General features: G+C 59.1%; 58 protein-coding genes, 1 tRNA gene and 1 pseudogene (2 of these 60 cut by a window edge). 38 read left to right on the forward strand and 22 right to left on the reverse strand.

What is annotated here, in order from left to right; all coding sequences use genetic code 11:
• The 4 genes in view from ACP7E4_RS10940 to ACP7E4_RS10955 are tightly spaced (at most 47 nt apart) and all read left to right on the forward strand, a layout consistent with a single transcriptional unit that may run on beyond the window.
• Positions 1–29, forward strand: partial view of a LacI family DNA-binding transcriptional regulator gene (locus ACP7E4_RS10940; RefSeq protein ID WP_426114800.1) — the 3' portion only. The gene continues 994 nt to the left of window position 1, outside the view; the window shows 29 of its 1,023 coding nt (coding positions 995–1,023); its start codon lies off the left edge, out of view; the stop codon is at positions 27–29.
• A 36-nt stretch (positions 30–65) separates the two neighbouring features.
• Positions 66–986, forward strand: coding sequence for a ribokinase (rbsK, locus tag ACP7E4_RS10945; RefSeq protein WP_426114798.1), 921 nt, complete (start codon positions 66–68; stop codon positions 984–986).
• Positions 983–1,387, forward strand: coding sequence for a D-ribose pyranase (rbsD, locus tag ACP7E4_RS10950; protein WP_426114796.1), 405 nt, complete (start codon positions 983–985; stop codon positions 1,385–1,387). The genes rbsK and rbsD overlap by 4 nt, the downstream gene beginning before the upstream one ends.
• 47 nt (positions 1,388–1,434) lie before the next feature.
• Positions 1,435–2,460, forward strand: a complete 1,026-nt coding sequence (locus ACP7E4_RS10955) for a nucleoside hydrolase (RefSeq protein WP_426114794.1) — start codon at positions 1,435–1,437, stop codon at positions 2,458–2,460.
• Between the two features lie 20 nt (positions 2,461–2,480).
• Here ACP7E4_RS10955 and ACP7E4_RS10960 read toward each other — a convergent pair whose 3' ends face one another.
• The gene (locus ACP7E4_RS10960; protein WP_426114792.1) at positions 2,481–2,666 is read right to left on the reverse strand and encodes a hypothetical protein; all 186 of its coding nucleotides are present in this window, start codon (positions 2,664–2,666) and stop codon (positions 2,481–2,483) included.
• A gap of 165 nt (positions 2,667–2,831) precedes the next feature.
• Here ACP7E4_RS10960 and ACP7E4_RS10965 point away from each other — a divergent pair, with 165 nt between their 5' ends.
• Together ACP7E4_RS10965 and ACP7E4_RS10970 are read left to right on the forward strand one after the other, a co-directional pair.
• Positions 2,832–3,137, forward strand: coding sequence for a hypothetical protein (locus tag ACP7E4_RS10965; RefSeq protein ID WP_426114790.1), 306 nt, complete (start codon positions 2,832–2,834; stop codon positions 3,135–3,137).
• A gap of 161 nt (positions 3,138–3,298) precedes the next feature.
• Positions 3,299–3,628 carry an I78 family peptidase inhibitor gene (locus ACP7E4_RS10970; RefSeq protein WP_426114788.1) on the forward strand — a complete coding sequence of 110 codons (330 nt, stop codon included), beginning with the start codon at positions 3,299–3,301 and terminating at the stop codon, positions 3,626–3,628.
• Between the two features lie 64 nt (positions 3,629–3,692).
• Here ACP7E4_RS10970 and ACP7E4_RS10975 read toward each other — a convergent pair whose 3' ends face one another.
• Both ACP7E4_RS10975 and ACP7E4_RS10980 read right to left on the reverse strand, forming a co-directional pair.
• Complete coding sequence (locus tag ACP7E4_RS10975; RefSeq protein ID WP_047571823.1) at positions 3,693–3,905, reverse strand: cold-shock protein; 213 nt, start codon at positions 3,903–3,905, stop codon at positions 3,693–3,695.
• A gap of 295 nt (positions 3,906–4,200) precedes the next feature.
• Entirely contained in the window at positions 4,201–4,509 is a 309-nt protein-coding gene (locus ACP7E4_RS10980; protein WP_426114785.1) for a hypothetical protein, read from the reverse strand.
• A gap of 380 nt (positions 4,510–4,889) precedes the next feature.
• Between ACP7E4_RS10980 and thrS the strand changes: the two genes are divergently transcribed.
• The 12 genes from thrS to ACP7E4_RS11040 all read left to right on the forward strand — a co-directional run bounded on the left by thrS (position 4,890) and on the right by ACP7E4_RS11040 (position 16,626).
• A complete protein-coding gene (gene thrS / locus ACP7E4_RS10985) occupies positions 4,890–6,812 on the forward strand; it encodes a threonine--tRNA ligase (protein WP_426114783.1) in 1,923 nt (640 codons plus the stop codon).
• Entirely contained in the window at positions 6,812–7,363 is a 552-nt protein-coding gene (infC, locus tag ACP7E4_RS10990; RefSeq protein ID WP_170826312.1) for a translation initiation factor IF-3, read from the forward strand. The genes thrS and infC overlap by 1 nt, the downstream gene beginning before the upstream one ends.
• Before the next feature lie 60 nt (positions 7,364–7,423).
• A complete protein-coding gene (rpmI, locus tag ACP7E4_RS10995; protein ID WP_003442181.1) occupies positions 7,424–7,618 on the forward strand; it encodes a 50S ribosomal protein L35 in 195 nt (64 codons plus the stop codon).
• A 30-nt stretch (positions 7,619–7,648) separates the two neighbouring features.
• Entirely contained in the window at positions 7,649–8,005 is a 357-nt protein-coding gene (rplT, locus tag ACP7E4_RS11000; protein WP_007905879.1) for a 50S ribosomal protein L20, read from the forward strand.
• A gap of 107 nt (positions 8,006–8,112) precedes the next feature.
• On the forward strand, positions 8,113–9,129 hold the full coding sequence (gene pheS, locus ACP7E4_RS11005; protein ID WP_065833008.1) for a phenylalanine--tRNA ligase subunit alpha: 1,017 nt from the start codon (positions 8,113–8,115) through the stop codon (positions 9,127–9,129).
• A 26-nt stretch (positions 9,130–9,155) separates the two neighbouring features.
• On the forward strand, positions 9,156–11,534 hold the full coding sequence (gene pheT, locus ACP7E4_RS11010) for a phenylalanine--tRNA ligase subunit beta (protein ID WP_426114779.1): 2,379 nt from the start codon (positions 9,156–9,158) through the stop codon (positions 11,532–11,534).
• A gap of 3 nt (positions 11,535–11,537) precedes the next feature.
• Positions 11,538–11,840 (forward strand): integration host factor subunit alpha, encoded by a 303-nt coding sequence (ihfA, locus tag ACP7E4_RS11015; protein ID WP_002553164.1) that lies wholly within the window; start codon positions 11,538–11,540, stop codon positions 11,838–11,840.
• Positions 11,821–12,177, forward strand: coding sequence for a MerR family transcriptional regulator (locus tag ACP7E4_RS11020; protein WP_426114777.1), 357 nt, complete (start codon positions 11,821–11,823; stop codon positions 12,175–12,177). The genes ihfA and ACP7E4_RS11020 overlap by 20 nt, the downstream gene beginning before the upstream one ends.
• A gap of 86 nt (positions 12,178–12,263) precedes the next feature.
• Positions 12,264–12,340, forward strand: a tRNA-Pro gene (locus ACP7E4_RS11025).
• 307 nt (positions 12,341–12,647) lie between these two features.
• Positions 12,648–13,946, forward strand: coding sequence for a sialidase family protein (locus ACP7E4_RS11030; protein WP_426114775.1), 1,299 nt, complete (start codon positions 12,648–12,650; stop codon positions 13,944–13,946).
• The gene (locus tag ACP7E4_RS11035) at positions 13,943–14,557 is read left to right on the forward strand and encodes a hypothetical protein (protein ID WP_426114773.1); all 615 of its coding nucleotides are present in this window, start codon (positions 13,943–13,945) and stop codon (positions 14,555–14,557) included. The genes ACP7E4_RS11030 and ACP7E4_RS11035 overlap by 4 nt, the downstream gene beginning before the upstream one ends.
• 32 nt (positions 14,558–14,589) lie before the next feature.
• Positions 14,590–16,626: an LTA synthase family protein gene (locus ACP7E4_RS11040; protein ID WP_426114771.1), complete on the forward strand. Its 2,037-nt coding sequence runs from the start codon at positions 14,590–14,592 to the stop codon at positions 16,624–16,626.
• A 76-nt stretch (positions 16,627–16,702) separates the two neighbouring features.
• Here ACP7E4_RS11040 and ACP7E4_RS11045 read toward each other — a convergent pair whose 3' ends face one another.
• The 4 genes from ACP7E4_RS11045 to ACP7E4_RS11060 all read right to left on the reverse strand — a co-directional run bounded on the left by ACP7E4_RS11045 (position 16,703) and on the right by ACP7E4_RS11060 (position 19,292).
• Positions 16,703–16,855, reverse strand: coding sequence for a DUF2986 domain-containing protein (locus tag ACP7E4_RS11045; protein ID WP_426114769.1), 153 nt, complete (start codon positions 16,853–16,855; stop codon positions 16,703–16,705).
• Between the two features lie 106 nt (positions 16,856–16,961).
• Positions 16,962–17,957 carry an aldo/keto reductase gene (locus ACP7E4_RS11050; protein ID WP_426114767.1) on the reverse strand — a complete coding sequence of 332 codons (996 nt, stop codon included), beginning with the start codon at positions 17,955–17,957 and terminating at the stop codon, positions 16,962–16,964.
• A gap of 90 nt (positions 17,958–18,047) precedes the next feature.
• Positions 18,048–18,290 (reverse strand): hypothetical protein, encoded by a 243-nt coding sequence (locus ACP7E4_RS11055; RefSeq protein WP_426114765.1) that lies wholly within the window; start codon positions 18,288–18,290, stop codon positions 18,048–18,050.
• 12 nt (positions 18,291–18,302) lie between these two features.
• Positions 18,303–19,292, reverse strand: a complete 990-nt coding sequence (locus tag ACP7E4_RS11060; protein ID WP_426114763.1) for an aldo/keto reductase — start codon at positions 19,290–19,292, stop codon at positions 18,303–18,305.
• Positions 19,293–19,591: 299 nt separating this feature from the next.
• Between ACP7E4_RS11060 and ACP7E4_RS11065 the strand changes: the two genes are divergently transcribed.
• Both ACP7E4_RS11065 and ACP7E4_RS11070 read left to right on the forward strand, forming a co-directional pair.
• A complete protein-coding gene (locus tag ACP7E4_RS11065; protein ID WP_426114761.1) occupies positions 19,592–19,762 on the forward strand; it encodes a hypothetical protein in 171 nt (56 codons plus the stop codon).
• A 41-nt stretch (positions 19,763–19,803) separates the two neighbouring features.
• Positions 19,804–20,304, forward strand: a complete 501-nt coding sequence (locus tag ACP7E4_RS11070) for a heme-degrading domain-containing protein (RefSeq protein WP_426114759.1) — start codon at positions 19,804–19,806, stop codon at positions 20,302–20,304.
• A gap of 45 nt (positions 20,305–20,349) precedes the next feature.
• Here the strand turns inward: ACP7E4_RS11070 and ACP7E4_RS11075 are convergent, their stop codons facing one another.
• Positions 20,350–21,360 carry a LacI family DNA-binding transcriptional regulator gene (locus tag ACP7E4_RS11075; protein WP_426114757.1) on the reverse strand — a complete coding sequence of 337 codons (1,011 nt, stop codon included), beginning with the start codon at positions 21,358–21,360 and terminating at the stop codon, positions 20,350–20,352.
• Positions 21,361–21,558: 198 nt separating this feature from the next.
• Here ACP7E4_RS11075 and ACP7E4_RS11080 point away from each other — a divergent pair, with 198 nt between their 5' ends.
• From ACP7E4_RS11080 to ACP7E4_RS11090, 3 genes are read left to right on the forward strand one after another with little or no spacing between them, the layout of a single operon-like run.
• Positions 21,559–22,725, forward strand: coding sequence for a Gfo/Idh/MocA family protein (locus tag ACP7E4_RS11080; RefSeq protein WP_426114755.1), 1,167 nt, complete (start codon positions 21,559–21,561; stop codon positions 22,723–22,725).
• 14 nt (positions 22,726–22,739) lie between these two features.
• Positions 22,740–23,825 carry a sugar phosphate isomerase/epimerase family protein gene (locus tag ACP7E4_RS11085; protein WP_426114753.1) on the forward strand — a complete coding sequence of 362 codons (1,086 nt, stop codon included), beginning with the start codon at positions 22,740–22,742 and terminating at the stop codon, positions 23,823–23,825.
• A gap of 54 nt (positions 23,826–23,879) precedes the next feature.
• A complete protein-coding gene (locus ACP7E4_RS11090) occupies positions 23,880–25,109 on the forward strand; it encodes a nucleoside permease (protein WP_426114750.1) in 1,230 nt (409 codons plus the stop codon).
• A gap of 57 nt (positions 25,110–25,166) precedes the next feature.
• Here the strand turns inward: ACP7E4_RS11090 and ACP7E4_RS11095 are convergent, their stop codons facing one another.
• The 3 genes from ACP7E4_RS11095 to ACP7E4_RS11105 are packed head-to-tail and all read right to left on the reverse strand — an operon-like array spanning position 25,167 to position 29,154.
• On the reverse strand, positions 25,167–27,422 hold the full coding sequence (locus ACP7E4_RS11095; RefSeq protein WP_426114748.1) for a molybdopterin cofactor-binding domain-containing protein: 2,256 nt from the start codon (positions 27,420–27,422) through the stop codon (positions 25,167–25,169).
• Complete coding sequence (locus ACP7E4_RS11100) at positions 27,419–27,883, reverse strand: (2Fe-2S)-binding protein (protein WP_426114746.1); 465 nt, start codon at positions 27,881–27,883, stop codon at positions 27,419–27,421. The genes ACP7E4_RS11095 and ACP7E4_RS11100 overlap by 4 nt, the downstream gene beginning before the upstream one ends.
• On the reverse strand, positions 27,880–29,154 hold the full coding sequence (locus tag ACP7E4_RS11105; protein WP_426114744.1) for a c-type cytochrome: 1,275 nt from the start codon (positions 29,152–29,154) through the stop codon (positions 27,880–27,882). The genes ACP7E4_RS11100 and ACP7E4_RS11105 overlap by 4 nt, the downstream gene beginning before the upstream one ends.
• 287 nt (positions 29,155–29,441) lie before the next feature.
• Here ACP7E4_RS11105 and ACP7E4_RS11110 point away from each other — a divergent pair, with 287 nt between their 5' ends.
• From ACP7E4_RS11110 to ACP7E4_RS11170, 13 genes and pseudogenes are all read left to right on the forward strand, one after another.
• Positions 29,442–30,086 (forward strand): DsbA family oxidoreductase, encoded by a 645-nt coding sequence (locus ACP7E4_RS11110; protein WP_426114742.1) that lies wholly within the window; start codon positions 29,442–29,444, stop codon positions 30,084–30,086.
• Between the two features lie 36 nt (positions 30,087–30,122).
• Positions 30,123–31,235: an alkene reductase gene (locus tag ACP7E4_RS11115; protein ID WP_426114740.1), complete on the forward strand. Its 1,113-nt coding sequence runs from the start codon at positions 30,123–30,125 to the stop codon at positions 31,233–31,235.
• 55 nt (positions 31,236–31,290) lie between these two features.
• Positions 31,291–32,433, forward strand: coding sequence for an FAD binding domain-containing protein (locus tag ACP7E4_RS11120; RefSeq protein ID WP_426114738.1), 1,143 nt, complete (start codon positions 31,291–31,293; stop codon positions 32,431–32,433).
• 104 nt (positions 32,434–32,537) lie between these two features.
• Entirely contained in the window at positions 32,538–33,437 is a 900-nt protein-coding gene (locus ACP7E4_RS11125) for a LysR family transcriptional regulator (protein ID WP_426114736.1), read from the forward strand.
• Positions 33,438–33,615: 178 nt separating this feature from the next.
• Positions 33,616–34,059 (forward strand): CopD family copper resistance protein, encoded by a 444-nt coding sequence (locus tag ACP7E4_RS11130; protein WP_426114734.1) that lies wholly within the window; start codon positions 33,616–33,618, stop codon positions 34,057–34,059.
• 120 nt (positions 34,060–34,179) lie between these two features.
• A pseudogene (locus ACP7E4_RS11135) lies at positions 34,180–35,271 on the forward strand (coproporphyrinogen III oxidase); the annotation flags it as partial.
• A gap of 26 nt (positions 35,272–35,297) precedes the next feature.
• Positions 35,298–36,686 carry an oxygen-independent coproporphyrinogen III oxidase gene (gene hemN, locus ACP7E4_RS11140; protein WP_426114732.1) on the forward strand — a complete coding sequence of 463 codons (1,389 nt, stop codon included), beginning with the start codon at positions 35,298–35,300 and terminating at the stop codon, positions 36,684–36,686.
• A gap of 109 nt (positions 36,687–36,795) precedes the next feature.
• Positions 36,796–38,976, forward strand: coding sequence for a transcriptional regulator NosR (gene nosR / locus ACP7E4_RS11145; protein ID WP_426114730.1), 2,181 nt, complete (start codon positions 36,796–36,798; stop codon positions 38,974–38,976).
• Between the two features lie 56 nt (positions 38,977–39,032).
• Positions 39,033–40,952, forward strand: coding sequence for a TAT-dependent nitrous-oxide reductase (nosZ, locus tag ACP7E4_RS11150; RefSeq protein WP_426114728.1), 1,920 nt, complete (start codon positions 39,033–39,035; stop codon positions 40,950–40,952).
• Between the two features lie 27 nt (positions 40,953–40,979).
• A complete protein-coding gene (locus ACP7E4_RS11155) occupies positions 40,980–42,269 on the forward strand; it encodes a nitrous oxide reductase family maturation protein NosD (RefSeq protein ID WP_426114726.1) in 1,290 nt (429 codons plus the stop codon).
• Positions 42,266–43,189, forward strand: coding sequence for an ABC transporter ATP-binding protein (locus ACP7E4_RS11160; RefSeq protein ID WP_426114724.1), 924 nt, complete (start codon positions 42,266–42,268; stop codon positions 43,187–43,189). The genes ACP7E4_RS11155 and ACP7E4_RS11160 overlap by 4 nt, the downstream gene beginning before the upstream one ends.
• On the forward strand, positions 43,186–44,016 hold the full coding sequence (locus ACP7E4_RS11165; protein WP_426114722.1) for an ABC transporter permease: 831 nt from the start codon (positions 43,186–43,188) through the stop codon (positions 44,014–44,016). Before ACP7E4_RS11160 ends, ACP7E4_RS11165 begins: the two co-directional genes overlap by 4 nt.
• A 31-nt stretch (positions 44,017–44,047) precedes the next feature.
• Complete coding sequence (locus ACP7E4_RS11170) at positions 44,048–44,575, forward strand: nitrous oxide reductase accessory protein NosL (RefSeq protein ID WP_426114991.1); 528 nt, start codon at positions 44,048–44,050, stop codon at positions 44,573–44,575.
• 846 nt (positions 44,576–45,421) lie between these two features.
• Here ACP7E4_RS11170 and ACP7E4_RS11175 read toward each other — a convergent pair.
• The 11 genes from ACP7E4_RS11175 to nirS form a co-directional block, all read right to left on the reverse strand.
• The gene (locus ACP7E4_RS11175) at positions 45,422–46,927 is read right to left on the reverse strand and encodes a cytochrome D1 domain-containing protein (protein WP_426114720.1); all 1,506 of its coding nucleotides are present in this window, start codon (positions 46,925–46,927) and stop codon (positions 45,422–45,424) included.
• Positions 46,924–47,763, reverse strand: coding sequence for a uroporphyrinogen-III C-methyltransferase (cobA, locus tag ACP7E4_RS11180; RefSeq protein WP_426114718.1), 840 nt, complete (start codon positions 47,761–47,763; stop codon positions 46,924–46,926). The genes ACP7E4_RS11175 and cobA overlap by 4 nt, the downstream gene beginning before the upstream one ends.
• A gap of 70 nt (positions 47,764–47,833) precedes the next feature.
• Entirely contained in the window at positions 47,834–49,012 is a 1,179-nt protein-coding gene (gene nirJ / locus ACP7E4_RS11185; protein ID WP_426114716.1) for a heme d1 biosynthesis radical SAM protein NirJ, read from the reverse strand.
• A gap of 26 nt (positions 49,013–49,038) precedes the next feature.
• Positions 49,039–49,542, reverse strand: coding sequence for a nitrite reductase (locus ACP7E4_RS11190; RefSeq protein WP_426114714.1), 504 nt, complete (start codon positions 49,540–49,542; stop codon positions 49,039–49,041).
• Positions 49,517–49,960 (reverse strand): Lrp/AsnC family transcriptional regulator, encoded by a 444-nt coding sequence (locus ACP7E4_RS11195; protein ID WP_426114712.1) that lies wholly within the window; start codon positions 49,958–49,960, stop codon positions 49,517–49,519. The genes ACP7E4_RS11190 and ACP7E4_RS11195 overlap by 26 nt, the downstream gene beginning before the upstream one ends.
• The gene (locus ACP7E4_RS11200; RefSeq protein ID WP_426114710.1) at positions 49,953–50,468 is read right to left on the reverse strand and encodes an AsnC family protein; all 516 of its coding nucleotides are present in this window, start codon (positions 50,466–50,468) and stop codon (positions 49,953–49,955) included. The genes ACP7E4_RS11195 and ACP7E4_RS11200 overlap by 8 nt, the downstream gene beginning before the upstream one ends.
• Positions 50,458–50,922, reverse strand: a complete 465-nt coding sequence (locus ACP7E4_RS11205) for an Lrp/AsnC family transcriptional regulator (protein WP_426114708.1) — start codon at positions 50,920–50,922, stop codon at positions 50,458–50,460. The genes ACP7E4_RS11200 and ACP7E4_RS11205 overlap by 11 nt, the downstream gene beginning before the upstream one ends.
• Before the next feature lies 1 nt (position 50,923).
• A complete protein-coding gene (locus tag ACP7E4_RS11210) occupies positions 50,924–52,102 on the reverse strand; it encodes a cytochrome D1 domain-containing protein (RefSeq protein WP_426114706.1) in 1,179 nt (392 codons plus the stop codon).
• Positions 52,099–52,422: a c-type cytochrome gene (locus ACP7E4_RS11215; protein WP_426114704.1), complete on the reverse strand. Its 324-nt coding sequence runs from the start codon at positions 52,420–52,422 to the stop codon at positions 52,099–52,101. The genes ACP7E4_RS11210 and ACP7E4_RS11215 overlap by 4 nt, the downstream gene beginning before the upstream one ends.
• A gap of 19 nt (positions 52,423–52,441) precedes the next feature.
• A complete protein-coding gene (locus ACP7E4_RS11220) occupies positions 52,442–52,756 on the reverse strand; it encodes a c-type cytochrome (protein ID WP_331148926.1) in 315 nt (104 codons plus the stop codon).
• A gap of 24 nt (positions 52,757–52,780) precedes the next feature.
• Complete coding sequence (gene nirS, locus ACP7E4_RS11225; RefSeq protein WP_426114989.1) at positions 52,781–54,349, reverse strand: nitrite reductase; 1,569 nt, start codon at positions 54,347–54,349, stop codon at positions 52,781–52,783.
• 322 nt (positions 54,350–54,671) lie between these two features.
• Here nirS and ACP7E4_RS11230 point away from each other — a divergent pair, with 322 nt between their 5' ends.
• On the forward strand, positions 54,672–55,475 hold the full coding sequence (locus ACP7E4_RS11230) for a CbbQ/NirQ/NorQ/GpvN family protein (protein WP_426114702.1): 804 nt from the start codon (positions 54,672–54,674) through the stop codon (positions 55,473–55,475).
• On the forward strand, positions 55,459–55,899 hold the 5' portion of the coding sequence (locus tag ACP7E4_RS11235) for a cytochrome c oxidase subunit 3 family protein (protein ID WP_426114700.1). 144 nt of this gene lie beyond the right edge of the window; only the first 441 of its 585 coding nucleotides appear in the window; the start codon lies at positions 55,459–55,461; its stop codon lies off the right edge, out of view. The genes ACP7E4_RS11230 and ACP7E4_RS11235 overlap by 17 nt, the downstream gene beginning before the upstream one ends.

Here is a 55,899-nt window from a genome sequence, read left to right on the forward strand (position 1 = left end):
CCACCAACGTTTTCAATGAGTTACGCTGATTCGGCGTATTGACCGGAAAAAAGAGTGCAGACGTCATGTCAGGAAAAGTAGTGGTAGTGGGCAGCTTGAACATGGATCTGGTGACCCGCGCTCGCCGCTTGCCCAAGGCCGGTGAAACCCTGGCGGGGGAATCGTTCACGACAGTGCCGGGCGGCAAGGGCGCCAACCAGGCGGTGGCCGCAGCCCGTCTTGGTGCTCGCGTGGCAATGATCGGTTGCGTGGGTGACGATGCCTACGGTGAGCAACTGCGTGCGGCGCTGGTTGCAGAGCAGATCGATTGCCAGGCGGTGACAACAATAGCTGACGTGTCGACGGGAATCGCCGCGATCGTGGTCGACGCCAACAGCCAGAACGCAATCATCATCGTGGCAGGCGGCAATGGGCTGTTGACGCCAAAGGTCGTCACGCGCTTCGAGGCGTTACTGGCAGATGCCGATGTGGTGGTCTGCCAGCTCGAAGTGCCCATGGAAACCGTCTGCCATACGCTGACGCGCGCCCGGGAGCTGGGCAAGACGGTCATCCTCAATCCTGCCCCAGCCTCGGCGCCGCTGCCGGCGCAATGGTATCCACTGATTGATTACCTGATCCCCAACGAAAGCGAGGCGACGATCCTCAGCGGCATAACGGTGGATTCCCTGAGTTCCGCAGAAACGGCTGCCAACGCGTTGCTCGCGGCGGGTGCGGCCAAGGTCATCATCACTCTGGGTGAGCAGGGCTCGCTGTTCGCCAGCCGCCAAGGCGTTCGGCATTATCCGGCACCTGAAGTCGTTGCCGTGGACACCACCGCGGCCGGCGATACCTTCGTCGGCGGTTTCGCCGCTGCTTTGGCCCAAGGCAGCAATGAGGATGACGCCATTCGGTTTGGCCAGACCGCGGCGGCGCTTTCCGTCACACGGCCCGGCGCGCAGCCATCGATTCCAACCTCCCGTGAAGTTCAGGGGTTCAAGCCCGCATGAAAAAGACACCTTTACTCAATATCGCCTTGTCCCGGGTCATCGCGTCCCTGGGACACGGCGACGTCCTGATGATTGTCGACGCCGGCATGCCGGTTCCCGCTGGTGTCGAGCTGATTGATCTGGCTCTGACGCGCGGTGTGCCAGATTTCGTCAGCGTGCTCGATACCGTGCTCACGGAGATGCAGGTCGAAAGCCATGTGTTAGCCGAAGAAATGCTCCGCGTGCAACCTCCGGCACTGTGCGTGATTGAAGGCTTGAGCCTGGATGGAGAACTGGGCGAGCAGCGCCTGGTGAGTCATGAGGCATTGAAAGAACTGAGTCGTACTGCCCGGGCCATCGTGCGCACGGGGGAATGTCAGCCGTACAGCAATATCGCTCTGGTCGCCGGCGTGGTGTTTTGACCGGCGGCTTTCTTTGGAAACACTAAACCGGAAACAGGGAGTTTCTCATGCAGTATCTGTATCTCACTAAACAGCTGATTCGGAGTCTCTTGCTCGTGTCTTTTCTCAGCGCAACCGCCGCTCATGCAGCCGAAAAACGCGATCTGATCATCGACACCGACCCAGGCGCCGATGATGTAGTGGCGTTACTGTTGGCGCTGGCATCGCCCGAAGAATTGAACGTACTGGCGATTACCACAGTGGCGGGCAACGTCCGCATCGACAAGACCTCGCGCAATGCCCGGCTGGCTCGGGAATGGGCGGGGCGCGAAGAGGTGCCGGTGTATGCCGGGGCGTCCAAACCTATGGTTCGCACGCCGATCTACGCCGAGAATATCCACGGTCAGGAGGGCTTGCCCGGCGTTGCGGTGCATGAGCCCAAACAGGGGTTGGCCCAGGGCAATGCGGTCGAATACCTGATCGAGACCCTGACCAAGGCCAAACCGCACAGCATCACCGTGGCGATGCTTGGTCCGCAGACCAATCTGGCCCTGGCGCTGGTTCAGTCGCCTGAAATTACCCAGGGCATCAAGGAAGTCGTGGTCATGGGCGGGGCGCACTTCAACGGCGGTAACATCACGCCGGTCGCAGAATTCAATCTGTTCGCCGACCCGCATGCAGCGCAGGTCGTGCTCGCCAGCGGCGTGAAATTGACCTATCTACCGCTGGACGTCACCCACAAAATTCTCACCAGCGAGCCGCGCCTGGCGCAGATCGCCGCCTTGAATAATCAGGCCGGGAAGCTGGTGGGCGACATTCTCAATGAGTACGTCAAGGCGGACATGATCCATTACGGTTTGCCGGGCGGGCCGGTGCATGATGCCAGCGTGATTGCGTGGTTGCTCAAGCCGGAGCTGTTCACCGGCAAGCAAATCAACGTTGCAGTTGATAGCCGTGAAGGCATCGGTTTCGGTCAGACGGTAGCCGACTGGTATGACACTCTCGGACACGACAAGAATGTGTTCTGGATCGAAAACGGCGATGCGCAGGGCTTTTTCGATCTGCTGACCAGCCGGCTTGCCCGATTGAAATAAACGCTAGCTTTCCAGAGTGCTTATTGCTGGGCCGGATAGCGGCCCAGCACTTGGCCAATGAAGGCTTGGGCGCCCTCGGTGCCCAGTTCCTTGACCAGCAAATCAATGGCAATGATCGCCAGTTCTTCCGGGCTGCCTGGGCTGTGTGAGCATTGTCCTTGCGGCCATTTGGCCTTGATATCCGCATCGATGGAAACGACTGCCATTACTATCTCGTCTTCTTTGAAATTCAGAGCCGGAGCGCCGCCCGTTGTTTGCAGGACGGATAACCGTGCGCGCAGTTAAACATTTTCGGCGTTTTTTGACACTGCTACTTAGGCATGAGGCCGGGGCCGTGGCAAACTTCCGGCAAATAGCCGAGGACAAATGCCGTGCCAATCAATCTCTCCGATCCCGCCAGCTTCACCCTTGATGCGGTCCGCCAGATGCTCGCATCGGGCGACGACAGCGTGCACAACCAGCTACGCGTGAGCAAAGACGGTATTGCCTGGCTTTCGACTGACGCTGTAGGCGGCGCGAATACCGAGGCACTGTTATTTCGCCTGGAAACGTGGTCTGCAGGTTCCGGCTGCGTAGGCCCCGTTCCAGCCAGCGATGGCGTGTGGGTCATGCAGATTTACAACGCCCTGAAGGATAACTGGGCCGATCCGCGTCTGGACTACGTGGATGTCTACTAATATTTAGTGACGATTTGCCTGCGCCTGTTTGAAAACCCTCGGGCACACTTCGCCTCTTTGAAGTCCCGGAACCTGCGAATCGCCTGACCTGCATAATGCAACCATCGTGTAGCCATGCTGTCGCAAGGGTTCTGGTTACGTTTATTGTCAAAGGAGGCTGTATGCCGTGGAAGTCCGCATCACTGGGTTTGGTTGTCGCTGTATCGTTGCTGGCAGGTTGCAGTAGCAATCCTGAATCAAGCTTGTCCGAATCAACGCCTTCCGCGCCGGTCGCCGCAGCGGCGGGTACTCGCTGTGATGCCGCCGCCGCCCAGTTCGCCATTGGCCAACAGGCCTCTGCTGCATTATTGGCTCAAGCCAAGAGCAGGGCCGGTGCGCAAGACGCGCGGTTCATCGGTCCCAATGACATGGTCACCCTGGAATACCGCTCTGACCGGGTCAATCTCAATACTGAAGCGGGCGGCAAGGTCGCTCGGGTCAACTGCGGCTGATTTCGCAGGAATTGCGCCCATAAAAAAACCCGTCTAGCGAGACGGGTTTTTTTGATCGCGTGGATTACTCTGCGCGAACTTGCTCTGCTTGCATGCCTTTCTGGCCTTTAGCAGCAACGAACGAAACGGTCTGGCCTTCTTTCAGGCTTTTGAAACCGTCGCTTTCGATAGCTTTGAAGTGTACGAACAGGTCGTCACCGCCACCCTGTGGAGTGATAAAGCCGAAGCCTTTTTCATCGTTGAACCATTTTACGGTGCCGGTTTGGCGATTAGACATGGTGTATCTCCAAGAACATAATTTTTCAGTAGTACGTGCTGCTCAGGCCAACTGGGCACACCGGGCTATCATAGTCCAATTGTGGGAATGTGGAGTCATTTCGGTAAGAAGATTGAGTACTAGTCGCAAATATGAATGGCATTAGGCGTATATAGCGTCCTGAAAACCAGGCTTGAAACGTGCGTCGATGGCTCTGTGACTGCCCGTACACACCACGAACCACGCGGGGTTCAGCCGAATCAGGCGATGCCGGACATCCGCGCCATTGCATACTCGCCGCATCGACAAAAAAATTTTATTTTTTTGTCTGAACGCAGTTATCAGCCACGACTTTTTGCAGTCGAGCGGTCAATTTCTCATCCGGGGCTTTGGTGGTGTCCTTGAGTCGAGCAATCTCGGCGTTGCTGAAATTCTTGTCGACCTGATCGGCGCCACATTCGCAATGTGTCTTGGCCGAATTTGCATCCAGCTTCTGCCCCGCAGTCGTGGCGCATTGGGTGATGAACATGTTGCGTGTGTCCTTATCCATCGCCGCGTGGGCAGCACTCATTGGAAAAGCCAGGGCAACAGGGGCGAGCAGGGCCAGAATTCGTAACAGCTTCATGACGTTCTCCTTTAATAGGGACAGTAGAGACTCGTGCGGGCTCTCCGATCATCTGACGGCGATCAGGGGCGCCAGTTCAGCGCGAGGTGCAAATCCGTTGACGCAGGCGTCTTCAGGGAATTCATTTCCGTGCGCGTGCATGTCATTTTGCCCAGCTGTGTTAGGATGCGCGTCCTGTAGATTCGCTGGTCGGTGACAATTGAATGATTGTCCGGCCCGAACAGGTCCATTTTTCAAGTCCAATCCAGTCATCTGGTTCGGTTCAAGGTCGCCTGAAAGGGCTCCTGCCACTGTGAGGCAGGCACACCACCGGATCAATTACTGGCTCATCCCAACCCACGTGACCTTTGGTAGGGGTCACCACTAGGAGAGGAGGCGCCATGCCCACCATTACTCTTCCCGATGGCAGTCAACGTTCTTTCGATCACCCGGTTTCCGTAGCCGAGGTTGCGCTGTCCATTGGCGCAGGTCTTGCCAAAGCCACCGTTGCCGGCAAGGTTGACGGTCAACTGGTCGACGCCAGTGACCTGATCGAAAACGACGCAACGCTGCAAATCATCACGCCCAAGGATCAGGAAGGCCTGGAGATCATCCGCCACTCCTGCGCTCACCTTGTCGGCCACGCAGTCAAGCAGCTGTATCCGACCGCCAGAATGGTGATCGGCCCGGTTATCGATGACGGCTTCTATTACGATATTGCCTACGAGCGCCCGTTCACGCCTGATGACATGGCGGCGATCGAGCAGCGCATGCAGCAATTGATCGAAAAAGACTACGACGTCATCAAGAAGGTTACGCCGCGCGCCGAAGTGATCGAGGTGTTCACCGCCCGTCACGAAGACTACAAGCTGCGACTGGTCGAAGACATGCCCGAGCAGCAGACCATGGGCCTGTACTATCACGAAGAATACGTCGACATGTGCCGCGGCCCGCACGTGCCGAACACTCGTTTCCTCAAATCGTTCAAGCTGACCAAGCTGTCCGGCGCCTACTGGCGCGGCGACGCGAAGAACGAGCAGCTGCAGCGTGTCTATGGCACTGCGTGGGCTGACAAGAAACAACTGGCTGCTTATATTCAGCGCATCGAAGAAGCCGAAAAACGCGATCACCGCAAGATCGGCAAGCGCCTGGGCCTGTTCCATACCCAGGAAGAAGCGCCGGGCATGGTGTTCTGGCATCCGCAGGGCTGGACGCTGTATCAAGTGCTTGAGCAGTACATGCGCAAAGTGCAGCGCGAGAATGGCTATCTGGAGATCAAGACGCCGCAGGTGGTTGATCGCTCCCTGTGGGAGAAATCCGGACATTGGGCCAACTACGCCGAGAATATGTTCACCACGGAGTCCGAGAACCGCGACTACGCCATCAAGCCGATGAACTGCCCTTGCCACGTGCAGGTGTTCAATCAGGGCCTGAAGAGCTACCGCGAGTTGCCGATGCGTCTGGCCGAGTTTGGTGCCTGCCACCGTAACGAGCCATCCGGCGCGCTGCACGGCATCATGCGTGTGCGTGCCTTTACTCAGGACGATGCGCACATCTTCTGTACTGAAGAGCAGATGCAGGCTGAGTCAGCGGCGTTCATCAAGCTGACCCTGGACGTGTACGCGGACTTCGGCTTCAAGGACATCGAGCTCAAGCTCTCGACTCGCCCTGACAAGCGTGTTGGTTCCGATGATCTTTGGGATCGCGCCGAAAGCGCATTGGCCGCAGCACTGGACAGTGCGGGCCTGCCTTACGACCTGCAACCGGGCGAAGGTGCGTTCTACGGTCCGAAAATCGAATTTTCGCTGAAAGATTGTCTCGGTCGTGTGTGGCAATGCGGTACATTGCAGCTCGATTTCAACCTGCCTATCCGGTTGGGTGCCGAGTACGTCTCGGAAAACAACGATCGCCAGCATCCGGTCATGTTGCACCGTGCAATTCTCGGATCCTTCGAGCGTTTCATCGGGATTTTGATCGAGCATTATGAAGGTGCATTTCCAGCCTGGCTGGCGCCTACTCAAGCAGTGATCATGAATATCACTGACAAACAGGCAGATTTTGCCCTTGAAGTAGAAAAAACTCTGTCTGAAAGCGGGTTTCGTGCCAAGTCCGACTTGAGAAATGAAAAGATCGGCTTTAAAATCCGCGAGCATACTTTGCTCAAGGTTCCTTATCTTTTGGTTATCGGAGATCGGGAAGTCGAAATGCAAACTGTCGCTGTGCGTACACGTGAAGGTGCTGACCTTGGCTCGATGCCGGTCGCCCAATTCGCTGAGTTCCTCGCACAAGCGGTTTCCCGGCGTGGTCGCCATGATTCGGAGTAATTACTATTAAGCGTGAAATGAGACAAGATAAACGAGCTGCACCGAAGGCCCCGATCAACGAGAATATCTCGGCACGTGAGGTTCGTTTAATTGGGGCTGAGGGTGAGCAGCTTGGGATTGTGTCAATTGAAGACGCGCTTCTTAAGGCTGAAGAGGCCAAACTGGATCTGGTGGAGATTTCCGCCGATGCAGTACCACCTGTCTGCAAGCTGATGGACTACGGCAAATCGATCTTCGAGAAGAAGAAACAGGTTGCCGCTGCCAAGAAAAACCAGAAGCAGATCCAGGTTAAAGAAATCAAGTTTCGTCCAGGGACGGAGGAAGGGGATTACCAGGTAAAACTGCGCAACCTGGTACGTTTCCTGAGTGATGGGGACAGGGCCAAGGTATCCTTGCGATTCCGCGGCCGTGAGATGGCCCACCAGGAGCTGGGCATGGAGCTGTTGAAGCGGGTTGAAGCTGACCTGCTCGAATACGGCGCCGTGGAGCAGCATCCTAAGATGGAAGGACGCCAGCTTATTATGGTCATCGCCCCGAAAAAGAAGAAATAACCACCAGGGCACGGCAGGCCTTGCGGTTATGTTTATCAACTGAATGCGGAGTATCCGAACATGCCAAAGATGAAGACTAAAAGTGGTGCAGCTAAGCGGTTTTTGAAAACTGCTAATGGCATCAAGCACAAACACGCTTTCAAGAGCCACATTCTGACCAAAATGTCGACTAAGCGTAAGCGTCAACTGCGCGGTAGCAGCTTGCTGCATCCGTCTGACGTTGCAAAAGTCAAGCGCATGCTGCGCCTTTGCTGATTTTTTGATCAAGAATAGAGGAAGTAACTCATGGCTCGTGTAAAGCGTGGCGTCATTGCCCGTAAGCGTCACAAAAAAATTCTGAAACTTGCTAAAGGCTACTACGGCGCGCGTTCACGCGTATTCCGTGTTGCCAAGCAAGCGGTAATCAAGGCAGGCCAATACGCCTACCGTGACCGTCGTCAGAAAAAACGTCAGTTCCGCGCTCTGTGGATCGCTCGTATCAACGCTGGTGCTCGTATCAACGGTCTGTCCTACAGCCGTTTCATCGCCGGCCTGAAAAAAGCGTCCATCGAGATCGACCGTAAGGTTCTGGCTGATCTGGCAGTGAACGAAAAAGCGGCGTTTGCTGCGATTGTCGAGAAAGCTAAAGCCACCTTGGCCTAAGTCCCCGACAATCACCGGGCCTCAGCTTCTGGGGTTCGGTGTTAAACGTCATAAATAGGGGAAGAGCCTTTTAAGCTCTTCCCCTATTTCGTATCTGGAGTCTGTACATGGAAAACCTGGACGCGCTGGTCTCTCAAGCACTTGAGGCTGTGCATAGCGCCGAAGATATCAATGCCCTGGAGCAAATCCGGGTCCACTACCTTGGCAAAAAAGGTGAACTGACTCAGGTGATGAAGACCCTGGGAAGTTTGCCTGCAGAAGAGCGTCCGCACGTCGGCGCGCTGATCAACGTTGCCAAGGAGCGTGTCACAGAGGTTCTCAATGCCCGCAAGGCGTCGTTCGAGGAGGCGGATCTCGCTGCCAGACTCGCCGCCGAGTCCATTGACGTGACCCTGCCTGGCCGCGGACAGACCTCCGGTGGTCTGCATCCCGTTACTCGTACTCTGGAACGCATCGAACAATTCTTCACCCATATTGGCTACGGCATCGCCGAAGGCCCTGAGGTGGAAGACGATTATCACAACTTCGAAGCGCTCAACATCCCAGGCCATCACCCGGCCCGTTCGATGCATGACACCTTCTATTTCAACGCGAACATGCTGTTGCGCACCCATACCTCGCCGGTTCAGGTCCGCACCATGGAAGCGCAGAAGCCGCCGATCCGCATTGTCTGCCCTGGCCGTGTATACCGTAGCGACTCTGATATCACCCATTCGCCGATGTTCCATCAGGTCGAAGGCCTGTTGGTGGATCGCGACATCAACTTCGCTGACCTCAAAGGCACCATCGAAGAGTTCCTGCGCGTGTTCTTCGAAAAAGAGCTGGCGGTGCGTTTCCGCCCTTCGTACTTCCCGTTCACCGAGCCATCCGCTGAAGTCGACATGGAATGCGTGATGTGCAGCGGTAAAGGCTGCCGTGTCTGCAAACAGACCGGTTGGCTGGAAGTCATGGGCTGCGGCATGGTTCACCCGAACGTGCTGCGCATGTCCGGCATTGACCCGGAAGAGTTCTCGGGCTTTGCCTTCGGCATGGGCGTTGAGCGTCTGGCCATGCTGCGTTACGGCGTGAACGACTTGCGTCTGTTCTTCGATAACGACTTGCGGTTCCTTGCGCAATTTCGCTAGTCGTAACGAATCTTTAGGAGAGCAGGATGAAATTCAGTGAACAATGGTTGCGCGGCTGGGTAAGCCCGCAAGTTTCCCGCGACGAGCTGGTTGCTCGTCTGTCGATGGCCGGCCTTGAAGTCGATAGCGTCACTCAGGCCGCTGGTGTATTCAGCGGCGTGATCGTCGGCGAAGTGCTGAGCACCGAACAACACCCGGATGCTGACAAGCTGCGCGTTTGCCAGGTCAGCAACGGTTCGGAAACCTTTCAGGTGGTCTGCGGCGCGCCAAACGTGCGTGCGGGCCTGAAAATTCCGTTCGCCATGATCGGCGCCGAACTGCCGGGCGACTTCAAGATCAAGAAGGCCAAGCTGCGTGGCGTTGAATCCAACGGCATGCTGTGTTCCCAGTCCGAGTTGCAAGTGGGCGAGGGCAATGATGGCCTGATGGAACTGCCTGCTGATGCGCCGGTCGGTCAGGATTTCCGTGTCTACCTCGAACTGGACGATGCCAGTATCGAAGTCGACCTGACCCCGAACCGTGGCGATTGCCTGTCCGTGGCCGGTCTGGCTCGTGAAGTCGGTGCGCTGTACGCCGCCGAAGTCACGGTGCCACAAGTTGCCGCTGTTGCCGTCGCTCACGATGAAGTGCGTCCGGTAGAAGTGCTGGCACCGAGCGCCTGTCCGCGTTACCTGGGTCGGGTGATTCGTAACGTTGATCTGTCCCGTCCAACCCCGCTGTGGATGGTTGAGCGTCTGCGTCGTTCGGACGTGCGCAGCATCGACGCTGCAGTCGATATCACCAACTACGTGATGCTGGAGCTGGGTCAACCGCTGCACGCCTTCGACCTGGCTGAAATCAACGGCGGCATTCGCGTGCGCATGGCGGAGGAGGGCGAGAAGCTCGTCCTGCTTGATGGCCAGGAAGTCAGCCTGCGTGCTGACACCCTGGTTATCGCTGACCATCAGCGTGCGTTGGCCATTGCTGGCGTGATGGGTGGCGAGCACAGCGGTGTTTCCGCCAAGACTCGCGACATCTTCCTTGAAAGCGCGTTTTTCGATCAGATCGCAGTCGCTGGCAAGGCCCGCTCCTATGGCCTGCACACTGACGCCTCCCACCGCTACGAGCGTGGCGTGGACTGGCAGCTGGCGCGCAAGGCCATGGAGCGCGCCACCGGCCTGTTGCTGGAAATCACCGGCGGTGAAGCCGGGCCGGTCATCGAAGCGGTCAGCGAGAAAGACCTGCCATCGATTGCCCCGGTAACATTGCGTGCCGACCGTATTGAGCAAATGCTGGGCATGCCGATGGACTCGGCAGAAGTCGAGCGCCTGCTGACAGGTCTGGGCCTGAAAATTTCGTCAGAAGTCGCAGGGCAATGGCAGGTCGAAGTGCCGAGCCATCGCTTTGATATCTCGCTTGAAGTCGACCTGATCGAAGAGCTGGCGCGTCTCTACGGCTACAACCGCCTGCCGGTTCGTTACCCCCAAGCGCGTCTGGCGCCGCAAGCAAGGGCCGAAGCGCGCAGCGATCTGCCTGAACTGCGTCGCCTGCTGGTGGCTCGTGGTTACCAGGAAGCGATCACCTACAGCTTCATCGATCCGAAACAATTCGAGCTGTTCAGCCCAGGTGTCGAACCGCTGTTGCTGGCCAATCCGATCTCCAACGACATGGCGGCGATGCGTGCCTCGCTTTGGCCGGGCCTGGTCAAGTCCTTGCAGCACAACCTCAATCGCCAGCAGGACCGGGTTCGTTTGTTCGAAAGCGGTCTGCGTTTTGTCGGTCAGCTGCAAGGTCTGAAGCAGGAGCCAATGCTCGCCGGTGTGGTTTGCGGCAGCCGTCTGCCAGAAGGCTGGGCGCAGGGCCGCGACGTGGTCGACTTCTTCGACGTAAAAGCAGACGTTGAAGCGGTGCTCGGTTTTGCCGGCGCACTGGATTCGTTCACTTTCGTGCCGGGCAAACACCCAGCGTTGCACCCTGGGCAGACTGCGCGCATCGAGCGTGATGGTCGTGAAGTGGGCTATGTCGGCGCCATCCATCCTGAATTGTCGAAAAACCTCGGCCTTGATCGTCCAGTCTTCGTTTTCGAGCTGGTTCTGGCTGAAGTGGCTCTCGGGAAAATGCCTAAATTCCAGGAGTTATCGCGCTTTCCTGAAGTGCGTCGTGACCTGGCATTGCTGGCAGACGAAGGCGTTGCAGCCAGCGCAGTTCTTGAGGTTATTCGTGAAAATGCAGGCGAATGGCTCACAGACCTCAGGTTATTTGACGTTTACCAAGGTAAAGGCATTGATCCGCATAGAAAAAGCCTTGCAGTCGGCTTGACCTGGCAGCATCCATCGCGCACTCTTAATGACGATGAGGTAAATGCGGCGACGCATAAAATCCTCACCTCTCTCGAGGAACGGTTAAACGCCACGTTAAGGAAGTAGCGTATGGGGGCTCTGACGAAAGCTGAGATGGCCGAACGTCTGTACGAAGAGCTGGGCCTGAATAAACGAGAAGCCAAGGAATTGGTTGAGCTGTTCTTTGAGGAAATCAGGCACGCTCTGGAAGATAACGAGCAGGTGAAATTGTCCGGATTCGGTAATTTCGACCTGCGCGATAAACGCCAGCGTCCTGGTCGAAATCCAAAGACCGGGGAAGAAATTCCGATTACGGCTCGCCGTGTGGTTACTTTCCGTCCGGGGCAGAAGTTGAAGGCCCGAGTTGAGGCTTATGCTGGAACCAAGTCATAACGACGAGCTACCGCCCATTCCAGGCAAACGCTACTTCACCATTGGTGAGGTCGGCGAGCTCTGCGCGGTAAAACCGCACGTTTTGCGCTATTGGGAGCAGGAGTTTCCTCAACTCAACCCGGTCAAGCGCCGCGGAAACCGTCGGTATTATCAGCGCGAAGACGTGCTGATGATCCGGCAGATTCGCGGTTTGCTCTACGAGCAGGGTTTCACCATCGGTGGCGCCCGTTTGCGAATGACCAACGGCGATACCGAAGATGACAGCCAGCAGTACAAGCAATTGCTGAGGCAGATGATTGCCGAACTGGAAGATGTTCTGGTGGTTTTGGCTAACTAGTCCCTGTCCGGATACTTCCATAATTCAAAAGCTTAGAGTATATTCCTCGAAGTTTTCGCACACAGCGAAGCTGATACACGCCTAGTCGGGGCGTAGCGCAGCCCGGTAGCGCACTTGCATGGGGTGCAAGGGGTCGAGTGTTCGAATCACTCCGTCCCGACCATTTATTTGAATGACTTAGCCCAATCTTGTCAGGTTGGGCTTTTTCATGTGCGTGACATTTGTGTGAGTCTTCGATTTTTCATGCCTGATGTCAGTGTGCGGCGGATTTGGCATCAGCCGGTCAGCCGATTGGGAGGCTGATAGACTCACCGTCGGTCGAAGAGGCATTCGTCAGGACGCCCGCAACACGTCTGGCTAGTGCGGCAAACAATTGCTTACATATAAACGACGAGTTCCATGCTGCGTTTGTAACGTGCAGTGTTAGTTTACGGCGCTTGATCGGGCCCCGAGATGCACAGAACCCACATATGCGCATCCACTTCCCCAGTATTCCGGCCCTCAGTGTCTATTTTGCACTGACCTGCCTCTTTGCGGCCGCGTGGTTCACCCATCCCGGCAATATCCACTCGTCCTTTGCCCTGATGAACCCGGTGATGGCGGTAGCTGGCCAGGTTGCCAAGCCCATTTACACCAGCCGCTTCGCCTCTTCCGGGCTGGTGGATTTCGTGCATTCCTCGGCGGTCACCGCCTTGCCGGATGGCAGCTTGATGAGCGTCTGGTTCGCTGGCTCGCGCGAAGGTGCAGCCGATGTAGAGGTTCGCTCGGCGCGCTTTGACGTCAGCTCCGGCGAGTGGGGTGCCGAGCAGGTACTGGCGACGCGGGATTCGACCCAGCGCGGGACGCAAAAGTACATTCGCAAGCTGGGCAATCCGGTGGTCGCATTGGCGCCGGACAACCGCCTGTGGTTGTTCTACGTGTCGGTGTCCATGGGCGGCTGGGCAGGCAGCGCCGTCAACGTGATGGTGTCGGACGACTTCGGCCGCCAGTGGTCCGAACCGCGCCAGCTGATCACTTCACCGTTCTTGAACATCAGCACGCTGGTGCGCTCGGCCCCCGTCTTCCACGCGGACGGTTCCATTGGCTTGCCGGTTTACCACGAGTTTCTGGGCAAGTTTGCTGAATACCTGTACCTCAGCGCCGACGGCGACGTGATCGACAAATTCCGGATCAGTCACGGCAATAATTCGCTGCAACCCACAGTGGTTCCGCTGGATGGACAGCGCGGCATCGCGTTGCTTCGTTATGCCGGCAACACTCATCACCGCGTCCTGGCAACGCGCACCGAAGACGCCGGGCAAACCTGGAGTGAGCCTTATCCGCTTTCGCCCTCCAATCCCAACTCTTCACTGGCGGCCATTGTCACGCCTGAGCACGGCCTGCTGGTCGCGCTCAACGACCTGCGGGACGGGCGTTTCAAGCTGAGCCTTTATGGCACCGACGCAAAAATGGATGACTGGCGATCGCTACGCGACCTGGACAAATCCCCCGATCCTGAGGGCAATCCGTTTTCACCGGAGGCCTACAAGGAAATCATCGGCGATCAGTTTCGCGGCTCCAGCGGCGCGCTGCGTCTGCCGCTTGAGGCAAAGTTCCTGAGCAACCTCGACACACGGGTGTGCACGACCCGTGGGTGTGAATTCGAATATGAGTATCCGTATTTCATCCGCAGCCCCGACGGGATGTATCACGTGGTTTATTCCTGGAACAACACTTTCATCAAGCACGTCACCTTCAACGATGCGTGGCTGTCCGAGCGTATCAATTGATCAATCTGTGGCAGGCGCACGTCAGTTTCGCCATGCTCATCTTTCTGTTGCTGCCTTCGTTCGGCCTGAACAAGCCCCTGCGTGTCGTCCTGCTGTTCGCTTTGCTGGCATGCAGTTTCATCGTGCTGGACAGTTTGTCGTTGGCAACTTATCTGCGCAGCTATATCGATGACCTTGCCGCCACTTCAATGGTGTTGATGCTGTGGGGCTGTTTGCGCAAGCTGGATTTGCTGCCGCCTGCGCGTCGTTCTGTTACCGGCGTATTGATCCTTTTCGCCGCGATGGCCTTGGTGCTGTACCCCGCAACCCTGGGTTTGAGTCATCTGGACCCTTATCGTTTTGGCTACAGCCCGCGCCCCATGCTGATGGTTTTTGCAGTGATCACGCTGGGCCTGTTTTACCTGCGCAACGGCTTGGCGGTAGTGATGCTCGCCAGCGCCACGCTGGCCTTCAGCGTCGGGATAAAGCCTTCGCAAAATTACTGGGACTACCTGGTTGATCCGCTGCTCGGTCTGTTTTGCTGCCTGGCATTGCTGCTGCGTGGCGTGCTCTGGGTGTACCGCCATTTCAGACGCCCGCGCGATTCGGCGCTTGCTGTCGAGTCAACTTGAGATTCACGACGTTTTTTAACAGGGGAGCAGGGATGGGTTGGTTGCACGCGAGACGCTTGCATTATTGGCTAGGCGCAACAGCACTGCTATTTGCGCTGTTTGCTGTGCTGAGGATGGTGTTTTTCTTTGGCTTTTCCGGTTTCGACGCCCATGCGTTGAGCGAGCAAAGTGCAGTCCTGGAAACCCTGGGCATCGGCTTACGCTTCGACCTGCGCCTGGCCATTCTGGTCATGCTGCCGGTGGCGGTGCTGGCGTACATACCTCGCTGGAACCTGATCGGCAGCCGTGTGCTTCGCTGGCTGGCGCGAGGTTATTTGTGCGCAGCCCTGGGTTTTATCCTGCTGATCTACATCATCGACCTGGGTCATTACGCGTACCTGGGCGTGAGAATCAACGCCACCGTTCTGCGTTTTCTCGAAGATGCGCAGATCTCCCGCGACATGGTCTGGCAAACCTACCCGGTCATCTGGATTGCCCTCGGTTGGCTGCTGACAGTCGCACTGATGACACGGGTCCTGGTGAGGCTCGAACGCGTCACTCTGGACCGTCCCCGCAGGATCATTCATCCAGTGTCTGCAACCTGGGGTGGTGCGGTGATGGTGGTCCTGATGCTGGTCGGTGTTCTGGGCCGCGTCGAAAACATGAACCTTGAGAATCCGGTGCCGCTGCGCTGGAGCGATGCATTTTTCTCCGGCAACAACCAGATTGCTGCCCTGGGTTTGAATCCGGTGATTTTCCTCTATGACACGGTCAAGGTCGGCCAGTCGCGTTACGACGAAGCGCAGGTGCGTGAACATTACCCAGTGATGGCCAATTACCTGGGCGTCGACCAGCCAGATGCGCAGACGCTCGACTTCGTTCGGCACCAAGCGCCGCAGCCCTACAAAGTCGCGGGCGGCCGGCCACCGAATGTGATGTTCGTCATGCTTGAGTCCCTGGGCACCAGCGCGGTCGGCGCATACGGCAACCCGATCAACCCCACGCCGAACATCGACCGACTTGCCAGCCAAAGCTGGTTCTTCGAGCACTTTTACGTGCCGGTGACAGGCACCGCAAAAACCGTCTGGGCGAGCATTTCCGGTGTGCCGGACGTCACCCGCCAGGAGACGGCCACGCGTAACCCACTCATTACCCGCCAGCACACACTGATCAATGCCTTCAACGGCTACGAGAAGATCTACACCATTGGTGGCAATTCCGGCTGGGCGAACATGAATGCTCTGATCCGGCAAAGTATCGATGGCGTGCGCCTGTTCGAAGAGCGCGACTGGAAATCGCCGGTGGTGGATGTCTGGGGTATTTCAGATCTGGACCTGTTCAAGGAAACCGACCGGATTTTGCAAGCGCTGCCTAAGGACAAACCGTTCTTTGCCTATGTGCAGACGGCTGGCAACCACCGTCCGTTCACGATTCCGAAAACCAACGATGGGTTTGAGGTCAAGCATCCGACCCTGGCTGAAGTGCAGGCTGCAGGCTCTCGCAGTGTCGAGCAGTACAACGCCGTGCGCCTGCTGGATTTCAACATCGGGCGCTTGATGGAAATCGCCAAAAAAGGCGGTTACTACGAGAACACCATCTTCGTTCTGTTTGGCGACCACAACACGCGCATCGCGCAGATCCCGTTCCTGGCTCCGGCTTACGAGCAACTGGGCCTGGAAAGCAACGCGGTGCCGATGATCATCCACGCGCCCGCTTTGCTTGGGGTACGCAATGTCAAGGAAGCGGTTGGTCTGGTGGACTTGCTGCCTACGGTTGCGGGCATGGCTGGGCTTGAGTTTCGCAACAGCGGCCTGGGACGCGACATTCAGCAGCCCGCGCCGGAAGGTGAGCGTGTGGTGCCGCTGGTCTTGCGTGAAGGGACGTTCCCGCTGATCGCCGGTGTCACGCAACACTACATGGTGCAAATGGAACATGACGGCAGCTCGCCAACGCTGCACGACCTGGCTTCACCGACGCCGCTGGATAACGTCGCCGCGCAACACCCGACCGAGTTCAAGCGCCTGTCCGAGCTGACGCGCGGCATGCACGAAACCTCTCGGCTGATGCTGTACCAGAACGTGCGCAAGTGAGCGTTGGATGGTGGTCGGCCTGAGGTTGTAGGCGAGAGCCCATGCGGGCTCATCTCAGCGCTCGACCTTGGCAGGGTCAGGAAGTGATTTCGTCGTGACTCGATTCAGCGGCCAGTTTCAAACGGTCAGCTTTACTGACGTATTTAGACTTGCCTGCCGGTGCCAGTTTGGCACTGGCCTTTTTGGCGTGAGCTTTCAATAGCTGCTGTATCTTTTTGCGACGGTTCATATCTTCAACCCGGCTTGTAAGTTCCGGAATGATGCCAGCTTATCACTAACGAACCAAACTCCTGATGGCGCGCTCCCGACAATCGCAGCCGGGAGCGGCTTCTGTCTCAGAGGTCAGTCATCTTCAGCGCGGCCTCGGGGAGGCGTTCGCCCAGCACCTTGATCTTCGATACCTCTTCGCCAATCACGCCAAGGTCCTGTGCCGTCAGTTGCAGGTCGATGGCACCCAGGTTTTCCTCCAGACGGTGCAGTTTGGTGGTGCCGGGGATCGGGACGATCCAGGGTTTGCGGGCGAGCAGCCACGCCAGGGCAATCTGGGCTGGCGTGGCACCCTTGCGATCGGCGACAGACTTGAGGACTTCCACCAGTGCCATGTTGGTCTTGCGCGCCTGGGCAGAGAAGCGCGGGACGTGGTTGCGAAAATCCGTCGGATCGAACTGAGTGTCCGCGTTGATCTTGCCGGTCAGGAAACCGGCCCCAAGCGGGCTGAACGGGACGAAGCCAATCCCCAGTTCCTCAAGCACGGGCAGCAATTCGAGCTCCGGCCCGCGCCAGAACAACGAATACTCGCTTTGTACGGCTGTCACCGGCTGCACTGCATGGGCACGGCGGATGGTTTGCACGCCCGCCTCCGAAAGGCCGAAGTGCTTGACCTTGCCCTCGGCGATCAACTCTTTCACGGCACCTGCCACGTCTTCGATCGGCACGGCGGGATCGACGCGGTGCTGGTAGAGCAGGTCGATGTGATCGGTGCGCAGGCGTTTGAGGCTGGCCTCCACCACGGCTTTTATGTGTTCAGGACGGCTGTTGGTGCCGCCGCTGCGCGCGCCAGTCTGCAGGTCGATATCGAAGCCGAACTTGGTGGCGATAACCACCTGGTCGCGGATCGGTTGCAGGGCTTCGCCGACCAGTTCTTCATTGAAGAACGGTCCGTAGGCCTCAGCTGTATCGAACAGGGTGACACCACGATCATGCGCGCTACGGATCAGCTTTATCATTTCCTGCTGGTCGGCAGCAGGGCCGTACATGGCGGTCATGCCCATGCAGCCTAAACCGAGGGCAGAAACTTCCAGACCGGCTTTTCCGAGCTTTCGGGTGTTCATGGTTTTGCTCCTTTTTTTGTAACGACAGCGGTGTATTGAGAGCTGCGTATCGAGACGAAAACAATAGCGTTTAAGCCCCGCGCTCATTGTTCAGCTGCTGACCTTCACGCCTTTGAGCCAGTCCGTCACGCTGTCCATGGTGCGCCGTTCCTGATTGGCCTCCATCACCAGCCCTTTGAGCAACCGGGCCTTCGGCGCGTGGCTGGCAATCGCGGACTGATTGTTGCCAAGCCCGTAGCCGCCCTGAGTGGCCGGGGCCGCCATCCCGCTCAACGGAAGAGAGGCCAACGCTGCCATGAGCAAGCGCCGGATCGGATCGTGCTGCGTTGTCATACACGCCTCCGGTTAACGCCCGACGCGCGACTGCAGCTCGGCGGGATAACGTTCGCCCTGAATCCTCACATCATGCAGGGCCGCGATGATCTTGCTCAATTCTGCGTCGGACAGCGACACGGTGGCCGCGCCGAGGTTCTCTTCGAGACGATGCAGCCTGGTCGTGCCCGGAATCGGAACGATCCAGGGTTTCTGGGCCAGCAGCCACGCCAGGGCAATCTGTGCAGGTGTCACGCCTTTGTCCTTGGCGATCTGTCCGAGCAGGCCCACCAGCGCCTGGTTGGCGCGCAGCGCTTCTGGCGAGAAACGCGGTACCTTGCTGCGAAAATCGTCAGCGCCGAACGTCGTGCCTTCCTTGATGGCCCCGGTCAGGAAGCCTTTGCCCAAAGGGCTGAAGGGCACAAAGCCGATCCCGAGTTCTTCCAGCGTTGGCAGGATTTCCGCCTCAGGTTCGCGCCACCACAACGAGTATTCGCTTTGCAGGGCAGTCACCGGTTGCACCGCGTGAGCGCGGCGGATGGTCTGGACGCCGGCTTCGGACAGTCCGAAGTGCTTGACCTTGCCTTCGGCGATCAGATCCTTGACGGTCCCGGCCACGTCCTCGATCGGTACGTCGGGATCAACCCGGTGCTGGTACAGCAAGTCGATCACGTCGGTGCGCAGGCGCTTGAGCGAACCTTCGACCGCCCAGCGGATATGCTCGGGCCGACTGTTAAGGATTTGCTGCTTGTTGTCGTCGCCGAAGGTGAAACCGAATTTGGTGGCGATCACCACCTGATCTCTTACCGGAGCCAGCGCTTCACCGACCACGTCTTCGTTCAGGTACGGCCCGTAAACCTCGGCGGTATCGAAGAAGGTCACGCCGCGGTCGACGGCGGCTCGAATGAGAGAGACTGCCTGCTGGGTATCCGTGGCCGGGCCGTAGCCGTGGCTCAGGCCCATGCAGCCCAGGCCGAGGGCGGAAACTTCGAGAGTGCTCTTTCCAAGCGTACGTTTCTTCATGGTCGTTCTCCTGTGACGGCGTGGCAGCGGTCATCGCGCGTTTCGATCTTCACGGACTATAGAGACCGGTTGCAGGAGCGACTAGACGGTGAGCTCTGTAAGCGCTTATGAAAGAGGTTCATGAGTTATGCAGAGATTCTCTTGCCGGCGCCGAAATTTCAGGAGATCCGAACCAATACCACTTGGGACTTCACAACCGGTCTTGGTTTGCTTATGAATTGAGCTCAGTAGTGCATGCGCCGTTTTGGCCCTGATCGAAAGAAGTCGGTGCTTTCGCGCGCTATGGTGTGCGATGGGGTATGCCCTTTCCGGCGGATTTTTCTATTGCCGATGCTTATGCCTTCATCGTCGGTACACCGTTCGCCGACATCGAGTATTACCCCATCTCGCCGCAGGCCTACGGGTGGCTGTTCGGCGTGAACATCGCCCGCTCACGAGCGGCTCGTTACTCAGGATTGTTGATACGATGAGATCCCTTCGACGTCAGCCATTTTGAACAGGTGCTCAGCAGATGAACACGAAACGCCAGGAAGACCTTCAACGTATCGCGTATCAGGAGCAGGTGCTGCGCTTTCGGGCGTTCGACAAGAGCGCGGCGTGGGATTTGGGACAGCGTTTGAAAATCGCCTGCGAGGAAGCAGGCGTGTTCACGACTATTGAAATCCGGCTCGGTCGGGAAACCGTATTTTTCTATGCAATGCCAGGTACCGCTGCGGAAAATACCGACTGGGCACGACGCAAGCGAAACGTCGTGGAAATGATGGGCCGCAGCTCCTATGGCGTCGGTTTGTCAGCCGAGGAGGAGGGTGTCGCGCTGGAGGTCTCGATGGGGCTGTCGCCGCGTGACTATGCCTGCCATGGCGGCAGCTTCCCGCTGAAATTGACTGGTGGGGACTGTATCGGCGTCGTCACGGTTTCCGGACTGCCACAGCGCGAGGATCACATCCTGGCGGTACAAGTTCTCGCGGCAATGTGCGGTGTCGATCTGGCCGATGTGGCGTTGCAACTCTAGCGCCACGGGTCTCTTGCAGGTCCGGCCTGCAACTCGTGGGCTCAGTCAGGATTGTGGGTCGACCGGTGCGGCCGTGCTGTTGCGCAACGCCAACTCAAACGGCAGAACCACATGACGCTGGGCAAGCGATTTCTTCTCGATCAAGGTGATCAGCATCTCAACGGCTTTCTGGCCGAAGGCTTCGGCGGGTTGGGCGATGGTCGTCAGCGGCGGGTCGCAGTAGGCTGCGAAGGGGATGTCGTCGAAACCCACCAATGAGACATCCTCGGGGACCCGCAAGCCCTGTTTTTTTATTTGTTTCAGCGCGCCGATAGCCATCTCATCGTTTTCGCAAAACAGCGCGGTAGGGCGCTCGGGCAGATTGAGCATCGCTGCCGCGCCGTCGAGACCGGCCTGCAAAGTGAAATCGCCGTGACAGATCAGCGCGGGATCGGAGGCGATTCCGGCCTGCTGCAATGCATCCTGATAGCCCGCCACTCGATCACGGGTCAACGGGCTGCTTTTCGGGCCCTTGATCAGGCCAATGCGACGATGGCCCAGCTCAATCAGATGCTCGGTCATCGCCCTGGCTGCGGCGCGGTTGTCGAGGCTGATCGTTGGATGGCGGCCACCTTGAATCACCTCGCAGGCGTTGACGATGGGTGGCAACTCGGCGGTGGGGAAGGGCGCTGCAAAAGGGTCATAGGCGCGCAACTGGATCACGCCATCGGCTTGATGGGCGTAAACCAGTTCGGCGAATTCTCGTTCGATTTCTTCGCGGCCCTGGGTGTCGCACAACAGCAGGCGATACCCGGCGGCTTGCGCAGCCTGTTGCGCGCCACTGATCACCCGAGCAAAAAATACGTTAGCGATGGTCGGCACCAGAATCACCAGGTTGCCGGTTCGGCGCGAGCGAAATTGCACGGCCATCAGGTTCGGCCGGTAACCGGCCTTTTCCACGGCAGCGTTGACCTTGTCCCGGGTATCGGGGAGTACGCGCTCAGGCGACTTCAGTGTTCTGGACACCGTGGCCACTGAGACGCCGGCAAGCCGGGCTACTTCACGGATATTGGACAAGACCACCTCGTTATCGAACAGCGCGGTCGGCGAGCTTACCGCAGGTCGGGCGTGCCCTGAAATGTCTGTGGATTTTAATCCGGGATTTGACACCTCGTGCAACCGGGACTAGATTTCCATCTTTATGTAACCGGTTACATCTGGATCATGTCCAAGCCGGAAACTGCCTCACACAGAGCCACACAGAGAAGAGATGCGATGAACCTTGCAGTGCCAAAAATAAGAATCGGATTCGTCGGCGGTGGCGAGGGCGCCTTTATCGGTGTAGCCCACCGTCAGGCGGCCGGGCTCGACGGGCGTTTTGAGCTGGTCTGCGGTGCCTTCAGCCGCGACGCGCAGAACAATCAGAACACCGGTGCGGCGCTCGGCCTGCCAGCTGCGCGCTGCTACAGCGACTGGCAGCACATGCTCGACGCCGAGCGTGGGTTGCCCGCCGAGCAGCGCATGGAATTGGTGGTGATCGTCACCCCCAATCATTTGCACGCGCCGGTGGCCAGCCGGGCACTGACTGCGGGTTTCCATGTGTTCAGCGAGAAACCCGCAGCGCTGAATCTGGCCGAATTGCTCGCTCTCAAAGAAGTGGTCGAGGACAGCAACCGTCTCTACGGTCTGGCGCACACCTACCTTGGCTACCCGATGGTCTGGCAGGCGCGGGAGATGGTGCGCAGCGGCGTTATTGGCGCGGTGCGCAAAGTGATTGTCGAATATCCCCAGGGCTGGCTCAGCCAGGACGTGGCGGGGCAAGGCAACAAGCAGGCCGCCTGGCGTGATCAGCCCGAGCTGTCCGGCGCGGGCGGCTGCATTGGTGATATTGGCACTCATGCTTTCTCACTGGCGGAGTTTGTCGCCGATCAACCCATCCAGCAGCTGTGCGCCCTGTTGGGCGTGCATATCGCCGGGCGACAACTGGACGATGACGCCTCGATGTTGTTCAAGATGGCCGAGGGCGCCAGCGGCGTGCTGATCGCCAGCCAGGTCTGCGCAGGTGAGGAGAATCCGCTGAAAATCCGCGTTTACGGCGACAAGGGCGGACTGGAATGGCGTCAGGAAGAGCCCGCCAGCCTGATACATCGCGCCCTCGATCAGCCAATGCGCGTGTTGCGTTCCGGCGTGGGCCAGCCCTGGTTGTGCGACGCCGCAAGCCGGCGCATGCGCCTGCCCGCCGGGCACCCGGAAGGCTATCTCGAAGCCATGGCCAACCTTTACGGCGATCTTGCCAGCGCCATTCGCGGTGACATCGAGGGTAGCGATGCCCCCGGCGTCCCCGGAATCACGGTTGGTCTGCGTGGCATGGCCTTCATCGAGGCCGTCATCGCCAACCATCGCGGTGACGCGAAGTGGACCGAACTGGCCTGCACCCCATGAATCTGGAGACTTGCATGAACGACACTTCTCAAACCGGTACCGGCATGCGTGGTCCGGGGATTTTCCTCGCCCAGTTCATGTCCGCAGAAGCGCCTTTCGATACCTTGGCCAACATTGCCCAATGGGCGGCATCGCAAGGATACAAAGCCATTCAACTGCCGACCCTCGGCAATCAGTTCATCGACCTGAAACGCGCCGCCGAAAGCCAGGATTACTGCGACGAACTGAAATCGGTCTGCGCGCACGCTGGCGTGGAGATCAGTGAGTTGTCGACCCACTTGCAAGGTCAGCTGGTGGCCGTGCATCCGGCGTTCGATCAACTGTTCGATGACTTCGCGCCGGCCCATTTGCGCGGTCAGCCCCAGGCGCGCACCGAATGGGCCATCGAGCAGTTGAAGCTCGCCGCGCGTGCCAGTCAACGCCTGGGTTTGACAGCCCACGCGACGTTTTCTGGCGCATTGCTCTGGCCCTATATCTACCCTTGGCCGCAGCGGCCGAGCGGCTTGGTCGAGCAAGGTTTTGCCGAACTGGCCAAGCGCTGGCTGCCGATTCTTGACTGCTTCGAAGAGGCGGGTATCGACCTGTGCTACGAGATCCATCCTGGCGAAGACCTGCACGACGGCGCCTCGTTCGAGCGTTTCCTGGAGGCGATCAATCATCATCCACGCGCGGCCATCCTTTATGACCCGAGTCATCTGCTCCTGCAGCAAATGGACTACCTGGGTTTCATTGATCGCTACCACGAGCGAATCCGCATGTTCCACGTCAAGGACGCCGAGTTTCGGCCGGATGCTCGTTCGGGTGTCTATGGCGGTTATCAGGGCTGGGTCGAGCGGCCGGGACGCTTCCGTTCTCTGGGCGATGGCCAGATCGACTTCAAATCGATCTTCAGCAAACTGACCCAATACGACTTCACCGGCTGGGCGGTGCTGGAGTGGGAGTGTTGCCTGAAGGATTCGGCCCAAGGCGCAGCAGAAGGGGCGGCGTTCATCGAGAAGCACATGATCAGCAAGACCCGAAAAGCCTTCGACGATTTCGCCAGCGTGTCGTCCGACGAGGGCTTCAATCGGCGATTGCTGGGCTTGCCCGAGCCTGAATAGCGCCTTGCCTGGCCTGTTTCTCCCCCCCAAAAAAACAATAAGAAGGTAACTGTTATGACCACGATGACCGCGCGATTAAGCGCAATGATGTTCCTGCAGTTCTTTATCTGGGGTGGATGGTTCGTCACCCTCGGGACCTTCCTCGCCAGCAACCTGGGCGCCAGCGGCGGGCAGATCGGCATGGCGTTCTCCACACAATCCTGGGGCGCGATCATTGCGCCCTTCGTGATTGGCCTGATCGCCGACCGTTTCTTCAATGCCGAGCGCATCCTCGCCGTGCTGCATCTGATCGGCGCCGTTTTGTTGTACCAGCTGTACCGAGCGCCGGATTTCAGCGCATTTTATCCGTTTGTCCTGGCGTACATGATCATCTACATGCCGACCCTGGCCTTGGTAAATTCCGTGGCGTTCCGGCAGATGAGCGATCCGGCCCTGGAGTTTTCCCGCATACGCGTGTGGGGCACCATCGGTTGGATTGTGGCCGGGGTGGTGATCAGTTTTGTGTTTGCCTGGGACTCCCAGGCGGCGATTTCCTCCGGTGGGCTGCGCAATACCTTTTTGATGTCGGCGATTGCGTCTCTCGCGCTGGGTATCTACAGCTTTACCTTGCCGCGCACCGCACCACTGCCGCCTGAACCGGGTAGCGGTGGCCTCAAGCAAATGCTTGGGCTCGACGCTTTGGGCTTGCTCAAGGACCGCAGCTATCTGGTGTTTTTCATTGCCTCCATTCTGATCTGCATTCCGTTGGCGTTTTATTACCAGAATGCCAATCCGTTTCTGGCGGAAATTGGCGTGGCCAACCCCACCGCGAAAATGGCCATCGGTCAGGTCTCCGAAGTGTTGTTCATGTTGCTTCTGCCGCTGTTCATTCAGCGTTTCGGGATCAAAATCGCGCTGCTGGTGGGGATGCTGGCGTGGGCCTTGCGCTACCTGCTGTTCGCCTACGGCAACAATGCTGATCTGGTGTTCATGCTGTTCACCGGTATTGCTCTGCACGGCATTTGCTACGACTTCTTCTTTGTTTCGGGCCAGATCTACACCGACGCCAAAGCCTCCGAGCGTTTCAGAAGTTCGGCTCAGGGCCTGATTACCCTGGCGACCTACGGCTTGGGCATGTTGATTGGTTTCTGGGTAGCGGGGCAGGTGACTGATCGTTACGCCTTGGCGCAAGGCCACGACTGGAATAGCATCTGGTTGTTTCCGGCAGCGTTTGCGTTAGCGATTTTTTTCTGTTTTTCGCTGGCGTTCCAGGGTCGGCAGCCGGTCGCGCAATCGACTCACTGACCGTTTTGCTTCGACCGAGGAACAGCCGCACGAGTCTTTGAAACGGGCCGGGATCGTTCATGATCCCGGCGTATTTTGCCAGCCACGCCGCGCTAATGGCAGGTCCAGCAGACGCTTGCCGGTGGCATCGCTGATGGCGTTGCCCAGCGCCGCGGCCATCGGACCCTGGACGATTTCTGCCGCACCAAGAAACGGCTGCCCCGGCTGATCAATCATGTGCACCTCGACCTGCTCCGGTACCTCGGGGAAACGCATGATCGGATAGCCGCTCCAATCGAAGCTGTGCATGCCACTGGCGTCATAGAGGATACGTTCAAAGAGCGTCCAGCTGGCGGACTGCACAATGCCGCCCTGGATCTGATTGAGCAGACCATCGGGGCTGACAATTTGTCCCACATCGACGGCGGTAACCACCCGATCAATTGTCACTTGCCCGGTCTGGCGCTGCACATGCAACTGCACGGCGATCGCGCAGTAACCCATGATGTTTTTATAGCGAGCGAAGGCGAAACCGATTCCGCTGCCGGGGCCTGCTGCCTTTTGCGGCCAACCGAAGGCGCTGGCCACACGTTCCACAACCGCGCGTGCGCGCGGATCGCTCAAGTGATTCAGGCGAAATTGCACTGGGTCCACGCCGGCCTGCGCTGCCAGTTCATCGACCGTACTCTCGATGGCGAACACGTTGATATGGGCACCGAGCGAACGCATGGCCGAGGTCCTGAATGGCATGGTCAGAACGAAATTCAGATCGACCTTTAGGTTGGGTATTTCATACAGCGGAACCGCGTTGCGGTCGCCATCACCCTCGGGTTGGGCGATCGGGACCGACGGGGCAGAGGTGAATGGCCTCGCTAACAGCCACGCCGGTAACAGACGCCCGGCATTGACGATGCGTTCGTTGTGCGGGGTACTCCAGATTTCATATTTCCAGTCACGAAGGCGCCCGCTGTTGTCCAGGCCCGCTTCCACTTCGGCAAGCATCGCCGAGCTGTAGGGCTCCCAGAGATTTTCCTGTTCGCGCATCCATTGCACCCGTATCGGCTTGCCAGGTATGGCCATGGCGATCAGCGCGGCATCGGCTGCGGCGTCATCCGCGCCGTTGTGACCATAGCAACCGGAGCCTTCGGCGTGGATGCAACGCACCTGAGCCACCGGCAGGCCGAGCATCTCGGCGATCCCCGAGCGCAGAGGATAGACCCCCTGAGTGTGAGTCCAGACGGTCAGTGTTCCCTGCTGGAACCAGGCCACTGCGCAGGACGGCCCGATTGAACCGTGCATGAGGTATTGCTTGGTCACCCGTGCCTTATAGGCGCGTGGCGCCTGTTGCGTGAGGTTGCCTTTGGCGCTCACCGGGTAGTGCCGTGCTGGCAACTCGGTGAGAAGTTGATGGATATGTGCTGAGTCGGGCAGCGGATTACCTTCTGTCCAGCGTGCAGTGGCGTAGCCCTCACGCATCGCTTTGACCGCCAGCCATTCATCGGTGGCGACCACGGCGAGGTAGCTGCCGTCGCGGACCAGTTTCACCACTCCGGGGAGTTTTTTGAGGGCGGCCTCGTCGATGGCCAGCAACTGACTGCCGCGCCGGGGTGGACGTATGACACGGGCGTGCAGCATATCGGGCAGGCGCATGTCCTGCACATAGGCCGCACCGCCGCTGACTTTGGCTGGAATGTCCAGGCGAGGCAATGATGTGCCGATCAGGGTGAAGCGGTCGGCTGGTTTGAAAGGCGAGCTGACCGATGCGAAGCGATGCAGTTGAACCCCGACAACCGCTTGGGCGTAGGTCATGCTGCGGCCTTGCGCATCGTAGATCAGGGCGTCTCGCGTGGTCAGGCTGTCGATGTTGCCCTGCCATTGCCGTGCCGCGGATTCGAGTAACAGCTGACGCACCTGGGCCGCAGCATTGAAAAGCGCGGTGCCGCTGTCGACGATCGTATGGCTGCCGGCGGTATAACCTTCATTGGGTGTCAGCGCGGTGTCGGCGGTGAGAAAACGGATGAGCCCTGGGGGCACCTCCAGGCGTTCGGCGGCGATCTGCAAAAGCGCAGTTTTGACCCCGGTACCCAGTTCCACTTTGCCGGTGTAGACGGTGATGCCATCTTTCGCGTCGATGCGGATCCAGGCGTCCAGATAGGGCGTGGCCCGCAGGCTGCCCGGCAGATCAGGTGCCAGGATCTCCGTGCCCAAGGTGTCCACCTCGGTGTCAGCGAAGGCACGCGGAATACCCGGAAGCATCGCGAACCCCACCACCAACGCGCCGTTTATCACAAAGGCGCGGCGGCTCAGATTGACGCTTTGCGTTGCGGCTTTCATACCTTGGCCCCTTGCGCGATGACCGACTTGATAGCGGCGAGGATCCGCACGTGGGTGCCGCAACGGCACAAGTTGGGCGCCATGTGGCGCCGGATCGTTTCATCATCCGGGTGAGGGTTGGCCTCCAACAAAGCCTGCGCCCGTACGATCATCCCCGCGATGCAATAACCACACTGCGCCGCCTGTTCGTCAATAAAGGCTTTTTGCAGCGGCCCCGGTTGGTCAGCGCTGCCGAGGCTCTCCACTGTACGCACTGATTTGCCCTCCAGCGCACCGCACGGTGTCAGGCATGCAAACACCGGTTTGTCGTTCACTAAAACCGTGCACGCACCGCATTGACCCAAGCCGCAGCCGTACTTGGCACCATTGAGTCCCACCTGATTGCGCAAGGCATACAGCAACGGCATGTCCTGCGGGATGTCCAGTTCATGCGTCTTGCCGTTGATGTCGAGTGTGATCACGGTTGTTGCTCCTGAGCCCGAATGCTCTTGATTGTCTTGTCCAGGTCCGTCCAGGGCCGGGTGCCACAGCTCTCGTTGCGCAAGTACTCGGCAATCGCGGCCACGTGGGCATCGTCCAGACTATTGGCGAAGGCAGGCATGTAATGGCTGGGTGCGGCGGTGGACATCGGAATGCCCTGCACAATGGTCTGGATCAAATTACGTGGCGAGTCGGCCATCACCGCCGAGGTATTGGCCAGGGCAGGCCTTGATTCAATGGCGCGCATCGGTGCGGCGCTGCCGTGGCAGCTCGCGCAGGCCCCGTCGAACAACGAGGCGCCCAGAAGTGCCTTGGCACTGCGCCTGGCCTCAGGGGCGCAGGGCGGCAATGTCGCATCCGATGAGGTTTTTTTGAGGTCAAGAATGTACTGCGCAATGGCATGGGCGTCTTGCGCCGGCAACTGCGCGATGCTCAGGCTGACCGGCAACATCGGGCCCGCCGCTGCGCCGTGTCCTTCAGCGACCTCACCCGTTAGATAGGCGACCAACCGGGCTTCATTCCAGGGCTGTTGCGCATCGGCCATTCCGCGCAGGGCAGGGGCCGTCCAGCCGTCCACGATACCGCCATTGAACAGCTCGCTGCTTTGCTCCCCGCCAATCAGGTTCAGAGGCGAATGGCAGGATGAGCAGTGTCCGGGGCCCTCGACCAGATAGCGTCCGCGGTTCCATTGTGCCGAGCGGTCGGGCAGTGGTTGCAGCGGATCCCCATGCAGGAACAACAAGTTCCAGAAAGACACCAGCGCACGGAAATTCATGGGGAAAACCATATGGTTTTCAGGTGCGGTGTAGTTGACCGGGTCCACGCTCATCAGGAAGGCATAGGCATCCGCGATATCGGTATCGCTCATCTTTCGGTAATGCACGTAGGGGAAGGCCGGGTAGAGAAAGTGCCCGTCGCGCGCGATGCCTTGACGCATGGCCCGTTCAAACGCCTCCAGCGACCATTCACCGATACCGGTATCCCGGTCCGGGGTGATATTGGTGGTGAAGAGTGTCCCGAAGGGCGTTATCAGCGGCAGGCCTCCCGCCATATACGCACCCCCTGGCCGCGTGTGGCAGACCGCGCAGTCTCCCGCTTCGACAATTTGTCGGCCTCTGTCCAGGGTTTCGCGACCCGCGCTTTGAGGCTGGCTGACAGGGGCAATTTCCGGCCTCCACATCATCCAGAATGCAAACCCTATCCCCACGACACCAATTGCCAGTACGGCACCGATGATCGTCTTGCGCTTCATCGCCTTACCTCTCGAGCTGAGTTAACGACAGATTTTTCAATCCACCGCGAGCAATTGGCGTACGGCGATTTTCCTGTGGGGTGAGCTTAGAGAGGGCGGTTGTGATGGGGTACCCCATCAAGGCGCAACGCTATATTGCGCAAGGTGCAACGACGCTGGTCCGTCGGCGCAGTGATCGCCCTGTCGTTGCGTTTCGCGAAAAACAACGTTGCGCAGCAGATGGATTTTCTGACGGGGCCTGGGCGCCTACCGTGGTGAGGTCAACACACTCAACCACGGAGACCGTCATGAGTTTGCACTCAACCAATATTCAGGTGACTTACGACTTCATCTGCCCATGGTGCTGGATCGGGGAGGAAAATCTCGAACGCGCGCTTGTCGCCTCGGATTTTTCGACTGACCGCCACATAACCTTCCTGCCTTATCAATTGAACCCGGACATGCCTGTTCGAGGCATGGACCGTAAAGCCTATCGCTCTGGCAAGTTCGGCAGTTGGGCGCGTAGCCAGGCCATGGACGCCCAGGTCGCCCACGCCGGCAAGGCAGTCGGTCTGGAGTTCGATTATGAGCGAGTCGAAAAGACCCCCAACACCCTGGCAGCCCATCGGTTGGTATGGCGTGAGCAACAGGCGGGTCGAGATGCTTCCTTGCTGGTCAAGGCCATTTTCAAGGGGTACTTCGGCGAGGGGCGGGATATCGGCGACCTCAATGTGCTGGCCGACATCGCGGCCGAAATCGGCCTGGGCCGAGAGGCCATTGTTGACTTTCTCAATACCGATGAAGGCACTGCTGAAGTCTTGAAGCTCGAAGCCAGAACCAAGGCATCCGGTGTGCGCTCGGTACCGAGTATTCAGATCGCAGATGACCTTATCAGTGGTGCCCAGCCCAGCGGAATAATGATCCAGATACTAAAGCGAAGTCATGCAGCTTAAGCCGCTTTTCAGTCCCTATCCATTCAGGAAATCATCATGACTCATCACTTGTTCAGGACACTCAAACTCGGCGAACTCACCCTTGATCACCGCGTCGCCATGGCCCCTCTGACTCGCTCACGTGCGGGCCAACCGGGCAACGTACCGACATCGATGAACGTCGAATACTACCGTCAGCGCGCCAGTGCCGCGTTGATCATTACCGAGGCTACGCAGATTTCGCAGCAGGGCCAGGGTTACGCCTGGACGCCCGGTATCCATAGCGACGAGCAAATTCAGGGTTGGAAAGCTGTCAGCGAAGCCGTGCACGCCGAAGGCGGGCACATTTTTCTGCAGCTCTGGCATGTGGGAAGGGTGTCACACCCGGTATTTCAACCCAACGGCGGCTTGCCGGTAGCGCCGACCGCGCAGCCGGTGCCTGGCAAGACCTTCATCCTGAATGAAAAAGGCGAGGGCGTCTGGGGTGATGTGCCTGTCCCTCAGGAACTGGACATTCCGGGGATTGAAGCGATCGTCGCCGACTTCCGCAAGGCCGCGCGCAATGCGCTCCTGGCCGGTATGGACGGTGTGGAAATTCACGCGGGTAATGGCTATCTGCTTGACCAATTTATCAACAGCGCCAGCAATCAACGTAGTGATACCTACGGTGGAAGTATCGAAAACCGTGCGCGTTTACTGCTTGAAGTCGTGGAAGCCGTGACCGGGGAAATAGGTGCCGAACGCGTTGCTGTACGTCTGACACCGATGGGGCGTTTCATGGGGATGGGCGATGACACGCCAGAACAAACCTTTGGCTACATTGCTTCCCGGCTCAATAGCTGGAACCTCGCTTACCTGCATCTGGTAGAACCCATGATGGTTGGCACAGTGCTCGACCAAAGTAACGATCCACGCTGGGACGCCATCATCAAGCAGCTGCGCACTGACTTCCACGGCGTACTGATGCTGGCGGGTGGTTACACCGGCGAAACCGCAGAGCAGGCAATCGCGGAGGGTCGTGCCGACCTCATCGCGTTTGGGCGCCCGTTCATTGCCAACCCCGATTTACCTGCTCGCTTGCGTGGTCGTACCCAGCTCAACCTGGCTGATGGCAACAGTTTTTTTGGCGGCGACGCCAAGGGGTACATCGACTATCCGGCGCTGGCATAACGCAGCGTTAAATCCAGATGCCATGGGGGCATCCGCACTTTACGAGGAGAAGGTTATGAAGCGTCCAGATATTCCGAAGGCCCTGGTCATCGGAGGCTCACTGGGTGGTTTATTTGCCGCCACGGCCTTGCGTGCAATTGGCTGGCAAGTGGATATTTTCGAGCGATCCCCCGCCGCACTGGATAGCCGAGGTGGTGGCATCGTTCTGCAAGCGGATGTCTTGCACCATCTTCGCTATGCAGGCATCAAACCTGCTAACGCGCTCGGTGTCCGCTCACATGATCGTCTGTATCTGGATCGAGCGGGTAGCGTCGTCCATAAAGAGCCGATGCCACAAACCCAGACATCCTGGAACACGCTGTACAACGCATTATTCACTGTCTTCCCTGCCGAGCATTATCACCGGGGTAAGACGCTGGTTGACCTGACTCAAAATGAGCAACGGGTGACGGCGATTTTTGAAGATGGCAGCCGCGCCGATGGGGACCTGTTGATCGGCGCCGATGGCGCAGGTTCAACCGTGCGAAGTGTGGTGTTGCCTGGGACCGGATATACCTATTCGGGGTATGTGGTCTGGCGTGGACTGGTCGATGAAGCCAGACTTCCAGACTTCGCCAAAGCGCAGCTTTACGAGGATTTTGTGTTTCAGCAGGAACCTGAATCGTTGATGCTGGAGTACATGGTGCCAGGCTTGAACGGCTCCGTTAATCCTGGTGAGCGACGGTTCAACTGGGTCTGGTATTTGAACGCGGCGCAAGGGCGGGAGCTGGATGCTGTGCTCACTGATAACAGTGGCCATCGGCGTACCCACTCCATTCCACCGGGGGCCTTGGCAACTGAGCAGGAGGCTTACATACGGGAAATGGGTGAGCAGCATACCAACCCGGCTTTTCGTGAATTGATTCGGCAGACCCGGGATATTTTTGTACAGGCGATCGTTGATCTCGAAGTGCCGCAAATGGTGTTTGGCCGCGTGCTGCTGACGGGCGACGCCGCCTTTGTGCCGCGCCCACACACAGCCGGAAGCACGGCCAAGGCGGCCAGGAACGCACTGTGCCTGGCGCAGGCGATCGACGACATTGGTGATATCGACAAAGCACTGTCGGTTTGGGAGCAACAACAACTTGGCGAGGGCAAGCGCATGGGCGACTGGGGTGTCAGTATGGGCAATCGGATCATGGGCATCACCCGATCCTGATTCTCCAGGCCACACCCGCTACCGTTTGAGCACATCCATGCAAGACTCCCGCTGCATGGCAATGCACAGTGGTTATCTTTACGTTTTAATTTCGGACTCCGTCTATGGATAAGTTGCTGGCGCTGAAAATGTTTGTCGAAACCGTACGCTGTGGTGGTTATTCGTCAGCGGCGCGCAAGCTCGGCATCTCCACTTCGTCAGTGACGCGGCAGGTGGCGGCGCTGGAATCCGAGTTGGGTGCCAGCCTGCTTAACCGCACCACGCGCAACACGAGCGTCACGGTGGCGGGGCAGAACTACTTCGAGAAAGCGGTGGCAATCCTCGATGCAATCGACGAAGCCGATGCTGTAGTGACCGACCGTGGCAGCGCAGTCCAGGGGCGTTTACGGGCCAGCGTTCCGGTGGAATTCGGCCGACGTATCATCGCTCCCCATTTGGGTCGCTTGCTTGATCGCCATCCTGGTCTGGAGATCAGCCTTTCGCTGAGCGATGAGGTGACTGACCTGCTCAGCGAGCAAATCGATGTGTCCGTGCGTCTTGGTTCATCGGTCGTCAGTGATGACATCGTCAGCAAGCGGGTGGGTGATTTTCAGCGTTGGGTGGTGGCGAGTCCCGATTACTTTGCGCGTAGCGGACTGCCGCGACACCCGCGTGACCTGTTGGAGCATCAATGCCTGCGTTTTGATTATCGCACCGGACACCAGAACTGGACGTTCCAGGGTGATGAGGAAGTCATACGCGTGAATGTGCAGGGACGGCTGCAGAGCAACAATGCCGACATTCTGCGGGAAGCGGCACTGGCCGGTGGCGGGGTGACGCTGCTGGCCGACTGGCTGGTGCGTGACGACGTTGGCGAAGGTCGCCTGACCCGCGTGCTGGAGCAGTACGAAGTCAATCCGGGCAGTGCAAGTACCTGCATCAATGCGCTGTATCTGCCCAATCATCGCGGCTCCAGTCGCATCAATGTGTTCATAGAATTCCTCAAGGAAATACTCGCTCCCTGATATCCCCACCATGGCAACCGTGGATCCTGCTGAGAATTGCGCGTCATCTTGATTGGCGTCAAACGCCAGGATCGGCGTGCTCTGTATCCTGCAGAGGAACTCAGGCGGTCAAGTGGACGCGCGAGTGGATTCCTCACTGTGAGTGAGTCCTGTTGCTGTATCGAGAGCGAAAACCCCCATGCTCTATCCGCTGTTTCTCACCTTGCATCTGTTCGCCGCGCTGATCTTTATTGGCACGGTGTTTTTCGAAGTCCTGTTCCTGGAGACTATCCGCAAACAGCTGCCCGTCAAGGTTATGCTGCTGGTCGAACAGGGCATCGGTCGACGCGCCCGCGCCTTGATTCCGTGGGTCCTGCTGGTGTTGTTCGGTGCAGGGCTGGGGATGGTCTGGTTGCGTTATTTGCCGGTCCTTGCCACACCCATGGCCTCATCGTTCGGCACCTTGTTGATGCTGAAAATCGTGGTCGCGGTCAGCGTCCTGCTGCATTTCCTGGTCGCCATGGCGTTGTTCAAAACCGGTCGGATGAAAGCTCGATTCCTGCATTTCATCCATGGCAGCCTGTTTTGCCACATGGTCGTCATCGTCCTGCTGGCCAAGGGCATGTTCTATCTGACCTGGTGACCGGACTTGCCCGCAGGTCCGTTGCGCAACCAGCACTTTGCTCATGCTTGATACAAGTCAAGGAGCATCGGGCGCCAAACCCCGACACTGGTGGTCCGCAGCCTGTCTCGGAGACCCGTCATGCTCAATTTATTTCACGATCCCGGCGCGCTCAACGCTCGGTGTGAGCAAAGCGTGCTCGATCCCAACGGCCATGTTGACACTGAAAAATTCCATGAAGGTATCGGTTCGCTGGATTTACTGCGTGCCTTGCGCGTCAGCCGCAAGAGAGGCCGCCCGCTATCGCTGAATGTGCAGCTGCCGTCCAGCCTGAAGCCTTCCTCTGGTTCCCCTCGCGATAGCTCATCCGGGCACAGTGGTATCGAACGCTATCTTCAGTGTCTGGAACATGAAATCAACCTCGTCGGCTGTCACCTAGGCCCGGAACAGCGGGTCGAGCAGTTTCATCTGGGAGGCGGCACACCGGCCGTTGCCCATCTGCGGCGGCTGATGAGCCATCTTCGTCGCCGATTCAACTTCCTCGGCCATGAATGTGGTGACAACAGCATTGAGGTGGATGTGCACCATACCGATTGGTCGACCATGGGCGTGCTCCGTGACCTGGGGTTCAACCAGGTCAGCATCGGCGTTCCGGACATCGGCGTGGACCGTGAGATGTCGGGGGCTTGCTACCAGAATCCGGCTCCGATCCATTCGTTGGTCGATGCCGCCCGGACCTTTGGTTACCGCTCCATCAACGTTGATCTGGGGTATGGCAACGCCTGGCAAACACCCGAAAGTTTTGCGCTGAAGCTGGCAACCATCATCGAACTGGAGCCGGATCGGCTGCTGGTCTTTGACTATGCCCGGCCACCCCAACGCTATCGGCTGAGGGCCGCAGACCGAACCAGGGCCGCGTGCAGCCAGGAAAACAAGGACGCCATGCGCCGCATCTACTTCGAACAGTTGATCGGCGCTGGTTATCACTACATCGGCCTGGGGCAGTTTGTCCGGCACGATGACGATCTGGCGATTGCTCAGGAGCGCGGCCGCTTGCGGCGTAATTGTGAGGGATTTACCCGTCATGGGTATTGCGACCATATCGGGTTAGGTTTGGGCGCTATCAGTCAGATCGACAATGTGTATACGCAAAATACCGACGATCTGCGGCGCTATCAGCAGCAACTGGACAGGGATCAATTGCCAACGAGTCGTGGCTGGCGCTGCGAGGCATGAGCCCCATTGCAACTGGAAAGATCATGACAACTTCATTTGAATTCAATCGCGACCTGGTCGAAAAGTATGACCGTCCGGGGCCGCGCTATACCTCTTACCCGACTGCGCCGCAGTTCCATCAGGCTTTTGCCGTCGACGACTATCAGCGTGCCGCTTGCGACAGCAACCTGGCGGCGGTGCCCAAGGCCTTGTCGGTCTATATCCACATACCGTTCTGCAAGAGCCTTTGTTACTACTGCGCCTGCAACAAAATCATTACCCAGAAAACCCACCGCGCCGTCGAATACCTGACCTACCTCAAGCGTGAAATCGTCATGCAGGCCGCATTGTTCGACAGTTCGCGCAAACTCACCCAGCTGCACCTGGGCGGTGGTACGCCGACCTATCTGACCAGCGAACAGCTGGCTGACCTGATGGACTGTCTGCACCAGGCGTTTGATATGGATGACAGCGATAACCATGAGTTTTCCATCGAAGTCGACCCGCGCACCATCAGCACCGAGCAGATTCAGTCGTTGCGCCAGTTGGGCTTCAATCGCCTGAGCTTCGGCGTGCAGGACTTTGACCCCGACGTGCAGGCCGCGGTCAATCGCCTGCAAAGTGAAGAGCAGATTTACGCGCTGGTCGCTGCGGCGCGCCAGGCGCGATTCAAGTCGATCAGCGTCGATCTGATCTATGGTCTGCCCTTGCAGACGGTGAACAGTTTCGATGTCACCCTCGGCAAGATTATCGCGTTGCGTCCGGACCGGATTGCCGCCTACAGCTACGCCCATTTGCCGGAGCTGGTACGTGCGCAACGGCTGATTCGTCCGGCCGATATGCCACCACCGGAGCGCAAGCTGGAGTTGCTTGAACTGACCATCCGCCGTTTGACCGAGGCCGGTTATGTCTATATCGGCATGGACCACTTCGCCTTGCCCGACGATGAGCTGGCGTTGGCTCGCGCCAATGGCACGTTGCAGCGCAATTTCCAGGGTTATTCAACTCACGCCGATTGCGATTTGATCGGTCTCGGCGTGTCGTCGATCGGCAAGGTTGGCGACAGCTACAGCCAGAGCGTCAAGGAGCTTTCACAGTATTACGCCCGGCTGGATCAAGGCTTGTTGCCGGTGCATCGGGGTTATCGGTTGAGCGCCGATGATCAACTGCGCCGTGAAGTGATCAGCGATTTGATGTGCCATGGCCGCATCGACTTCGGCAAATTTGAAGCGCTGCATGACTTCTGCTTTACCGAGTATTTCGCCGATGCCCTGGCGCAACTGGACGAGCATGTGTGCGATGGATTGCTGCAAATTAACGACGACTCGCTGGTGCTGTTACCCCACGGGCATCTGATGATGCGCAGCGCGGCGATGGCTTTTGATGCCTATCTGGGCGGCGAGCAGAAAGGCCGGTTTTCCCGCACCGTTTGAGGTGGCGAGGCGCTCTACCGCAACGGATTCCATCAAGTTGATTTCAATCAAGGGCAGGGTGCGCAACGCACCCTAACATGCGCGCAAGACCCTTGAAATCAGCGAACCCATGACAATCCATCAGCCTTTGATACATGGCAAGCGGCACGCCTGGAGCGTCGGGCTGGTGGTGATGGTTCTGCTGCTGATCTCGACGTTCACGGCGGTTCAGGCCAAGTCATACGGCGACATCGAGCAGCAGCGCATCGATAAGACCTTCCCCGGCACCGATGCGGTTTCCGCGCCCGAAGGCCGCTACAAAGTGCGTACGCTGTCTGCCGCCGGCAAGGTCCTCGGATACGTTTTCCAGAGCCTGGATGTGGTGGATATTCCGGCCTATTCGGGCAAGCCGATCAATACCCAGGTAATCCTCGACACCGCTGGCGTGATTCAGGATGCCTATGTGCTGGAGCACCACGAACCGATTCTGCTGATCGGCATCCCCGAAGAAAAACTTCACGGTTTCAGCGGCAGATACAAAGGGATCAAGGTCAGTCAGCGAGTGGTGGTCGGCCATTCCAGCGACCCCAGCGCGGTCACGGTAGATGCAATCGCCGGCGCAACGGTCACCGCGATGGTGGTGAACGAGGTGATCATGCGTGCCGCCCATGAGGTGGCCGTATCGCTGAAGCTGATTGAGGACAAGGGCGGGGTGGTGAACAAACCCGCCACGGTCCGCGAGGATTTTTTCGAGCCGGCCACCTGGGAGCAACTGACCGGTAACGGCGCGATCCGCCGGTTGAACCTGACCCGTGGGCAAGTCGATGCCGCCTTCAAGGGCACCGAAGCCGAAGGCGTCGAAAGTGCCGGCCCTGAACAGGTCGATGACACCTTTATCGAGCTGTACACCGCCGACTTGAACCCGCCGACCATTGGCCGGGCGCTGCTGGGCGACAACCAATATCGCTTGCTGATGCAGGATCTCAAGCCGGGCGAGCAGGCCATCGCGGTTCTGGGTCGTGGGCTGTATTCCTACAAGGGCTCGGGTTACGTGCGCGGCGGGATCTTCGATCGGGTGCAACTGCGCCAGTTCGGCAATGTCATCAGTTTTCGCGACATGGACCATCAGCGGCTCTCTGACGTGTTTGCCAAAGGCATGCCCGAATTTAATGAGATGTCGATTTTCATTGTCCGCAAACCAGCTGGATTCGATCCGGGATCGCCCTGGTCCCTGGAATTGCTGGTTCGGCGTCAGACGGGGCCGGTCAGCGGCACCTTCAGCAGCTTCGAGTTGGCTTACCAGATGCCCGAGCAATACCTCGCGCGTCCAGCACCCAGTGCCGAGGAACTGGCTGCCATCGAGGAAGCCAGTCGGCCGATGTGGTTGACCATCTGGTATCAGAAATACTTTCAGATCGCGGTACTTGCCAGCGCATTGCTGCTGCTGACTGCGATCCTGTTTCTGCAGGACAAGCTCACCCGCCGGCCACGTTTTTTGCACTGGCTGCGTCGCGGCTACCTGCTGTTCACCGTGGTGTTTCTGGGCTGGTATGCCTTGGGGCAGCTGTCGGTGGTCAACGTGCTGACCTTTGTGCATGCGCTGTTTGAACACTTTCGCTGGGAGCTGTTTCTCACTGATCCGCTGATCTTCATGCTCTGGGTTTTCACTGCCGCGAGCATTCTGCTGTGGGGCCGAGGAGTGTTCTGTGGCTGGTTGTGTCCGTTTGGTGCCTTGCAAGAGCTGATCAACGAAGCCGCGCGCAAGCTGAAGATTCCCCAATACGAATTGCCTTTCGCGGTCCATGAGCGGCTGTGGGCGATCAAGTACATCATTTTGCTGCTGCTCTTCGGGATTTCCCTGGAGTCGATGGCCACCGCCGAGATGTTCGCCGAAGTGGAACCCTTCAAGACGGCCATCACCCTCAGGTTCGATCGCCAGTGGTGGTTCGTCCTCTACGCGGTAGCGCTGCTGGTCATCAACATTTTCACGCGCAAAGTCTATTGCCGCTACATCTGCCCGTTGGGCGCGGCGCTGGCGTTCCCGACCAAATTTCGCCTGTTCGACTGGCTGAAACGCCGCAAGGAGTGCGGTGACCCTTGCCGGCTGTGCGCCAAGGAATGCGAGATCCAGGCAATTCACCCGGATGGTCATATCAATGCCAACGAGTGCCACTACTGCCTCGATTGCCAGATGACCTATCACAACGAAAACAAATGCCCGCCGCTGGTCAACAAGCGCAAGAAGCGCGGCAAACCCACGCCTGTGGGGGCGCAATTGATACCTGTCGTGGAAGTGACCGCGCCTGAATGAAGCTCGCGAGCGCACCTCTGCAATGAGCGTTTTATCCCTTCAAGGAGTAACTCAAGATGACTGACACAGAATCCAAAAAAAGCGGGCAGGAAGAAGAACACGCCGGCCTCAGCCGTCGCGGTTTTCTGGGCAGCAGTGCGGTGGCCGGTGCGGTGCTGGCGGGTGCCACGGGCCTCGGCAGTGCGGTGTTCAGCCGTGAATCCTGGGCGGCGGCGGTCAAGGACGCACAGGCAAAAATCCATGTGGGCCCCGGCGAGCTGGACGAATACTACGGCTTCTGGAGCGGCGGTCATCAGGGCGAAGTGCGGGTGCTGGGCGTGCCGTCGATGCGCGAGTTGATGCGTATTCCGGTGTTCAACGTCGACTCTGCCACCGGTTGGGGCCTGACCAACGAAAGCAAACGGATTCTGGGCGACAGCGCGAAGTTTCAGAACGGTGACTGCCATCACCCGCACATCTCCATGACCGACGGCAAATACGACGGCAAGTACCTGTTCATCAATGACAAGGCCAACTCCCGTGTTGCGCGCATCCGCCTGGACATCATGAAGTGCGACAAGATGCTCACGGTGCCGAACGTACAGGCCATTCACGGCCTGCGTCTGCAGAAAGTGCCTTACACCAAGTATGTGTTCGCCAATGCCGAGTTCGTCATCCCGCACCCCAATGACGGCCACACGTTCGATCTGCAGGACAAGAACAGCTTCACCATGTTTAACGCCATCGATGCTGAAAAAATGGAGATGGCGTTCCAGGTCATTGTCGACGGCAACCTGGACAACTCTGACGCCGACTACACCGGCAAGTACGCCGCGTCCACCTGCTACAACTCGGAGAAGGCCTACGACCTGGGCGGCATGATGCGCAACGAGCGCGACTGGGTGGTGGTGTTCAACATCCCGCGCATCGAGGCCGCCATCAAGGCCGGCAAATTCATCACCCTGGAAAACTCGAAAGTGCCGGTGGTCGACGGTCGTAAAACCGATGGCAAAGACTCCGAGTTCACGCGTTATATCCCGATTCCGAAGAACCCCCATGGCCTCAACACGTCACCCGATGGCAAATACTTCATTGCCAACGGCAAGCTTTCGCCAACGGTATCGATGATTGCCATCGACCGCCTGGACGACTTGTTCGCCGACAAATTCAAAGACCCGCGCGAGGTTATCGAGGCCGAGCCGGAGCTGGGCCTGGGGCCGTTGCACACCACCTTCGACGGGCGCGGCAACGCCTACACCACATTGTTCATCGACAGTCAGGTGGTGAAGTGGAACATGGCGGAAGCGGTTCGCGCCTACAAGGGTGAGAAGGTCAATTACATCAAGCAGAAGCTGGATGTGCACTACCAGCCTGGCCATAACCACGCCTCGCTGACCGAAACCAATGAAGCGGATGGCAAGTGGCTGGTGGTGTTGTGCAAATTCTCCAAGGACCGCTTCCTGCCAACCGGGCCGCTGCACCCGGAAAACGACCAATTGATCGACATTTCCGGCGATGAAATGAAGCTGGTGCACGACGGTCCGGCGTTTGCCGAACCCCACGACTGCATCCTGGCGCGCCGGGACCAGATCAAAACCAAAAAAATCTGGGATCGCAACGATCCGTACTTCGCCGAGACCGTCGAGTTGGCCAAGAAGGACGGCATCAAACTGGAGACCGACAACAAAGTCATTCGCGATGGTAATCATGTGCGGGTCTACATGACCTCAATGGCACCGGCTTATGGGCTGACCGAGTTCACCGTCAAGCAGGGCAACGAAGTGACGGTGACCATCACCAACATCGACCAGATCGAGGATGTGTCCCACGGCTTCGTCATGACCAACCATGGCGCGAGCATGGAGATCAGCCCGCAGCAAACCTCGTCCATCACGTTCACCGCCGACAAGGCCGGTCTGCATTGGTACTACTGCAGCTGGTTCTGCCATGCGCTGCACATGGAAATGGTTGGCCGCATGAAGGTCGAGCGGGCCTGACGGTTGCCCATCGACAGGAGCGTGGCGATGACTGATATCAAGGGAAACCCGATCAAGGTAATCGCGTTTGCGCTCCTGTTGATGTCCGGCAGTGCGCTGGCGGTGCAGCCCATCACCACGTTGCCATTGCGGGTGGATGCGGAACAGCGCTGGCACCTGCCGGCGGGCGAGTACCGTGGCTCGTTCAGCGTCGATCAACCGATGCAGATTCTGTGCGAGCCCGGTGCGGTTTTTCAGGGGCAAGGGCAGGGCAACGGCGTGATCGTCAGTGCGCCGAACGTCGGGATCGAAGGCTGCACTTTTCTGGACTGGGGCCACGATCTCACGGCCATGAATGCCGCGATATTCATCCAGCCCAAGGCCAGTGGTGCGCTCATCAAAGGCAATCGCATGCAAGGTCAGGGTTTTGGTATCTGGGTCGACAGCACTCAGGACGTAAGCCTGATCGACAACCGGATACAGGGAGATCCGTTGATGCGTTCCCAGGATCGCGGCAACGGTATTCATCTGTACGCGGTGCACGGTGCCAGGGTCATCGGCAACCAGGTGCGCGACACCCGCGATGGCATCTACATCGACACCTCCAACGGCAACCTGCTGCAGGGCAACACCCTGGAAGACCTGCGCTACGGCGTGCATTACATGTTCGCCAACGACAACCAACTGATCGGCAACACCACGCGCCGCACCCGCACCGGCTACGCCTTGATGCAAAGCCGCAAGCTCACGGTGATCGGCAACCGCTCCGAACAGGATCAGAACTACGGCATCCTGATGAACTACATCACCTATTCAACCTTGCGCGACAACTTCGTCACCGATGTGCGCGACGGCTCGACGGGCGACAGCATGATCAGCGGCGCCGAGGGCAAAGCGCTGTTCATCTACAACTCACTGTTCAACAACATTGAACACAACCACTTCGAACACAGTGCCGTGGGCATCCACCTCACCGCCGGCTCTGAAGACAATCGCATTGCCGACAACGCGTTTGTGGGCAACCAGCGGCAGGTGAAATACGTTGCCACCCGCTTGCAGGAATGGTCGGCGGACGGCCGGGGCAATTACTGGAGCGACTACCTGGGCTGGGACCGCAACAACGACGGCCTGGGCGATGTCGCCTACGAACCCAACGATAACGTCGACCGCCTGCTATGGCTCTACCCGCAGGTGCGGCTGCTGATGAATAGCCCCGGCATCGAATTGCTGCGCGGTGTGCAACGGGCCTTTCCGGTCGTGAAATCACCGGGCGTACTGGACAGCCATCCGCTGATGAAATCCACCACCCAAACCCTGACCAAGGAGCCCGACGCATGAATGTCATCGACATGGAAGGCGTCAGCCAGCGCTATGGGCACACCACCGTATTGCATGAGTTGAATCTGAGCCTGGCCAAAGGCGAAGTGCTGGGTTTGTTCGGGCACAACGGCGCAGGCAAGACCACGAGCATGAAACTGATGCTCGGTCTGCTGCAGCCCAGCGACGGCCAGGTCCGGGTCTTCGGCCGCTTGCCCAGTGATCCGCAGGTCAGGCGCATGCTGGGCTATTTACCGGAGAACGTGACCTTTTATCCGCAGCTGACTGGCCTGGAAACCCTGCGTCATTTCGCGCGACTCAAAGGAGCAGCGCCCGCTCAGGTGGACGTGCTGCTGGAAGAGGTTGGCTTGACCGGTGCGGCGCATCGACGGGTCAAGACCTACTCCAAAGGCATGCGCCAACGCCTGGGACTGGCGCAAGCCTTGCTCGGCGAACCGCGCCTGTTGCTGCTCGATGAACCGACCGTCGGCCTTGATCCCATTGCCACTCAAGACCTCTATCGGTTGCTTGATCGGCTGCGCAGCCAGGGCAGCAGCATCATTCTCTGTTCCCACGTTCTGCCTGGGGTCGAGGCGCACATCAACCGTGCGGCGATTCTGACCCAGGGGCGTCTGCTGGCGCTGGGCAGTCTGCGCAGCCTGCGCGAGGAAGCCGGGTTGCCGACGCTGATTCGCGCCAACGGGCTCAAGCGTGCCGGGACTTTGCAGCAATCCTGGAACAACGCCGGGTACATCACCCAACGCTGGGGCGTGGAAGGTCTTGAAGTCGCCGCGCTCAATGGCAGCAAGCTTGACCTGTTGCGCCAACTGCTCAATGAAGAGGCGCCGGCCGACGTGGAAATCACCCCGCCGTCCCTGGAAGACATCTACCGCTATTACATGGGCCGGGCCGCTTCGCCCCCCAACGGAGAGATCGTATGAACCCGATCTGGAACATGGCCCGCAAGGAGTTCAGTGACGGCATGCGCAACCGCTGGTTGTTGGCGATCAGCCTGCTGTTCGCACTATTGGCCACCGGCATCGCCTGGCTGGGGGCCGCAGCTTCCGGTCAACTGGGATTTACTTCGGTGCCTGCCACCATCGCCAGTCTGACCAGTCTCGCCACCTTTCTGATGCCACTGATTGCCTTGCTGTTGGCTTATGACGCCATCGTCGGCGAAGACGAAAGCGGCACTTTGCTGCTGTTATTGACCTATCCGCTCGGACGCGGGCACATCCTGCTCGGCAAATTTATTGGCCACGGGTTGATCCTCGCATTGGCGACGCTGATCGGATTCGGCTGCGCAATGTTGGCCATCGCGCTGCTGGTGGAGGACGTTGAACTGAATCTGCTGCTCTGGGCGTTTGGACGATTCATGTTGTCGTCGACGTTACTGGGCTGGGGCTTTCTTGGGCTGGCCTATGCGTTGAGCAGCGTGTCTGCCGAGAAATCCACGGCAGCCGGGCTCGCGTTGGGTGTTTGGTTTTTCTTCGTGCTGGTGTTCGACCTGGCGCTACTGGCATTGCTGGTGCTCAGAGAAGGGCAGTTCAACCCGAAGGTGCTGCCCTGGTTATTGCTGCTCAATCCTGCAGACATCTATCGCTTGATCAACCTCTCCGGTTTCGCCAACGGCACCAATGCCGCAGGCGTGCTGACGCTCGGCAGCGATCTGCCGGTGCCCGGCGCGATGCTCTGGTTGTGCCTGATGCTGTGGGTAGCCGGGCCCTTGGGTTCGGCCTGGCTACTGTTCCGACGCCGAGTGACATGAATTCACACGTTGGTTTTTGGAGTACCTGATGATGAACGCACTTTTTTTGACGACGGCACGTGCGGTAGCGGGCCTGATGGTCTGTGTGCTGCTGGCGGCCTGTGACGAGCCCGCTAAATCCAGTTACAGCGACGCTGCCGTGGCGTTTCATCCCAGTGATGAATGCCATGTCTGCGGCATGATCATCGACGGCTTCCCCGGACCCAAGGGCGAAGTGGTCGAGCGTTCCGGGGTCAAGAAATTCTGTTCCACGGCGGAGATGATCGGTTGGTGGTTGCAGCCGGAAAATCATCATGGTGATGCCAGGCTATATGTTCACGACATGGGCCGCAGTTCGTGGAACGCACCGGCTGATTCCCATCTGATCAATGCCAAGGATGCTTTCTATGTGGTCGGCACCCGACTCAAGGGGGCGATGGGCGTAGTGCTGGCGTCGTTCTCCAGTCAGCAGGCCGCTGAGAAACTTGCTGCCGAGCAAGGTGGCCGTGTGCTGCGGTTCAGTGAGATTGATCAGGCGCTGCTTCAGCAACAACCAACCATGTCGCATGCGACTCACTGATTCTGTGTTTATTTGCTGGTTTTGTTTTTGTGGGGGCTCCCACGGGAGAAATGCGCACATATCCATTGCTGCGGTAACGGCGGCTTTTGGTTGCGCCCTGACGGCGCGTCACTTTCGAAGAGCGCGAAAGTAAGCAAAAGGCTCTTGCCCCACCACTCGGTCCCTCGCTTTGGCTCGGCATGCCCGTACTCCGACATTGATGTGGAGGGTCGCCGCAAAGGGCCATCCCTGACCCAGTGCGGCTAAACCGGCGTCCTGCCGGTTTCCCCAGCCAGAGCGGCGTCGAACTAGTGGGAGCGAGCTTGCTCGCGAAAAATGTATGGGTATCGGTTTTATCCAGACAACACGCGTTATCGTTGACGTCCTTCGCGAGCAAGCTCGCTCCCACAAGGGGAATGCGCACATATCCGTTGCTGCGGTAACGGCGGCTTTTGGTTGCGCCCTGACGGCGCGTCACTTTCGAAGAGCGCGAAAGTAAGCAAAAGGCTCTTGCCCCACCACTCGGTCCCTCGCTTTGGCTCGGCATGCCCGTACTCCGACATTGATTCGGAGGGTCGCCGCAAAGGGCCATCCCTGACCCAGTGCGGCTAAACCGGCGTCCTGCCGGTTTCCCCAGCCAGAGCGGCGTCGAACTAGTGGGAGCGAGCTTGCTCGCGAAAAATGTATGGGCATCGCGTTGCTTCAGCCAGCACGCGTTATGGTTGAAGTCCTTCGCGAGCAAGCTCGCTCCCACAAGGGGAATGCGCACATATCCGTTACCGCAAGAATGGATATGTACTCATACTCAATCAACAAAACCCTGAGCTGCCGTTACGCAGCAACGGATATGCACCCAATCAACAAAACCTAATGCGAAGTCCCCTCCACAAACTCAATCTTATTACCCACGTTGTACTTGCCCGACGGCTTGTTCATCGGAATGCGTTTTATCTCCTCAAGCGTATTGCTGTCATAAACAATCAACGCGCCGTCGGTGGCCCAGATGCTCAGCAGCAGGTAGCGGCCGTCATGCGTGAACTCGACGTGAGCGGCCGTCTTGCCGGGCATTGGTCGCAAGGTATGGGCGATTTCCAGGGTCTGTTTGTCGATCAGGTGAATCGCCTCGTTGTCAGGCCCGAGCATCACGTCGGTCCAGGCATACCGCGAGTTGACGTGACTACGCATGAAGAAACCCGGCCCCAGGGTCGGAATCTCCTTGATCAGTGTCCAGGTCTTCAAGTCGATGATCGAGATCAGGCCCTTACTGATGTTCGGCGTGGCGAACACCCACTGGCCGTTGCGCTTCCAATAGGTCCCGGACCCCAGGTGTGGCATGCCCGGCAGTGGTATGTCAGTGACCACCTTGCCACTGTCGAGATCGATCACCTGACCGCCTTGGGCCTTGCGCGAAGTGGCCAGCAGTTGCTTGTAGTCGGGTGAAAAGGAAAAGTCATCCAGCACGTCCTCGGCCTGGATGCGTCGTGGTTCGAAGTCCGGTGTGCCAGCAGTCGACAGTTCCCAGACTTCCTTCACGTCCTTGAGCGCCACGATGAAACTGTCACGGGGCGGAGCGGTGTAGACCGCGCTGACCCTGGACGCAGTTCCGTCCTGGCCTATCGTAGGGATGGTTTTGACCAGCGACAGATCGCGGGCGTCGAGTACAACAAGGTTGCCGGGTAGATAATTGCCCACCAGCACCCATCGCCCATCCTTGCTCACGGCCAGGTTGCGGGTATTGAGTCCGGCGCGGACCTCGGCGATCAGCTTCAGGTTATGCAGATCGTAGAGGCTGACCCAGCCATCGCGCGAGGCGACGTAGACGAAGCGGCCGTCCGGCGAGAACTTCGGCCCGCCGTGCACCGCAAAGTGCGTAGTGAACCGCGCCAGTACGTCGAAACGATCGCCGTCGAGGACGTCGAGGTGGTGATCGCCGGATTCCACCACCACGAACAGGTTCAGCGGATCGGCGTCGTGCTGCGGTGTACTGGGCAGTGTGCTGATATCGGCGAACATCGCGTGGCTACGGTTGATGTCGTCGTTGTCCCAGGTGGGCAGGGAAGCAGGTGGTTGCTGAAGGTAGTTCGCCAACGCGTCGATCTGTGCCGGGCTGAGCACATTGGCATAGCCGGTCATCTGACTCGCGGGGCGACCTTTCCTGATCACGTTGCGGATTTCATCGGGTTTGATCCGGCTCAGACTCTCGGGCAGCAGCGCCGGCCCCGTGCCGCCAAAACGACTGGCGCCGTGGCAGCTTTGGCAATGCGCCTGGTAGTGCTTGCCGGCCTGTTCAAGCTCCGCGTCGGCGGACGCAATCGCTGCGCCGACCTGGGTTGAACCGAGCCATAACAAAGAAACAAGCACCCGGCGCTTCATAGCACCACCTTGGCACGAGGTTGCAGCGCCGGAACGGGATAAAACCGCGCGGGATGTTCCATCTGTTGTGCGGCGAACAGATTGACCACTTTGCCAATCACCGTCAGCGTCGGCGTGCCGGACGGGCAATCGAGCGCCAGGGTCGGCAGTTGGTGCAGCAAGCCACGGACCACATGCTGGTCGGGTCGGGTACCGTTGCTGATCAGCGCGGCCGGTGTGTCGGCCGGCAGTCCGGCTTCGATCAAGCGCTGGGCGATAATCCCGAGGTTGGATAAACCCATATAAAACACCAGCGTCTGGCTACTGTCGGCCAGGTCGCCCCAGGGCAGTTGCAACTCGCCGTCCTGTTGCAGATGGCCGGTGATGAATCGGCAGGAGTTGACCAGATCCCGGTGGGTCAGCGGGATGCCGGCGTAAGCGCTGCACCCGGATGCCGCGGTAATGCCAGGGACCACCTGGCAGTCGACGTTGCGTTGCAGCAGATACTCCAGTTCCTCGGCGCCGCGACCAAAAATGAACGGGTCGCCACCCTTGAGGCGGACTACGCGCAGCCCTTGGTCGGCGAGGTCGGCGAGCAATTCGTTGATCCGGTCCTGAGGCAGGCTGTGGGAGCCGCTGGCCTTGCCGACGTAATGCCGGGCGCAGGTGAGGGGGATCAATGACAGCAGCTCGGGGCTGATCAGGCGGTCGTAGACCACGGCGTCGGCCTGCATCAACAGGCTCCAGGCGCGCAGGGTCAGCAAGCGAGGATCCCCGGGGCCTGCGCCTACCAGAGCGACTTCGCCCGGTCTGAACGGAGACTCAAGTGTGGCCGGTATAGCAATCGATGGAGACATGGGACGTCCTTGGTGCTTCATCAGGTTGGCCGGCCCCAGCCTTTGGCAGGTGGTTTGCCGGACGGGCTACTCAGTAGGTGACGCAGGCAATGGTCGTTATCGGCGGCTCACCGATTTCGTCATCGCTGAGATGGCAGCCGGGGTCCTGGCCCCAAAGATCGCCCTCGGCCCAGGCTCGCGTGCGCGTATTGCCGTTGCAGATGTGCAACCAGCGACATTGGGCGCAACGGCCGCCGATGGCGCGGGGGTGCTCACGCAGACGCAACAGCAGGGCGTCTGGTTGATCCAGCCACAGCGTGCGAAACGGCGTGTGCCGGACATTGCCCACCGAGTGCTGCCACCAATAGGTGTCGGGGTGCACTTCGCCGGTGTTGTCAATGTTGGCGATGCCGCTGCCCGAGGCATTGCCGCCCCAATCGCGGAGCATCTCTGCCAGGCGCGGGTAATGTTCGGGCAGATGCAGGCCCACCCATTGCAGCAGGAGGATCGCGTCGGCATCGTTGTTACCACTGACAAAATCGCTGTCACGCCCTTGGGCGATGTCTTCCCAGGCTTGTTCGAAGATCAGCGTCATCGCATCGCGGCTCATCTGCTGCCTTGCGTCGAGCTTGCGGCTGCGTTTGCCGCGGCCGCTGTAGTTGAGGTGCGACAGATAGAACTTCTGCACGTCGTACTCGTGCATCAGCGCCAGAAGTTGCGGGAGCTGCTTATGGTTTTCCTGGGTCAGGGTGGTGCGCAGGCCGACACGAATACCGTGTTCGCGACAGAGGCGGATCGCCGCCATGGAACTGGCAAAACTGCCCTGCAGTTGCCGGAAGGCGTCATGGGTGGCTTGCAGTCCATCGATGCTGATCCCGACATAATCGAAATTGGCCGCGCGGATCTGCGCGATGTTCCGCTCGTTGATCAGCGTGCCGTTGGTGGACAGGGCGACAAAGAAACCATTGCTGCGGGCATAGGCGCTGAGCACAAACAGATCGTCGCGCAACAAGGGCTCACCGCCGGAAAGGATCAGGACTTTTACGCCCGCGTCATGCAGGTCGTCGATCACGCCGAGTGCGGCGGGCGTGTCCAGTTCGTCGCGAAAGACACTGTCGGCGGAAGTGGCGTAGCAGTGTTTGCAGGTCAGGTTGCAGCGTCTGAGCAGGTTCCAGATCACCACCGGCGGTCGGTTGCTGCCCGGTGGACTGGTTTTGGGGGCGGGCGCCTGGCCGGCCAGTGCTCGCAGGTATTGGCTGATCCTCAACATGCAACTCTCCTTGAAGCGGTGCGTATTCAGCGCGCAGCAGGGGGCAGGCGCAGACCGGTTTTTTTCAGGATGCGACTGCTCACCAGCATTTCGTCGGCGGCACAGGCATCGCCCAGCAGATAGCGCAGGTGTTCGCGGTAGCTGTCGATTTCCTCCCGGCTGCGCCCATGGACCATGGCAAACAGGTTGTAGCGCCAGGCGGTTCGGCGCGGACGTCGATAACAGTGGCTGACAAAAGGCTGCGCCCCGATCAGCGCGCCGAGGCGCGGCATGTCCGCGTCGCACACATCCCAGACCGTCATGCCGTTATGGCGATAGCCCAGGCGATAGTGATTGGGAACGGCGGCGATACGCCGGATCGCGCCCTCAGCCTGTAATCGCTTGAGTAAATCCAGAGTGGATTCGACGCTGATCTGCAACTGTTCGGCGAGCCAGGCCCATGGATCGTCCAGCAGCGGCAAGCCGTCCTGGGTCAGCTCGATCAGCCGATGGGCCAGGGTATCTTCAGACCGGGAGATATAAACCGACATGGAAGGTCTCCTCTTTGGGCAGATTAAGCAGCGGCAGGCCGGTCAGGGTTTCAATACGCTGCAGGGTCTCGGCGATGCCTTGTTCGCTCGCGCAGCCGAGCACGAACCACATGTTCCAGGTGTGTTCGCGGCGGTAGTTGTGCGCCACTTCAGGCATGGCGTGCAGTTGCTCGGCGACCTCCTCGAAACGCTCTGGCGGCACCGCCAGTGCCGCGAGGGTGAAGGCGCCGCCCAGCCGTTCGATGTCGAACATCGGGCCAAAACGCGTGAGTACTCCGTCACTGAGCAGCTCATGCAGGCGGTCGAGCAATTCAGTGCTGCTGCTGTTCAGCTCGCTGGCCAATGCCTGCCAAGGGTGGCGTACCAGCGGCAGGCCCAGTTGCAGGCGGTTGATCAACCGACGGTCCAGGTCATCCATGCTGCGATCCGCCTGTTGCAGCGGCGGCAAAGCGTCCGCCGCACTGTTTGAACGCCTGGGTGCTGAACAACAGTTGATGAGGCAGATCGCTTAGCAAGTGCGCTTCCAGCAACGCCTGAATCTGTGCCTCGACCCGATCACGCTGGCGCCCGTGCACCATGCAGAACAGGTTGTAGCGCCACTGCGGCAAACGCCGTGGCCGTTGGTAGCAGAGGGTCACGCCGGGTGCTCGCCCGAGGCGCTGACCGACCTCGTCGATCAGCGCGTCTGGAACATCCAGGACCAACATCGCATTGGCCGTAAAGCCCAGTGCGCGATGGTTGAGCACCAGCCCGACCCGGCGAAACATCCCTTGCTCATGCCACTGGCGCATCTGCGCCAATACCTGGTCTTCGTCAGTGTTTATCCGTTCGGCGAGGGCTTGATAGGGGCGTGAGACCCTCGGTAATCCGCCTTCCAGGTGCCGACGCAGCGCCAACGCCTGTTCAGTGCTCAGTTCAGGTTTCATGGGGTTCTCCCAAGGCAAAACCCAGGTCGATGCGGTAGGCCGTCAACATGGGCAAGTCCAGTGGCGTGAGGCCGATGTCTTGCTCAAGCGCGTCGAGGACCCGTTCGAGGTGTTGGCGATCAGGACCGGTCAGCACAAACCACAGGTTGTAGAAATGCTCGCGTGCGTAGTTGTGGTTGACCTCGGGGTATTGGCTGACGCGTGCAGCGACCTGTTGCAGGCGTTCGGCGGGTACGGCGAACGCGGCCAGGGTGCTGGCCCCGGCCCGGCTGTGCTCGAACACCGGGCCAACCCGCGACAAGGCCCCCGCCAGTTCCAGGCGTTGCAGGCAGGCCATCACTTGCGGCTCGCTGCAACCCAGGACGTTGGCCATTTCGCGATAGGGTTCCGGGCACAGCGGCATGCCGTGCTGGAAACGGTCGATCAGTTGGCGGCTGAGCGGGTCGAGGTTCATTTCAATAACCCATTTTTTGCGCGCGACTGCTGAAGAAGATGCCGCTCGGCGCGATGGCGGGAAGGGTGCTTAGCTGCTTGAGGCTGTACGGATCCCAGACTTGAACCTCATCGCCGTCGCGCAACGACAGCCATAACTGGTCGCCACGGGCGGTAAATTCCATGTGCAGCACCGCTGGCCCCGGTCGGAAGTCGGCGACCACTGCGTGGGTTTCGGTATCGATGACCTGAACCCGATCGTTGTCCGGGTAGGCGAAATTGACCCACAGCTGCCGACCGTCCGGCCGCGACGTGACGAACACCGGTTGGCCGGCGACCGGAATGACAGCAGTCTGCTGCCAGCTGCGCGAATCCATCACCAGCACCTGATGACGACCCACAGCGGGTACGAAGGCCTGGTTGTCGGCTACGGCCCAGCCCTCCAGATGCGGCATCTTGTAGACCGGTAGTTTCTCCTGGCCGCGTCCGTAGTCACCGAGCACGCGGTGTACGCCGCGCTCGGGATGCCAAAGATCGAGTTGCGCCATGCCGTCTTCACCGAACAGCCCGGCCATGTAATAGCGGCCATCAGGTGTAATCAGGGCGTCGTAGGGTTGCTCGCCAATGTTGAGGAAGCGGCTGATCTGCGGGGTGCGGCCCTGGCTGAAATCAGCGGTCCAGATCTCGCCGGTATCGAACAGGCTGAACACAAAACGTTGTCCGGGTGCATCGACCAGGCCGACGACCCGTGAGCGCTTGCTGCCATCGGCCAGCGGCGTGGCAGGAATATCAGCGACTTGCTCCAGAGTCTGCGCATCGAAAACCTTGACCCCGCCGGGCACGTAATTGGACACGGCGATCAGTTTTCCGTCCTGACTGATGGCGCCACCGATGCTGTTGCCGCCCTGGATCACCCGTTGGTCAATGTGTCGGGTCAGCAAGTCGATCTTGCTCAGCCCGCCGTCGCGGCCGAACACATAGGCATACCGCTGGTCCCGAGAGAACACCACCGAGGCATGGGACAGATCGCCCAACCCCTCGATTCGGGCCAGCGCGCTGCGGGTGTCGCTTTCGATGATTTGCAGGCTGCCGGTGGTGCGTTCCACCACCACGCCCAGATCGCCGGTGCCACGTAAAGGTGGCTGAACACACGCGGACAACAACAGCCCGGTCGCCGCTGACAGCAGGATTGAACGGATCATGGTGCGGGATATCCCTGGAGAAGAAGATCGACCAGCCAACGGATGTCGTCTGGGCCGAGCAGCGGCGCCCATCCGGGCATGGCGGTGCCGGGCCGCCCGTGGGTGACGGTGGCAATCAGGCTGTCCCGGGACTTGCCCGCCAGCGCTGCGCGGGTCAGCTCGGGACCCAGCCCGCCAGTCATGTGCAGCCCATGGCAGGCGCCGCAGTCCTGGCTCAGCAGGTGTTCGAGTTGCGCCTGACGCTGAGCGCCAGGCGCCGCAACCGTGGTTGCGCAAATGAGGAGGAGGGCCGCCAGAATCACCGCGCGTCGAAACACCATCGTGACGCCCTCCAGTGGACTATTTAAGTGTGAGTACCCAAGCGGCGAGGATTTTTGCTTCGTCGTCAGTCACCGGGTTTGCCGGCATCGGCATCGGGCCCCAATTGCCTTGCGTACCGTTCTTGATGTGACCTGCAAGGGTGTCCACGGCCCCGGCCACACCTGCATTCTTGGCCGCAACGTCCTTGAGCGCCGGGCCCACCAGTTTGGTGTCGATGGAGTGGCAGGCTGCGCAGGGCTTGCTCTTGAACAGCTCAAGCGCGTCTTGGGCCATGGCCGGTTGCGCACTTAGCGCAGCGGTCATGACGAACAGTGACAACAGAGTATTTTTCATGATGTTTCCTTACCTTGACGGAGCTCAATAGATGTCGTGTTGGGTGTTGTAGACGTTGAATTTGCCAGTGGGCGTGATCAGGCGTTTGTCCTTTATCACTGATTTGAGCTTCAGCGTTTTGTCGTCGATCACCACCAGCGCTGACTCATCCGCCTGGCCGCTCCACACGGAGAACCAGACTTCATCGCCGGCCTTGTTGTATTCCGGTTGCACGACGCGCATGGCCCCTTGCTTGATGCCTGCGTACTCGGCGATGGGCAGCACGGTGTAGCCGGCGTCGAGTTTGTCGATGTTGAACACCGCCACCGACTGACTGAGTTTTGCGTCCGGGTTTAGCGTGGTATCGACATACAGATGGCGGGAGTTGGGGTGGGTTTTGATAAACAGCGATCCGCCGCCCTGACCCTTGATCGAAGTGACCTGTTTCCAGGCGTATTGCGGGTGTTTCACCGGATCGGTGCCGATCAGCGAGATGCCGTCATCGCCCAGGTGGCTGGTGGCCCAGACCGGACCGTAAAGCGGATGACTGAAGTTGGCGCCACGACCCGGATGTGGGGTTTTTCCGACGTCGACCAGCGCGGTCAGCTTGCGCTCCTTGGAGTCGATCACGGCGACCTTGTTGGAGTTGTTGGCGGCGGTCATGAAGTAGCGGTGCGTGCTGTCCCATCCCCCGTCATGCAGGAACGGTGCGGCGTCGATGTAGGTGACGGTGAGGTTTTTGATGTCCTGGTAGTTGACCAGCATGACCTTGCCGGTTTCCTTGACGTTGACGATGAACTCCGGCCATTCGTGGGAGGCGATGATCGCCGCGACTCGCGGCTCAGGGTGATATTCCTGCTTGTCGACGGTCATGCCGCGCGTCGAGACGATCTGTTTCGGCTCCAGGGTTTCGCCATCCATGATGGTGAACTGCGGCGGCCAATAGGAGCCGGCAATGGTGTACTTGTCTTCGTAACCCTTGAACTTGGACGTCTCCACCGAGCGTGCTTCGATGCCCACTTTGACTTCGGCTACCTTGGTCGGCTCCAGCGGCCACAGGTCGATCATGTCAATCCGCGCGTCCCGGCCAATCACCAGCAAGTAGCGGCCCGAAGCGGAGATGCGTGAAATATGCACCGCGTACCCGGTCTCGATCAGCTTGACGATCTTCTTGCTGTCACCGTCGATCAGGGCAATCTTGCCGTCATCGCGCAAGGTCACCGAAAACAGGTTGGGCAGATTGAGTTTACTCAGTTGCTTCTTCGGCCGATCCTCGGGTTTGACCAGTACTTTCCAGGTCTTCAGCGTCTCGGCCATGCCCCATTCCGGTGGCGTCGGCGGCGTGTGCTGAATGAACTTGGCCATGACCGTGATCTGGTCTTTGGTCAGGGCGTTGGAGGTCCCCCAATTCGGCATGCCCGCTGGCGAACCATAGGTAATCAGCGCCTCCAGGTACGCCTGGCCGCGGGACTGGGTGATGTCCGGTGTCAGCGGCTTGCCGGTGGCGCCTTTACGCAGGACGCCATGACAACCGGCACAACGCTGGAAGTAGATTTCCTTGGACGAATCGAACTCGGCCTGGCTCATGTCGGGCGCGCCAGCGGTTTTGACCATGGGCGGGTTCGTCGCAGGGACGGCGGGCTCTTCGGCACTGGCCGCATGAGACACCGCAAAGGCCAACGTCGAACACAGCGTGGCGACAGTCAGAGCAAACGTTTTTCTATTGCTGATCAGCATTCCATTTCTCCTCAGGCAAGACCTTTGCGATGTGCTGAAAGGACAGCGCAGTACGCAGGTTCTTAGTGCGCTGCAAGGCTATGCCCGAGCACACCAATGCTCGCTTGACGGCGATCAAGTTTGCCGGTCACGTCCCTTGCCAGGTTGTCGCAGGGGCCCGTAGCGTGTGCCTCGAACCCGCTTCTGAAACAGGAAAACCATGGACCGTAGCCCGTCTTGCGAACACAAGGTCGAACCCTTCTACCAACCGCTGAACAATGAGGAGGTGCTGTTCGAGCAGGCCTGGCGCCATGGCATGCCGGTATTGATCAAAGGCCCGACCGGGTGCGGCAAGACCCGTTTCGTCCAGCACATGGCCCATCGGCTGAAACTGCCGCTGTACACCGTGGCGTGCCACGATGATCTGAGCGCTGCCGACCTGATCGGTCGCCACCTGATTGGCGCCCAGGGCACCTGGTGGCAGGACGGACCGCTGACCCGCGCGGTGCGCGAAGGCGGGATTTGCTACCTCGACGAAGTGGTGGAAGCGCGCCAGGACACCGTGGTGGTGCTGCATCCACTGGCTGATGATCGTCGCGAGCTGTTTCTGGAACGCACCGGCGAGGTGCTGCAGGCACCGCCTTCTTTCATGCTGGTGGTGTCCTACAACCCCGGTTACCAGAATCTGCTCAAAGGCATGAAACCCAGCACCCGGCAGCGTTTTGTGGCGATGCGTTTCGGCTATCCGCCAGCGCCCGATGAAGAGCGCATTGTCGCTCGCGAGGCCCAGGTCGACAGCGCGCTGGCGGCGCAAGTGGTCAGGCTGGGGCAGGCCCTGCGTCGACTTGATCAGCATGATCTGGAGGAAGTCGCCTCGACCCGGCTGCTGATTTTCACGGCGCGCATGATCCGCTCCGGCATGAGCCCGCGCGAGGCGTGCATGGCCTGCCTGGCCGAACCGTTGAGCGATGATCCGCTGACTGTCGCTGCGCTGATGGACGTGGTTGATGTCCATTTCGGCTGAAGCCCGCGGTCCCCGTGGCCACCTGCCGGGCGACCTGGCGATGTGGTTTTTCATTCTGGCCGAGCTTTCGGTGTTCGCGATTTTGATTCTGGTGTTCGCCGTGACGCAGGTGCTAAAGCCGCAGCTGTTCAGCGAGAGCCGTCTGTTGCTCAATACCTCCACCGGTTTGGCGATGACCCTGAGCCTGGTCACTGCGGGGTTGTTCGCCGCGCTGGCGCAGGAACAAGTCAGGTGCTCGAGGCCTCGCGGCGGCATGGTCTTTCTGCTGGTGGCGCTGCTCGCCGCAAGTGTCTACGTGGTGCTGAAAGTCACGGAATACCGGCACTTGCTGGCCTCGGGGCTGGGCATGGAGCACAACACGTTTTTCACCCTTTACTGGATCCTCACCGGTTTCCATTTTCTTCACGTACTGCTCGGTATGTTC

This window comes from Pseudomonas sp. DSP3-2-3 (genome assembly GCF_049898225.1).
Classification (GTDB): Bacteria; Pseudomonadota; Gammaproteobacteria; order Pseudomonadales; family Pseudomonadaceae; genus Aquipseudomonas.

Coding starts and splice junctions, on each gene's coding strand:
- pheS (WP_065833008.1), top strand. CDS start 8,113: ATGGAAAACCTGGACGCGCTGGTCTCTCAAGCACTTGAGGCTGTGCAT.
- cobA (WP_426114718.1), bottom strand. CDS start 47,763: ATGTCTCCATCGATTGCTATACCGGCCACACTTGAGTCTCCGTTCAGA.
- thrS (WP_426114783.1), top strand. CDS start 4,890: ATGCCCACCATTACTCTTCCCGATGGCAGTCAACGTTCTTTCGATCAC.
- rbsK (WP_426114798.1), top strand. CDS start 66: ATGTCAGGAAAAGTAGTGGTAGTGGGCAGCTTGAACATGGATCTGGTG.
- ACP7E4_RS11020 (WP_426114777.1), top strand. CDS start 11,821: ATGCTGGAACCAAGTCATAACGACGAGCTACCGCCCATTCCAGGCAAA.
- ACP7E4_RS11055 (WP_426114765.1), bottom strand. CDS start 18,290: ATGACAACGCAGCACGATCCGATCCGGCGCTTGCTCATGGCAGCGTTG.
- ACP7E4_RS11190 (WP_426114714.1), bottom strand. CDS start 49,542: ATGTCGGTTTATATCTCCCGGTCTGAAGATACCCTGGCCCATCGGCTG.
- ACP7E4_RS11165 (WP_426114722.1), top strand. CDS start 43,186: ATGAACCCGATCTGGAACATGGCCCGCAAGGAGTTCAGTGACGGCATG.
- ACP7E4_RS11065 (WP_426114761.1), top strand. CDS start 19,592: ATGCCCTTTCCGGCGGATTTTTCTATTGCCGATGCTTATGCCTTCATC.
- ACP7E4_RS11155 (WP_426114726.1), top strand. CDS start 40,980: ATGACTGATATCAAGGGAAACCCGATCAAGGTAATCGCGTTTGCGCTC.
- ACP7E4_RS11110 (WP_426114742.1), top strand. CDS start 29,442: ATGAGTTTGCACTCAACCAATATTCAGGTGACTTACGACTTCATCTGC.
- ACP7E4_RS11090 (WP_426114750.1), top strand. CDS start 23,880: ATGACCACGATGACCGCGCGATTAAGCGCAATGATGTTCCTGCAGTTC.
- ACP7E4_RS10955 (WP_426114794.1), top strand. CDS start 1,435: ATGCAGTATCTGTATCTCACTAAACAGCTGATTCGGAGTCTCTTGCTC.
- rplT (WP_007905879.1), top strand. CDS start 7,649: ATGGCTCGTGTAAAGCGTGGCGTCATTGCCCGTAAGCGTCACAAAAAA.
- nosR (WP_426114730.1), top strand. CDS start 36,796: ATGACAATCCATCAGCCTTTGATACATGGCAAGCGGCACGCCTGGAGC.
- ACP7E4_RS11130 (WP_426114734.1), top strand. CDS start 33,616: ATGCTCTATCCGCTGTTTCTCACCTTGCATCTGTTCGCCGCGCTGATC.
- pheT (WP_426114779.1), top strand. CDS start 9,156: ATGAAATTCAGTGAACAATGGTTGCGCGGCTGGGTAAGCCCGCAAGTT.
- ACP7E4_RS11105 (WP_426114744.1), bottom strand. CDS start 29,154: ATGAAGCGCAAGACGATCATCGGTGCCGTACTGGCAATTGGTGTCGTG.
- ACP7E4_RS11095 (WP_426114748.1), bottom strand. CDS start 27,422: ATGAAAGCCGCAACGCAAAGCGTCAATCTGAGCCGCCGCGCCTTTGTG.
- nirJ (WP_426114716.1), bottom strand. CDS start 49,012: ATGTTGAGGATCAGCCAATACCTGCGAGCACTGGCCGGCCAGGCGCCC.
- hemN (WP_426114732.1), top strand. CDS start 35,298: ATGACAACTTCATTTGAATTCAATCGCGACCTGGTCGAAAAGTATGAC.
- rbsD (WP_426114796.1), top strand. CDS start 983: ATGAAAAAGACACCTTTACTCAATATCGCCTTGTCCCGGGTCATCGCG.
- ACP7E4_RS11220 (WP_331148926.1), bottom strand. CDS start 52,756: ATGAAAAATACTCTGTTGTCACTGTTCGTCATGACCGCTGCGCTAAGT.
- ACP7E4_RS11125 (WP_426114736.1), top strand. CDS start 32,538: ATGGATAAGTTGCTGGCGCTGAAAATGTTTGTCGAAACCGTACGCTGT.
- ACP7E4_RS11120 (WP_426114738.1), top strand. CDS start 31,291: ATGAAGCGTCCAGATATTCCGAAGGCCCTGGTCATCGGAGGCTCACTG.
- ACP7E4_RS11030 (WP_426114775.1), top strand. CDS start 12,648: ATGCGCATCCACTTCCCCAGTATTCCGGCCCTCAGTGTCTATTTTGCA.
- rpmI (WP_003442181.1), top strand. CDS start 7,424: ATGCCAAAGATGAAGACTAAAAGTGGTGCAGCTAAGCGGTTTTTGAAA.
- ACP7E4_RS11085 (WP_426114753.1), top strand. CDS start 22,740: ATGAACGACACTTCTCAAACCGGTACCGGCATGCGTGGTCCGGGGATT.
- ACP7E4_RS11215 (WP_426114704.1), bottom strand. CDS start 52,422: ATGGTGTTTCGACGCGCGGTGATTCTGGCGGCCCTCCTCCTCATTTGC.
- ACP7E4_RS11060 (WP_426114763.1), bottom strand. CDS start 19,292: ATGAAGAAACGTACGCTTGGAAAGAGCACTCTCGAAGTTTCCGCCCTC.
- ACP7E4_RS10970 (WP_426114788.1), top strand. CDS start 3,299: ATGCCGTGGAAGTCCGCATCACTGGGTTTGGTTGTCGCTGTATCGTTG.
- ACP7E4_RS11170 (WP_426114991.1), top strand. CDS start 44,048: ATGAACGCACTTTTTTTGACGACGGCACGTGCGGTAGCGGGCCTGATG.
- ACP7E4_RS11200 (WP_426114710.1), bottom strand. CDS start 50,468: ATGAAACCTGAACTGAGCACTGAACAGGCGTTGGCGCTGCGTCGGCAC.
- ACP7E4_RS10975 (WP_047571823.1), bottom strand. CDS start 3,905: ATGTCTAATCGCCAAACCGGCACCGTAAAATGGTTCAACGATGAAAAA.
- ACP7E4_RS11050 (WP_426114767.1), bottom strand. CDS start 17,957: ATGAACACCCGAAAGCTCGGAAAAGCCGGTCTGGAAGTTTCTGCCCTC.
- ihfA (WP_002553164.1), top strand. CDS start 11,538: ATGGGGGCTCTGACGAAAGCTGAGATGGCCGAACGTCTGTACGAAGAG.
- ACP7E4_RS11195 (WP_426114712.1), bottom strand. CDS start 49,960: ATGGATGACCTGGACCGTCGGTTGATCAACCGCCTGCAACTGGGCCTG.
- ACP7E4_RS11160 (WP_426114724.1), top strand. CDS start 42,266: ATGAATGTCATCGACATGGAAGGCGTCAGCCAGCGCTATGGGCACACC.
- ACP7E4_RS11080 (WP_426114755.1), top strand. CDS start 21,559: ATGAACCTTGCAGTGCCAAAAATAAGAATCGGATTCGTCGGCGGTGGC.
- nirS (WP_426114989.1), bottom strand. CDS start 54,349: ATGGTCAAAACCGCTGGCGCGCCCGACATGAGCCAGGCCGAGTTCGAT.
- ACP7E4_RS11040 (WP_426114771.1), top strand. CDS start 14,590: ATGGGTTGGTTGCACGCGAGACGCTTGCATTATTGGCTAGGCGCAACA.
- ACP7E4_RS11230 (WP_426114702.1), top strand. CDS start 54,672: ATGGACCGTAGCCCGTCTTGCGAACACAAGGTCGAACCCTTCTACCAA.
- ACP7E4_RS11210 (WP_426114706.1), bottom strand. CDS start 52,102: ATGATCCGTTCAATCCTGCTGTCAGCGGCGACCGGGCTGTTGTTGTCC.
- nosZ (WP_426114728.1), top strand. CDS start 39,033: ATGACTGACACAGAATCCAAAAAAAGCGGGCAGGAAGAAGAACACGCC.
- ACP7E4_RS11070 (WP_426114759.1), top strand. CDS start 19,804: ATGAACACGAAACGCCAGGAAGACCTTCAACGTATCGCGTATCAGGAG.
- ACP7E4_RS10980 (WP_426114785.1), bottom strand. CDS start 4,509: ATGAAGCTGTTACGAATTCTGGCCCTGCTCGCCCCTGTTGCCCTGGCT.
- ACP7E4_RS11205 (WP_426114708.1), bottom strand. CDS start 50,922: ATGAACCTCGACCCGCTCAGCCGCCAACTGATCGACCGTTTCCAGCAC.
- ACP7E4_RS11045 (WP_426114769.1), bottom strand. CDS start 16,855: ATGAACCGTCGCAAAAAGATACAGCAGCTATTGAAAGCTCACGCCAAA.
- ACP7E4_RS11175 (WP_426114720.1), bottom strand. CDS start 46,927: ATGAAGCGCCGGGTGCTTGTTTCTTTGTTATGGCTCGGTTCAACCCAG.
- ACP7E4_RS11115 (WP_426114740.1), top strand. CDS start 30,123: ATGACTCATCACTTGTTCAGGACACTCAAACTCGGCGAACTCACCCTT.
- ACP7E4_RS10960 (WP_426114792.1), bottom strand. CDS start 2,666: ATGGCAGTCGTTTCCATCGATGCGGATATCAAGGCCAAATGGCCGCAA.